The following is a 54,030-nucleotide window of genomic DNA, read 5'->3' as shown; positions in this document are numbered from 1 at the left end:
CGCTGGCCCGTCGTTTCGACACCAATCTGCATGTGCTGCACATCACCACCGCGCGGGAGCTGAAGTTGTTCACCCCCGGGCCGCTGCCGGGCAAGCGCATCACCGCCGAGGTGTGCGTGCACCACCTGCTGTTCGATGACCGCGACTACCCGCGCCTGGGCCACCTGATCAAGTGCAACCCGGCGATCAAGACACCATCCGACCGCGATGCCCTGCGCCGGGCCTTGCTGGACGGGCGTCTGGACGTGATCGGCAGCGACCACGCGCCCCATACCCGGGAGGAGAAGGCCCGGCCCTACGCCCAGGCGCCCGCCGGCTTGCCGCTGGTGCAGCACAGCCTGCCGGCGCTGCTGGAGCTGGTGGCCGACGGGCTGCTGCCGCTGACGCTGCTGGTGCACAAGACCAGCCACGCGGTGGCGGAGCGCTTCTCCATCGAGCAGCGCGGTTACCTGCGCGAGGGCTACTGGGCGGACCTGGTGTTGGTGGAGCGCCTGGCCGAGCCCCGGCCGGTGGAGGCGGACCCGATCCACGCGCAATGTGGCTGGACGCCGTTCCAGGGCCGCACCTTCCGCCACGCGGTGCGCACCACGCTGGTGTCGGGCCAACTGGGCTGGCACCAGGGGCGCTTCGGGGAGGACTGCCAGGGGTTGCCCCTGCGTTTTCGCCGGCGTTGAAGGGCACCTCTAAAAACTACCTGCGTTGTCATCGCGGCGTTAAAAACAGGCTCGTGCGCGAGTCCGATCAAAATGCTCATTTACCGCACGTAAACTGCGCTTTCTCGCCTGTTTGACGCGCTGATGCGCGCCCTTCGGGCCAGCCTTCGGCTGTTACTCCCTTTGGTCGTTGCGCCTTGCGCTGACTGCCTCGCCTACGTTTTTAGAGATGCCCTGGGCGACGCGGCGCCGGCAAAGGGTTGACTTAGAGCGCACTCGAACTTCTAGGATCGCCCCATGGAACCTCATCTCAGCATCGACGAAGTCGCCCGGCGCACCGGGCTCACGGCTCACACCCTGCGTTATTACGAGCGCATCGGGCTCATCGCCCCGGTGGGCCGGGCGCCGGGTGGGCAGCGGCGTTACGCGGCTTCGGACATGGCCTGGATCGAGTTCCTGCTGCGCTTGCGCACGACCCGCATGCCCATCGGCAAGATGCAGGCGTTCGCTGCGCTGAGGAGCGCCGGGGAGCCGACGGTGCCGGCGCGTCGCCAGATACTGGAGGGCCACCTTGCGGAGGTCCTGGCCGAGATCGAGGCGATGCGCCAGGCCGCCGATGCGCTGCACGCGAAGATCGAGCATTACCGCGCGTGCGAGCAGGCCCTGGCGCTGGAGCCATCAACCGAGAAGGACAACGCACATGAACGATGAGAGCCGCTACCAGCGTGGGCTGGCGAAACTGAAGGAGATCGACGGCGAGGCCGGTGAGCGGGTGGTGGAGAGCCTGGCGGGCATTGCCCCGGACTTTGCGCGCTACCTGGTGGAGTTCCCCTTCGGCGACATCTATTCCCGCCCGGGGCTGGACCTGAAGAGCCGGGAGATCGCCGTGGTGGCGGCACTGACTGCCCTGGGCAACGCCGCCCCGCAACTGAAGGTCCACGTGCACGGCGCGCTGAACGTCGGCGCCAGCCGCACGGAGATCATCGAGACGATCATGCAGATGGCCGTCTACGCGGGCTTTCCGGCCGCGCTGAATGGCCTGGCGGTGGCGCGGGAGGTGTTCGAGCAGCGGGGCGAGGCGGCCTGAAGCACGAAGCCCCCGGCGGCGCAGGTCCGCAGGGGGCTTCGGGTGAAGCGGGGAGGGCTTAGACGTTGAAGCGGAAGTGCATCACGTCGCCGTCCTTGACGATGTATTCCTTGCCTTCCAGGCGCCATTTGCCGGCTTCCTTGGCGCCGGCTTCACCCTTGAACTGGATGAAGTCGTCATAGGCGACCACTTCGGCGCGGATGAAGCCTTTTTCGAAGTCGGTGTGGATCACGGCGGCGGCCTGCGGGGCGGTAGCGCCGATGCGCACGGTCCAGGCGCGCACTTCCTTCACGCCGGCGGTGAAGTAGGTCTGCAGGTTGAGCAGGTCGTAACCGGCGCGGATCACGCGGTTGAGACCCGGCTCTTCGAGGCCGAGGGCTTCGAGGAACATGTCCTTCTCTTCACCGTCGTCGAGTTCGGCGATCTCGGCTTCGATCTTGTTGCAGACCGGTACCACGATGGCGCCTTCCTCTTCGGCGATGGCTTTCACCACGTCGAGGTGCGGGTTGTTCTCGAAGCCGTCTTCGGCGACGTTGGCGATGTACATCACCGGCTTGCTGGTGAGCAGGTGGAAGCCACGGACGATGCGCTTCTCTTCATCGCCCAGGTTCTTCAGCAGGGAGCGTGCGGGCTTGCCTTCGCTGAAGTGGGGGATGAGTTTTTCCAGCAGGGCCTTCTGCGCCAGGGCGTCCTTGTCGCCGCCCTTGGCGTTGCGGGTGACCTTCTGCAGTTGCTTCTCGCAGCTGTCGAGGTCGGCGAAGATCAGTTCGAGGTCGATGATCTCGATGTCGCGCTTGGGGTCGACGCTGTTGGAGACGTGGATGACGTTCTCGTCTTCGAAGCAGCGCACCACGTGGGCGATGGCGTCGGTCTCGCGGATGTTGGCGAGGAACTTGTTGCCCAGGCCTTCACCCTTGGAGGCGCCGGCTACCAGGCCGGCGATGTCGACGAATTCCATGGTGGTCGGCAGCACGCGCTCGGGCTTGACGATCTCGGCCAGTGCCTGCAGGCGCGAGTCGGGCATCGGCACGATGCCGCTGTTCGGCTCGATGGTGCAGAAGGGGAAGTTCTCCGCCGCGATGCCGGATTTGGTCAGGGCGTTGAACAGGGTGGACTTGCCGACGTTGGGCAGGCCGACGATGCCGCAATTGAATCCCATGCTATGTCCCTCGCGCTGATTGGCGATAAAGAGGTGTGATCAGGCCTTCTGGCTGTGCAGCTTCTGCATCGCTTTGGTCCAGTCACCTGCGAGCATTTCCGGCAGCACGCCGAGGGCGAAGTCGATGCTGGAGTCGAGCTTTTCCTGTTCGCTGCGCGGGGCGCGGCCGAGGACGAAGCCGGAGACCAGGCTGCTGTGCCCCGGGTGGCCGATGCCGAGCCGGAGGCGGTGGAAGCCGTTCTGATTGCCGAGCTGGGCGATGATGTCGCGCAGCCCGTTGTGCCCGCCGTGCCCGCCGCCCAGTTTGAGCTTGGCGACGCCGGGAGGCATGTCGAGTTCGTCGTGGGCCACCAGGATCGCCTCGACCGGGATGCGGAAGAAACCGGCGAGCGCCGCTACGGACTGGCCGCTGCGGTTCATGTAGGTGGTGGGGATGAGCAGGCGAACGTCGCGGCCCTGATGGCTGAACTTGCCGACCAGGCCGAAATACTTCTTGTCGAGGGAGAGGTTGACGCGCTGGCTGTCTGCCACGCGCTCAACGAAAAGGGCCCCTGCGTTATGCCGGGTCTGGTCGTATTCAGGGCCTGGATTACCCAGGCCGACGATCAGTTGTACGGCAGTCACGACAGGGGCCCTTCCTCAGGCTGGCGAGTAGTGATTACTCGGCTGCGCCTTCTGCTTCGTCTTTCACAACGCGGGAGGCGTGGATGTTAGCCACAGCCAGGTCGTTGCCGTGCGCCAGTGCGACCAGCTCGACGCCTTTCGGCAGCTTGAGGTCGGACAGGTGAACGATTTGGCCCAGTTCAACCTTGGCCAGGTCGACTTCGATGAACTCCGGCAGGTCTTTCGGCAGGCAGGAGACTTCGACTTCGGAGATGGTGTGGGAGATCTCGCCACCACCAGTCTTCACGCCAACGGCGGTCGCTTCGTTCAGGAAGTGCAGGGGCACGTGAGCGGTCAGTTTCTGGCCGGCAACGACGCGCTGGAAGTCAGCGTGCAGTACGAAGCCTTTGGCCGGGTGACGCTGCAGGGCCTTGATCAGAACGGTTTCGGTCTTGCCGGAAACGTTCAGGGACAGGACGTGGCTGAAGGCAGCTTCGTTTTCCAGCAGCTTGGCCAGGTCTTTGGCCAGCAGGCTTACGGATTCCGGGGCTTTCTCGCCACCGTAGATCACGGCGGGAACCAGGTTGGCATTACGACGCAGGCGGCGGCTCGCACCTTTCCCCAGGTCGGAACGCGCTTCGGCATTCAGGGCAAAATCAGTCATTACGTTTCTCCAAAATAACCAAACCGCCCCGAGTGCTTGCGACCAGCATCTTGAGCGGTTGGGCAAAAAAGCCCCGCCGAAGCGGGGCGTTTTCGTCAGGGATGTCCGCTTAGCGGAACATCGCGCTGATCGATTCCTCATTGCTGATGCGGCGGACCGCTTCAGCCACGACCGGCGCGATATCCAGTTGACGGATACGCGAGCAGGCCTGTGCCGCGGCGGACAGGGGGATGGTGTTGGTCACCACCAGCTCGTCCAGCACGGAGTTTTCAATGTTTTCGATGGCACGGCCCGACAGCACCGGGTGGGTGCAGTAGGCGTAGACCTTGGCGGCGCCGTGGTCCTTCAGGGCCTTGGCAGCGTGGCCGAGGGTGCCGGCGGTATCGACCATGTCGTCGACCAGGACGCAGGTACGGCCATCCACATCACCGATGATGTGCATGACTTCGGACTGGTTGGCCTTGGGACGACGCTTGTCGATGATCGCCAGATCGACACCCAGGGACTTGGCAACGGCGCGAGCACGCACCACGCCACCGATGTCCGGGGAGACGATCATGAGGTTGTCGAAGCGTTGGTCTTCGATGTCATCCACCAGAACGGGGGAGCCGTAGATGTTATCTACCGGAATATCGAAGAAGCCCTGGATCTGGTCGGCGTGCAGGTCGACGGTCAGCACGCGGTCGACGCCGACCACGGTGAGCATGTCGGCCACTACCTTCGCGCTGATCGCCACGCGAGCGGAACGCGGGCGGCGGTCCTGGCGGGCATAGCCGAAGTAGGGGATCACTGCAGTGATACGGGACGCCGAGGAGCGGCGGAAGGCGTCAGCCATCACCACCAGTTCCATCAGGTTGTCGTTGGTGGGCGCGCACGTGGGCTGAATCAGGAAGACGTCCTTACCGCGAACGTTTTCATTGATTTCAGCGCTGATCTCGCCGTCGGAGAATTTGCCTACGGAGGCATCACCGAGGGGGATGTGCAATTGACGTACGACGCGACGCGCCAGATCGGGGTTGGCGTTCCCCGTGAAGACCATCATCTTGGACACGCGCAGTACCTGCCGGCTGAGGGTGGACCTGATGAATAAAAAGCTGTTCAAAATGCACAGGTGCTTTTTGAACAGCTTTCTCGTGTATGGCAGGGGCGGCTGGATTCGAACCAACGCATGGCAGGATCAAAACCTGCTGCCTTACCGCTTGGCGACGCCCCTATCTGTTTCAACTCTCTTTGCAAGACCTTGTCGTACCGAACCCTTGGAGGGTTATGGCAGGGGCGGCTGGATTCGAACCAACGCATGGCAGGATCAAAACCTGCTGCCTTACCGCTTGGCGACGCCCCTGTATCGGTATAACCGGAGGACTTGCAACACTTCTTTCAAGCCAGGATTCCGAGCTTGCGGTGCAACATCGAGATGTTGCTTCCTCGCGCGACGAAATTCGGCAGAGTGGCTGGAAGTTGGCGGGCGACTTTATCAGCATCGTCCTTGTTTGGGAAGCTCCCAAACACACAAGCTCCAGTGCCGGTCAGTCTAGCTGCTGTGAAATTATTCAACAGGATCAGCGCGTTACGAACATCCGGGTAACGTTTCTCGACTACCGGTTGACAGTCATTACGACCGCCCCCTCAAGAAGGCTGCGAAGATTAATGGGCGGAGTATTCCGTGTCAACTCGGGATCGGTGAAAACTTCCGCTGTGCTGACAAAGACTTGCGGTACGGCGACGAGGAACCAGGGCTCGGGCAGGGTGACCGGCTGCAGGCGCTCGCCGACACCTTCGGCGAAGGCCGCACGGCCGCGTACGAATACCGGCACATCGGCGCCCAGGGCCAGGCCCAGTTCGGCGAGGCGGTCCTCGCCCAGGTGGGTCTGCCAGAGGTGGTCGAGGCCGAGCAGGGTAGTGGCGGCATCCGAGCTGCCGCCGCCGATGCCGCCGCCCATGGGCAGGCGCTTGTCCAGCCAGATATCGGCACCGAGAGCGGTGCCGGATTCCTGCTGCAGGCGCCTGGCGGCGCGGACGATCAGGTTGCTCTCATGGGGCACGCCCGGCACCTCGGTGCGCAGGTGGATTTCACCATCCTGGCGCAGGGTGAAGCCCAGTTCGTCGCCGTGTTCGAGGAACTGGAACAGGGTCTGCAGCTCGTGATAGCCGTCGGCACGGCGGCCGAGGATATGCAGCATGAGGTTGAGCTTGGCCGGAGCCGGGAGGATCAGCTGTGCGTCCTGCATGGTGCGCCTACTGGCCGAGCTGGCGCGGCTGCCAGTCCTTGATCACCAGGGTGACGTCGAGGTCGGCGCCCTTGAGCTTGATGCGCTCGGGCAGGGTGAAGCCGTTCTGCTCCACATAGCTGAGGTACTGCACCTGCCAGCCGTCCTGCTCGAGGCTCGCCAGGTGGCTCTTGCCGTCCAGGGTCAGGCGGCTGCGGCTATCCGGGGCGGGCAGGCCGCGCACCCACCATTGCAGGTGGGACACCGGCAGGCGCCAGCCGAGCTGTTCTTCCAGCAGGGCTTCGGGGGATTCGGCTTCGTAGCGACCCTGGTTGGCCACTTCGAGGGTAATGGCGCCCGGGTGCCCGGTGAGGCGTGCCGCGCCGCGACCCAGGGGGCCGGAAAGGCGGATGTCGTAATAGTCGCGGCGTTGCAGCCAGAACAGCGTGCCGCTGCCGGAGTCCTTCGGTGCGCGGATGCCGACCTTGCCGGCGATCTGCCAGCCGTCGAGCGCGGCGACCTGTTCCTTGTGAACTTTCCATTGCGCCGGGTCGCCCTGGCCGTCAACGGTTTCGTGGGAGGTGAGGCCGGCGCAGCCCGTGAGCAGGAGCAGGGCGCCGGCGGCTAGCAGTGAACGTAGACGCATGGATCAAAGAGTCTCGGAGCCGGTCAGGCGCTGCAGGGTGCCGCGCAGGATCGGGCTGTCGGGTTGGGTCTTGAGGGCTTCGGACCAGACTTCGCGAGCTTCGCTCTGCTTGCCACGGGCCCAGAGCACTTCGCCCAGGTGGGCGGCCACTTCGTGATCGGGGAATTCCTTCAGGGCCTGGCGCAGCAGGCGTTCTGCTTCATCCATGTTGCCCAGGCGGAAGTTGATCCAGCCGAGGCTGTCGAGAATGGCGGGGTCGTCCGGCTTGAGTTGGTATGCCTTTTCGACCAGTTGGCGGGCTTCCTCGTAGCGCGTGGTGCGATCGGCCAGGGTGTAGCCGAGGGCGTTGAGCGCCATGGCATTTTCCGGTTCACGCTCGAGGATGAAACGCAGGTCGCGCTCCAGTTGCGCCAGGTCGCCGCGCTTCTCCGCGAGCATCGCGCGGGTATAGAGAAGGTTGAGGTCATCCGGGAATTGCTGCAGGCCTTGCTGGATGACGTTCCAGGAACGGTCCTGCTGCTGGCGCTCGGCGAAGCTCTCGGCCTCGATCAGGTACAGCTGGATGGCATAGTCAGGCTGGGCGTCGCGGGCCTTGTCCAGGCGGGCGGCGGCTTCGTCTGGGCGGTTGGCGTCCAGCAGGATCTCGGTCTGGCGCAGTTGCGCGGGCAGGTAGTCGTTGCCGGCACCGACCAGTGCGTACTCGATCAGCGCGCTTTCCTTGTCGCCGCGCTTTTCGTAGACCTGGCCCAGGTTGAAGTGGGCGGAGTCCACGTGGCTGCCACGGTCGACCAGCTCTTCGAGGTAGACCTGGGCTTCGTCCCAGGCCTCGCCTTCCATGCACACCAGTGCCAGGGAGAAGCGCAGGTCGTCATCGTCGGGGAACTGTTGCACCAGGCCGGCGAACTCGGACTTGGCTTCGTCCAGGCGGTTCTCTTCTACCAACAGGCGCGCGTAGGTCAGGCGCAGGCGTTTGTCGTCCGGGTGCTGCTTGATGCCTTTCTGCAGCAGCGGCAGGGCTTCGTCGGTGCGGTCCAGGCTTTGCAGCAGGCGTGCGCGCAAAAGAATCGGCGGGATCTGCTGGTCATCCGCGGGGATGTCTTCCAGCAGCGCAAGCGCTTCTTCGGTGCGGCCGTCCTGTTGCAGCAGCACCGATTTGCCGAACACCAGCTGGCTGTTGTCCGGGTACTTGGCGAGCAGGCGGTCGAAGCTTTGCAGCAGGCCGGTGCGGGTATCCGGGTCGGTCTCGGCGGCAGAGAGGGCGAGGAAATCGAAGTGGGTATCGCCTTGGCCCTGTAGCACCTTCTCCATATAGGTCATGGATTCGTCGTAGCGGCCGCCACGGGCGAGCTGTACGGCAGCGGCGCGCTGGGCGTCGAGGTTGTCCGGCGCGTTCTTCGCCCAGATCAGCGCGGTGTCCAGTGCGGCCTGATCGGCCCCCAGGTACTCGGCGATGCGGAAGGCGCGTTCGGCGACGCCGGCGTCCTGGGTCGCATTGGCCTGCTGGACATAGTTGCCGAGGGCGATATCGAAGCGGTTGCGCTGCCCGGCCACTTCGGCGGAGAGCAGGGCGAACAGCGTGTCGCGGCTGAAGGAGCCATAGACTTCCGGCTTGGAATCGGGCGCCTGGCTGGTGTCTTCCACCGGCGGCGTGCCGTCCGGCGAGGTGGGGGCCAGGGTCTGGCAACCGCCAACGAGCAGGAGGGCGGTCAGCAACGCGAAGGATTTATTCATAGGGGAAAAGGCGACTAACCTGCGGTCGGAGCATCATGACACAAGCGGCTGGGCAAGCCCATGGGGCAAGGGCCGATACATTGTTGGGCCGGTTCATGGTGATTGTGACAATAGCGAGCGGTGGTTGTTCTCAATCTGTTGAAGGAGGACAATTGCGCGCCTCCCGTTTCCGTTAGCGACCCTGCATGGCCTTTCTTGCCCTCGGTATCAACCACAAAACCGCGTCCGTGGATGTACGTGAGCGCGTGGCTTTTACTCCCGAGCAATTGGTCGAGGCGCTGCGGCAGCTGTGCAACCTCACGGCCAGCCGCGAGGCGGCGATCCTCTCCACCTGCAACCGCAGCGAGCTGTACCTGGAGCAGGAGCAGATCAGCGCCGACGAAGTCCTGGCCTGGCTGGCCGGCTACCACAACCTCAGCCTCGAAGAGCTGCGTGCCTGCGCCTACGTGCACCAGGACGATGCCGCCGTACGCCACATGATGCGTGTCGCGTCGGGGCTCGACTCCATGGTCCTCGGCGAGCCGCAGATCCTCGGCCAGATGAAGTCCGCCTACGCCGTGGCGCGTGAGGCCGGCACCGTCGGCCCGCTGCTGGGCCGGCTGTTCCAGGCCACCTTCAGCACCGCCAAGACCGTGCGCACCGACACCGCGATCGGTGAGAACCCGGTCTCCGTGGCCTTCGCCGCAGTCAGCCTGGCCAAGCAGATCTTCACCGACATGCACCGCAGCCAGGCGCTGCTCATCGGCGCCGGCGAGACCATCACCCTGGTCGCCCGCCATCTGCACGAGCAGGGTGTGAAGCGCATCGTCGTCGCCAACCGCACCCTCGAACGCGCCAGCATGCTCGCCGAGCAGTTCGGTGCCCACGCCGTGCTGCTGGCCGATATCCCCGACGAGCTGGTCAACAGCGACATCGTCATCAGTTCCACCGCCAGCCAGTTGCCGATCCTCGGCAAGGGCGCGGTCGAGCGTGCGCTGAAGCAGCGCAAGCACAAGCCGATCTTCATGGTCGACATCGCCGTGCCGCGCGACATCGAACCCGAAGTCGGCGAGTTGGACGACGTCTACCTCTATACCGTCGACGACCTCCACGAAGTGGTCGCCGAAAACCTCAAGAGCCGCCAGGGCGCCGCCCAGGCCGCCGAGGAGCTGGTCGGTGGCGGTGTGGTCGAGTTCATGCAGCGCCTGCGCGAACTGGCTGCCGTGGACGTGCTGCGCGCCTACCGCCAGCAGGCCGAACGCACCCGTGACGAGGAACTGGCCAAGGCGCAGCGCATGCTGGCCAACGGCAGTTCCGCCGAAGATGTCATGGCCCAGCTCGCCCGCGGGCTCACCAACAAGCTGCTGCATGCCCCCAGCGTGCAGCTGAAAAAACTCTCCGCCGACGGTCGCTTCGATGCGCTGGCCGTGGCCCAGGAACTCTTCGCCCTCGACGAGGGCACGGACAAGCAAGCCCAATGAAAGCGTCACTGCTCAACAAGCTCGACATCCTCCAGGATCGTTTCGAGGAACTCACGGCCCTGCTCGGCGATGCCGAAGTCATCAGCGACCAGAGCAAGTTCCGCGCGTATTCCAAGGAATACGCCGAGGTCGAGCCCGTCTACCTGGCCTTCCGTGAATTCCGCAAGGTGCAGTCCGATCTCGAGGGCGCCCAGGCGCTGCTCAAGGACAGCGACCCGGACCTGCGCGAGATGGCTGAGGAAGAAGTCGCCCAGGCCCGCGAGCAGCTGGTCGAGCTGGAGGCGCGCCTGCAGCGCATGCTGCTGCCCAAGGACCCCAACGACGGTCGCAACGTGTTCCTCGAAATCCGCGCCGGCACCGGTGGCGACGAGGCGGCTATCTTCTCCGGCGACCTGTTCCGCATGTACTCGCGCTATGCCGAGCGCCAGGGCTGGCGGGTGGAGATCCTCTCCGAGAACGAAGGCGAGCACGGTGGCTATAAAGAGGTGATCGCCCGCGTCGAGGGCGACAACGTCTACGCCAAGCTCAAGTTCGAGTCCGGTGCGCACCGCGTGCAGCGGGTGCCGGAAACCGAATCTCAGGGCCGCATCCACACCTCCGCCTGCACCGTCGCCGTGCTCCCCGAGCCGGACGAACAGGCCGCCATCGAGATCAACCCGGCCGACCTGCGCGTGGACACCTACCGCTCCTCCGGCGCCGGCGGCCAGCACGTGAACAAGACCGACTCCGCCGTGCGCATCACCCACATCCCCTCCGGGATCGTGGTCGAGTGCCAGGAAGAGCGCTCGCAGCACAAGAACCGCGCCAAGGCCATGGCCTGGCTGGCGGCCAGGCTGAACGACCAGCAGGAAGCCGCCGCGCACAAGGAAATCTCCGACACCCGCAAGCTGCTGGTGGGCTCCGGCGACCGTTCCGAGCGCATCCGCACCTACAACTATCCCCAGGGGCGGGTCACCGATCACCGTATCAACCTGACCCTCTACGCCCTGGACGATGTGCTCGCCGGTGGCGTCGAAGCGGTCATCGAACCGCTGCTCGCCGAATACCAGGCCGACCAGCTGGCCGCCCTGGGAGACTGACGTGACCATCATCGCCAGCCTGCTAAGCGAGGCCCGCCTGCCGGGCTCGCCGAGCGCCCGCCTGGACGCCGAGCTGCTGCTCGCCGCCGCCCTGGGCAAGCCGCGCAGCTTCCTGCATACCTGGCCCGAGCGTGTGGTCAGTGGCGAGGCCGCCGAGCTTTACGCCAGCTACCTGGAGCGTCGGCGCAACGGCGAGCCGGTGGCCTACATCCTCGGGCAGCAGGGCTTCTGGAGCCTGGACCTGGAAGTCGCCCCGCACACCCTGATCCCGCGTCCCGACACCGAGCTGCTGGTGGAAAGCGCCCTGGCCCTGGTGCCGGCCACCCCCGCCCGCGTGCTCGACCTGGGCACCGGCAGCGGCGCCATCGTCCTGGCCCTGGCCAGCGAGCGCCCGGGCTGGCGCCTGATCGGCGTTGACCGCATCGGCGATGCCGTGGCCCTGGCCGAACGCAACCGCGTACGCCTGAAGCTGGACAACGTCGAATTCCGCGAGGGCCACTGGTTCTCCGCCCTGGCTGGCGAGCGCTTCGACCTCATCGTCAGCAACCCGCCCTACATCGCCGCCCGCGACCCGCACCTGAGCGAAGGTGACGTGCGTTTCGAGCCGGCCAGTGCGCTGGTCTCCGGTGCCGACGGGCTGGACGACATCCGCCTGATCATCAGCGAAGCCCCCGCACACCTGAATGCCGGTGGCTGGCTGCTGCTGGAACATGGCTACGACCAGGCCGCCGCCGTGCGCGAGCTGCTGTCCCGCCAGGGCTTCGAGGCGGTGGAAAGCCGTCGCGACCTGGGCGGCCACGAACGCATCAGCCTGGGCCGCCTGCCATGCTGAGCGACGAAGAACTCCTGCGTTACAGCCGGCAGATTCTCCTGCCGCAGATCGACGTCGATGGCCAGCTGCGCCTGAAGCAGGCCCGTGTACTCATCGTCGGTGTCGGTGGCCTTGGCTCGCCGGTCGCCCTCTACCTGGCCGCTGCCGGTGTCGGCGAGCTGCACCTGGCGGATTTCGACAGCGTCGACCTGACCAACCTGCAGCGCCAGATCATCCACGACAGCCAGAGCGTCGGGCAGCCCAAGGTCGACTCGGCCATGGCTCGGCTCACCGCGCTCAACCCCGAGGTGCGCCTGGTGCCTTACCGTGCCGCGCTGGATGTCGACTCCCTGGCTGCTGCCGTCGCGGCCGTGGACCTGGTGCTCGATTGCACCGACAACTTCGGCACCCGCGAGGCGGTCAACGCCGCCTGCGTGGCCGCGCGCAAGCCGCTGGTTTCCGGCGCTGCGATCCGTCTCGAAGGCCAGCTTTCGGTGTTCGACCCGCGACGCGACGATAGCCCCTGCTACCACTGCCTTTATGGCCACGGCAGCGAAGCCGAGTTGACCTGCAGCGAAGCCGGTGTGGTCGGCCCGCTGGTGGGCATGGTCGGCAGCCTGCAGGCCCTGGAAGCACTCAAGCTGCTGGCCGGTTTCGGCGAGCCCCTGGTGGGCCGCCTGCTGCTGGTGGACGCCCTCGGCAGCCGCTTCCGCGAGCTGCGGGTCAAGCGCGATCCGGGGTGTGCCGTCTGTGGGAATGGGCATGCCTGACCAGGCCCCCGTCGGCGTCTTCGACTCCGGCGTCGGCGGCCTTTCGGTGCTGCGCGAAATCCGCGCGTTGTTGCCGAGCGAATCCCTGATGTACGTGGCCGACAGTGGCCATATCCCCTATGGCGAGAAGAGCCAGGACTTCATCCGCGAGCGCAGCCAGGTGATCACCCGCTTCCTGCTGGAGCGCGGCGCCAAGGCGCTGGTGCTGGCCTGCAACACCGCCACAGTCGCAGCGGTAGCTGACTTGCGAGAGCGTTATCCACAGCTGCCCATCGTCGGCATGGAGCCGGCGGTCAAGCCCGCAGCGGCCGCCACGCGCTCCGGCGTGGTCGGCGTGCTCGCCACCACCGGTACCCTGAAAAGCGCCAAGTTCGCCGCGCTGCTCGACCGGTTCGCCAATGACGTGCGTGTGGTCACCCAGCCCTGCCCGGGCCTGGTGGAGCGCATCGAGATGGGTGACCTCGACAGCGAAGCGACCCGTGCGCTGCTCTGGGGCTACGTGCAACCGCTGTTGGCCGAGGGCTGCGACACGCTGATCCTCGGCTGCACCCATTACCCCTTCCTGCGTCCGTTGCTGGCTGGCATGGTCCCTGAGTCGGTACGCCTGGTGGACACCGGCGCCGCGGTGGCGCGGCAGCTGCAACGCCTGCTCGAAGCCCGTGACCTGCTGGCGCGTGGGCCGGCTCAAGCCTGTCGTTTCTGGAGCAGTGGCGAGCCTGCAGCGATGCAGAATGTGCTGCCTGCGCTATGGGGAAATGAGGCCGTTTGCGTAGCGGATCTCGGCTTTTAAAAATACCTTGAACTTGCCAGGGGCCGTCTTTCTCTTAGTCCAAACGTATCTATAATCGCTACAAATCGTACGTTTTGAACCTGTCGATTAAGTCTGAATAAGGAAGTTTCCATGAAGAAACTGTTCTCTTTGGCTGCCGTTGCAGCCATTTGCGTAGGGCAAGCTGTTGCAGCGCAGGCAGCTGATGTTTCTCTCGATGTTGGTCAGACCGGCGAATCGACCATGGTCTATCGCCTCGCTACCCAGTTCGATTTCTCCAGCAGCTGGTTCCAGACCGACGTCGGCCGCCTGACCGGCTACTGGGATGCCGGCTACACCTACTGGGACGGCGACAAGACCTCCAGCAACCACAGCATTTCCTTCGCCCCGGTGTTCGTCTACGAGTTCGCCGGCGAAACCGTGAAGCCTTATGTCGAAGCTGGCATCGGTGTCGCCCTGTTCGCCAATACCGAACTGGAAGACAACGAGCTGGGCTCCTCCTTCCAGTTCGAAGACCGCATCGGCGCCGGCCTGCGCTTCAGCAACCAGGAAGTCGGCGTTCGCGCCATTCACTACTCCAACGCCGGCATCAAGCAGCCGAACGATGGCGTCGAGGCGTACAGCCTGCACTACCGCGTTTCCTTCTAAGCGCGAGTGACACGAAGAACCGGGCCCAGCGCCCGGTTTTTTTATGGCCTTTGGATATCCCGCCCAGCGCCTTTTCGTAGGGGCGAATTCATTGGCTCTGTCTGCGTTAAGTGTTGCTAGAAGAATTGAGCCCAGCTGATTGCCGAGTTTTGTTGGTGCTTCTGGTTTCGCCCACCCGGGCGAGTCTCTTTCTTCAGTCGCCAAGAAAGAAACCAAAGAGGCTTGCCCCATCATCCGGCCCCGGCTTCGCCGGGGTTCCCTCACTCCATCGTCGCTATCGGGGGCCGGCGCGATGGGCCATCCATGGCCTGGCGCGCCTCTCGCGGCATCCATGCCGCTCGTCCCCCGACGCAACGACTGCGTTCGGCCTCCTGGAGGGGCGTTGGCGGCTGCTCCAACTTTCTTCGCTCGAATCCTTACCTTGATGTGCGCACCAACCCAGCGCGCACGTGACGGCGGCTTTCGTAGGATGGGTAGAGCGCAGCGAAACCCATGCGGTGGAGGTGGCACAAACCCTTAGGTGCCCGGAAATAGCCGTGCTTGAGCGCTTGCATTAAAACCACAACAGCTAACGCAGACAGAACCAATTCATTCGCCCAACGATGCCGGCACGAGAACTATTGGTAGGGGGAAATTCATTCCCCATGCAGGCCGCCCCTTCTCCAGGGACTTCCCACACGCAGGCTTCGTAGCCCGGGCTTCAGCCCGGGGCCGTCAGGGCGCTCAGGCCGCGCCCCGCCCATAGGCGCTGTCGATGCCCCGGCGTTCATCCAGGCAATCGGCTTCGCCCATCTCGAACTCGCGGCAGATCAGCGGGCGGTTTTCGTAGATGGTGCAGAGCATGGTGTCGCGGTCCAGCGCGGCGCACCAGCCGTCGTCCAGGCGCGCCATGACGTCGCCGCCCCAGTCATCGGTTTCGATGAAGCGTTCGGGCACGCCGGTGTCGGTGATCAGCATCACTTCCAGCTGGCAGCAGCAGGCGGCGCAGGTGGCGCAGGTGATCTCGGGGGCGGCAGGCAGTTGTTGGACGGGAATCAGCGAAGGGCTCATGGGCGCGGAGTTTACGGCAAAGGCATGCGCTCCGGTTGCCGGGGCGATCAGGTGCTCGGCCTTGGCCGCTTCAACTGCCTCGCCAGGCGATGCAGCAACGGCAACACGGCGGCCCAGATGAGCGCCAGTACCAGCAGGCTCGGCAGCGTGCCGAAGGGCAGGCCGACCCCGGCCACGCGCGCGCCGGCCAGGTACGACAGCGGTGCGGCGATGGCGCCCAGCAGGCTGGCCAGCCACCAGGGCCGGGCAGTCCAGGCCAGGCAATGGTTGAGCGTGGTGCCCAGCAGTGCCCAGAGCAATACCAGCCAGGGCGGGATCAGGTGCCCGCCGTAGCCGAAGTCGAACAGGCCGAGGTTGAGCAACAGGCAGTCCAGCAGGCTGCCCAGCAGCGTCACCGCGATCACCAGGCGGCCATCCTCCGACCAGGAGCCGATGCAGAGGACGTGCAGCGCCAGGATCGCCGGCGCCACCAGCAGCAGGAGCGGCTGGTTGGCGGCGAACAGGCAGGCGAACCAGCCCAGCTGGAACAGCACCGCATTGGCCAGCTGCCTAGGCATCCAGGCGGCCGAGCAGTGACGGCGGGCGCGCGCCGGGCTTGGCCAGCACCAACTGTGCGGTGCCGATGGCGCGCTCCAGGAAGCCACCCTCGCAGTAGCACAGGTAGAACTCCCAGAGCCGGTAGAAGGTTTCGTCGTAGCCCAGTTGCTCCAGGCGCCCGCGCGCTGCGCGCAGGTTGTCGTGCCAGTGGCGCAGGGTGCGTGCGTAGTGGGGACCGAAGTCCTCCATGTGCAGCAGGTTCATGTCGCTGTGGCGGGTGATCACCTCCAGCATCTTCTGCACCGAGGGCAGGGCGCCCCCGGGGAAGATGTAGCGCTGGATGAAGTCGACGCTGCGTTTGGCCTGCTCGTAACGCTGGTCGCGCATGGTGATGGCCTGCAGCAGCATCAGCCCGTCGTCCTTGAGCAGGCGTGCGCACTGCTTGAAATAGGCGGGCAGGAAGCGGTGGCCCACCGCCTCGACCATCTCGATGGAGACCAGCTTGTCGAAGCGCCCGTCGAGGTCGCGGTAGTCCTGCAGCAGCAGGGTGACGCGTGATTGCAGGCCCTGCTCCTCGATGCGCTGGCGGGTGTACTCGTACTGCTCGCGGGACAGGGTAGTGGTCGTCACCCGGCAGCCGTGGTGGGTGGCGGCGTAGAGCGCCATGCTGCCCCAGCCGGTGCCGATCTCCAGCAGGTGGTCGTCGGGCTTGAGGTCGAGCTTGCGGCAGATGCGTTCCAGCTTGTTCAACTGGGCCTGCTCCAGGCTCTGCTCGGGGCTGGCGAACTGCGCGGCGGAGTACATCATGGTGGGGTCGAGCATCTGCTCGAACAGGTCGTTGCCCAGGTCGTAATGGGCGGCGATGTTGCGCCGCGAGCCGGCCCGGGTGTTGCGGTTGAGCCAGTGCAGGCCCTGCACCAGGGGCCTCCCCAGCAAAGCCAGGCCGCGTTCCATGCCGTCGAGCACATCCAGGTTGGCGACGAACACGCGGATCACCGCCGTGAGGTCCGGCGTGGTCCAGTAACCGTGGATATAGGCCTCCCCCGAGCCGATGGAGCCGTTGGCCGCCACCAGCGGCCAGACCGCCGCATCCTGCACCTCGATACGTGCCCTGAGTTCAGCCTGAGCGTCGCCGAAGACCCGTTCCTCGCCGTCCTCCAGCACGGTCAACTGGCCGTGGCGCAGCCCTTCCAGCTGGGCCAGCACCAGCCGGCGCAACAGGCCGCCGGCCAGGCCGGTGGTGCCGAACAGGCCCGGCTTGATGCCGAGACTAGTGCTCTTCATGGTGATGCTCCTTCGAATGCGTGGTGGCGACGCGGTAGGCGCCGTCCGCCGCCTGGTGGGAGAACAGAGGCAGGCGTTTGAGCAGCAGGCGCAGGGCCTGCCAGTAGATGCCCAGGACGGTCTTGGCCGTCATCCAGGGAAAGCGCGCGAGGTAGCGGTGCAGGCTGGCGCGGTCGAGTTCGTGGCGCTCCAGGTCGAGGGTCGCGTCGAACAGCCGGGTGTCGCCCTGCCAGTCCTCCATGTGCACCGCCAGGCGTGGGCCCACCGGGCTGAAGGCCATGCGGTACTCCAGCTCGCGGGGCAGGAAGGGCGAGACGTGGAAGGCCTTGTCCACCCGCACTCGCTGGTGGCCCTCGCCCTGCGCCGGCACCACGTAGTGGTAGCGCTCGCGCCAGGGCGTGTTGGTCACCTCGCAGAGGATCGCCATCAGCGTTCCGTCGGCGTCATGGCAGTAGAAGAAGCTCGCCGGGTTGAAGGCCAGCCCCCAACTGCGGGCCTGGGCCAGCAGGCGGATGGCGCCTTCGGGGCGCCGCCCCAGGGCCTCGCCGACGCGCTGGCGCACGGCTTCGGCGAGGCGCATGCCGGTGCCGGTGAACTGCGGCAGGAAGTCGCGCTCGCGAAAGGCGAAGGGCGCGAAGCGTCCCGGTCCGGCGAGCGGAGAGAGGCCGAGCACCTGTTCCTGCTCGTCCAGGTCCAGGTAAAGCAGGCCGATGCGGTAGCGGAAGGCGTGGGCCCGGGGCTGGTGCCGCCGGTGCCTGACCCAGCCGCTGTAGAGGGCGCTGTTCACAGGGATTCCCCGAACTCACGGGCCACGCGCAGGGCGCTGACCACGCCATCCTCGTGGAAGCCGTTGCCCCAGTAGGCACCGCAGAAGTAGCTGTGCTGCTTGGCGTTGATCTCCTCCCAGCGCGCCTGGGCGCGGACGCCCTCGAGGCTGAACTGCGGATGGGCGTAGCTGAAGCGGGCGAGGACGCGCGCGGGGTCGATGGCTTCGCCCTGGTTGAGGCTGACGCAGAAGGTTTCCGGCGCCTGGATGCCCTGGAGGATGTTCATGTTGTAGGTCACGGCCGCCGGACGCTGGCGGGGGCCGCCCAGGCGGTAGTTCCAGCTGGCCCAGGCCAGTGGCCGGCGCGGCAGCAGGCGCGTGTCGGTGTGCAGCACCACCTCGTTGTCGGCATAGGGCAGGGCGCCCAGTACCTCGGCCTCGGTCGCGCTCGGCTGGGCCAGCAGGGCCAGTGCCTGGTCGCTGTGGCAGGCGAATACCACCTTGTCGAAGCGCTCGCTGCCGGCGGCGCTGTGCAGGGTCACGCCCTCGGCATCGCGCTCGACCCAGGTCACCGGGCAGGACAGGCGGATGTGGTCGGCGAAGCTGGCCGTCAGTGGCGCCACGTAGCTGCGCGAGCCCCCGCTGATCACCCGCCATTGCGGGCGGTCGTTGACCGAGAGCAGGCCGTGGTTCTTGAAGAAGCGCACGAAGAACTGCAGCGGGAAGGCCAGCATGTCGTCCAGCGGCATGGACCAGATCGCCGCCCCCATCGGTACCAGGTAGTGATCGCGGAAGCGCTCGCCATAACCGCCCATGCGCAGGTAGTCGCCGAGGGTGATGGCGGGGTTGATGCGGCCCGCGTCGAGGTCCGCCTGGGCGTCGTGGTTGAAGCGCAGGATTTCTCGCAGCATGCCCCAGAAACCCGGCGAGAGCAGGTTGCGCCGCTGGGCGAAGAGGCTGTTGAGGTTGTTGCCGTTGTACTCCAGGCCGCTGGCCGGGTCGTGCACCGAGAAGCTCATCTCGGTGGGTTGGCTGGCCACGCCCAGGCGCTCCATCAGGCGGATGAAGTTGGGGTAGGTCCAGTCGTTGAAGACGATGAAGCCGGTGTCCACGGCGTAGTCACGCCCCTGCAGGTGCACGTCCACCGTGTGGGTGTGGCCGCCGATCCAGTCGCTGGCTTCGAACAGCTGGATATCGTGCTGGCGGGCCAGCAACCAGGCGCAGGTGAGACCGGAAATGCCGCTGCCGATGATGGCGACTTTCATTGGGGAGCTCCGTTACGGGCCAGGCGTCGGCCCAGGGCCAGGCGCATCCGCGCCGGCAGCCGGGCGAGCAGGCGCAGGGCGAGGATGAAGGGGCCCGGGAAGGCGATTTCCAGCGGCCGCCGCTGCAGCCGCCGGACGATGTGGTGCGCGGCACGTTGCGTCGACCAGCGCATGGGCATGGGGAAGTCGTTGCGCTGGGTCAGCGGCGTGTCGACGAAGCCGGGGCTCACCAGCGTGACGTCGAGGCCTTCGTGGGCCAGGTCCACGCGCAGGGATTCCAGCAGGTAGCGCAAGCCGGCCTTGGAGGCGCCATAGGCTTCGGCGCGAGGCAGGGCGAAGTGGGTGACGGCGCTGACCACGCCGACCAGGTGCGGCCGTTCGCCCTTGCGCAGCAGGGGCAGGGCGGCTTCGATGCAGCGCGCCGGGGCGAGCAGGTTGGCGGCTACCACGCGCTCGACCAGGTCGGCGTCGAACCGCCCGGCTTCCAGGTATTCGCAGGTGCCGGCGTTAAGGATCGCGCAGTCCAGCGCGCCCCAGTGCCGAGCGATGCGTTCGCCCATGGCGGTGACCTGGGCGGCGTCGGTCAGGTCGCCCGGCACCAGCAGTACCTGCTCGGGGAAGCGCTGCTGCAGGGTTTCCAGCGGGCCGCTGCGGCGGGCGCTGAGGGCGAGACGGTGCCCGTCCCGGAGCAGCAGTTCGGCCAGTTCGGCGCCGATGCCGCTGCTGGCGCCGGTGAGCCAGATGCGTCGGGAGTCGTTCATGCCAGTCGCCCCTTTAGCAAGCGGACCACCCCGCCCAGCAGCGGCACGTGTTCATAGAGCAGCGCGCCGGCATCGAAGTAGTCGCGGTGGTAGTACACCCGTTCGTTCCAGCGCAGGTGCGAGCAGCCTTCCACCGCAATCGGGCGGCCGCCTGCCAGGCGTGGGTGGCGATAGGTCATGGTCCAGCGCAGGTAGCCTTGGCCTTCACCCGCCTGGTCATAGCCGTGGAACTCGAAGTTCAGGTCGTTGACGTTCTCGTAGAGCCCGGCGAAGTAGCGGCGGATGGCGGGCAACCCTTCGACATGGTGCAGCGGGTCGGTGAACTGGGCGTCCTCGCTGTACAGCGTGGCGAGCAGGTCGAGGTTGTCGCGGCCCAGGCGCGCGAAGTCCTCGGCGAAACGTTGCAGGAAGGCGCTCATGCCGTGACCGCCTTGGGCAGGCTGCGGAAGGCGGCGATGGCCCGGTCGCGGCTGGAGGAGAGGTCCACCATCGGCTGTGGATAACCTTCCGGCAGGAACAGCCCGCCACGGGCGGCCGGGTCGTGGATGTCCTTCTTGTCCAGGCTTGCCAGCTCCGGCAGCCACTGGCGGATGAACACCCCTTGCGGGTCGAAGCGCTGGGACTGGCTGACCGGATTGAAGATGCGGAAGTAGGGCGCGGCATCGGTGCCGGTGGAGGCGCTCCACTGCCAGCCGCCGTTGTTGGCCGCCAGGTCACCGTCGATCAGGTGGCGCATGAACCAGCGCTCGCCCTCGCGCCAGTCGATCAGCAGGTTCTTGGTGAGGAACATGGCCACCACCATGCGCAGGCGGTTGTGCATCCAGCCGGTGGCCAGCAATTGGCGCATCGCCGCGTCGACGATGGGGATGCCGGTACGCCCCTGTTGCCAGGCTTCCAGGTCTTCGGGGCATCGCGCCAGCGCAGCGCTTCGGTGTCGGCGCGGAAGGCGCGGTGGCGGCTGACGCGTGGGTAGCCCACGAGGATGTGCTTGTAGAACTCGCGCCAGAGCAGTTCGTTGATCCAGGTGACGGCGCCGGCGTTGCCCGACTCGAACTCGCCCTGGTTGCTGCGCAGCGCGGCATGCAGGCATTGCCGTGGCGACAGCACGCCGGCGGCGAGGTAGGGCGACAGCTGGCTGGTGCCGGGGTGTGCGGGGAAGTCGCGTTCGTCCTGGTAGTGCTCGATCTGCTGGTCGGCGAACGCCTCCAGGCGGCGGCCCGCTTCCTCTTCGCCGGCGGGCCAGAGCGCTTGCAGGCTGGCGGGTGGGGTGTGGAAACCCTTCACCGTGGCGGGTACGGCGCTGCTTTCGATATCCAGCGGCTCCTGCTTTTTCGGCAGCGGCGCACTGTGGGGCAGGGCGCTGTGCAGCCGCGCGTAGCAGGCCTTGCGGAACTGGCTGAAGACCTGGAAGTAGCTGTCGCTCTTGGTCAGCACGCTGCCCGGCTTGAACAGCAGTTGGTCGAGATGGCTGCGCAGGCGCAGGCCGTCGGCCTGCAGGCGTGCCTTGACGGCGGCATCGCGCTGGCTCTCGTTGATGCCGTACTCCTCGTTGACGTGCACGGCGCTGACCTGGTGCTCGTGGCACAGGCGGGCGACGGCTTCGGGGGCTTCGTCCCAGAGGTCGGCGCGGCGGATCAGCAGCGGCACGTTGAGGCGCGCCAACTCGGCCTGCAGCGAGGCCAGGTTGCGCAGCCAGAAGTCCACCTTGGCGGGGGCGTCGTCGTGTTCCTGCCACTGGCTGGGGCTGAGCAGGTAGAGGGCCAGGGTCGGCCCGGCGGCCATCGCGGCGGACAGGGCCGTGTTGTCCTGGACGCGCAGGTCGCAGCGGAACCACATCAGTTGGCGCATGGAAGATCCTCGGGCCTGGCCAGCACACCAAGGCTGGTCAGGGTTTGCAGGGCCGCGACCGGGTCGTCGGCGAGAGGGGGGCGGATGCCTTGTGCGGCCAGCTCTTGCAGCTCGCGCTGGTGGATGCGCACGGCGGGCCCGGCCAGCACCAGCGGGCAGCCGTGGTCGGCCAGCAGGCGCGCCAGGCTGGGGCCGGCCAGGGCTTGTTCGGCATACAGCAGCAGGGCGCGGGGCTCGATACGGGCGATGGCCAGGGGCAGCTCGGCGGCGGGTATCGGCCACTCCAGCACCTCCACCGCGCAGCCGGCATTGCTGGCCAGCCAGGCGCTTATCCACAGGCCCGGCGCCATGGGGTGTTCACAGGGGTTGAGCAGCAACAGCGGGGCGCCGCCATGCTGGCGGTTGTTGTGGTAGATGCGCGCGCCCAGCTTGCTGCGCAGCCAGGCGTTGAAGAACACCCGCTCCAGGCGCGCGCCATAGGCATCGCCCCAGCGGGTTTCCAGTGCTTCGAGCAGGGGCAGCAGCAGTTGCTGGCACAGCGTCAGCGGGGGGTAGATCGACAACGCGGCGTTGAAGCGCTCGTCGAGGCGGCGCTCTGCCAGGGCGCCGATGGCCTCCAGCAACTGATGACGCTGCTCGTCCCACAGCGAGGAAGACGAGAGTCCGGCGTGCTGACCGCCCCGCAGCAACCCCTTCACCTGGCCCACCGGTACGCCACGGTCGAGCCAGGTGAGCACGGCGTGGATGCGCGCCACATGCTCCGGCGCATACAGGCGGTGGCCCTTGGCGGTGCGCTGGGGCAGCACCAGGCCGTAGCGGCGTTCCCAGGCGCGCAGGGTCACCGGGTTGACGCCGGTGAGCCGCGCCACCTCGCGGATGGGCAGCAGGCCCCGGGCGAGTGCGGCCTGGAAGTCGCCGTCGAGCGGCGTGTCGTCGTAATCGTCCATGGCTAGATGGCGTTGCGCAGGCTGAGGTCTTCGGGATGCGGCTGCAGGTAGGCCTGCTGCGCGATGTAGGGATGCGGGTGGCGGGCGAAGTGGTGCTTGAGCAGGGTGAGCGGCACCACCAGCGGCACGATGCCGGTGCGGTACTGCTCGATCAGGCGCTGCATCTCGGCCTTCTCGTCACGCCCCAGGGAGCCCTTCAGGTAACCGCTGATGTGCTGCAGCACGTTGCTGTGGGTACCCCGGGTGGCGCAGCGGCTGAGGCCCTTCATCAGCTCGCTGAAGTAACGCGGTGCCAGTTCCTCGGGGTGGTGCTCGCCGATGCCGCCGAGCATCCGCCCGAGGGCGCGGTAGCGCGCGGGGTCGCTGGCCATCAGCTGGTACTTGTAGCGGGCGTGGAATTCGAGGATGCCGCGCCGGGTCAGCCCCTCGGCCAGCAGGGCGCGCCAATCGGCGTGGGCGTAGACGCGGGTGAGGAAATTCTCCCGCAGCACCGGGTCGCACAGGCGGCCTTCTTCCTCCACCGGCAGGTCGGGGCGGGCGGCGCAGAAGGTCTCGGCGAACAGGCCGCGCCCGCCGCCTTCGGCGGGGTAGCCGTTGTCCTGGTAGACCTTGACGCGGTATAGGCCGCAGGAAGGTGACTTCTGCATGAAGATGAAGCCGTCCAGGTCGTCCAGGCGCTCGGCGGTCTGCCGGCCGTAGTCGCGCAGGGCATCGCTGACGTCACGCTCGTCGCGGCTGCCCACGGCGCGCGGGGCGGCGGGGTCGCCCACCAGGCGCAGGGTCGGGCGCGGCGTGCCGAGGCCGATGCCGACCTCCGGGCAGACGCGGACGAATTCCAGGTGGCGGGCGAGAAATTGGCTGCACAGTCGGGATTCCTTGTGCCCGCCATTGAAGCGGACTTCCTCGCCCATCAGGCAGGCGCTGATGCCGATCTTGGGGGGCTGGGCAGTGGGGGCGCTGGACATGCGGTGCCTCGGATGAACTTGTACAGGTTATGTTATTTGTACAACCTGTGTTCATGATAGGCGTGTCATTGTACAAATCAATAGTCTTGTACAACTTTTTCGGCGACCTGTCCGGGGTCGCCGATGGGACGGTGTGCGACCGTTAGAGGTGTTCGAGCAGGCGGCGGGCGGCGTCCTGCCCGCTCAGCCAGGCGCCTTCCACGCGGCCGGAGCTGCACCAGTCGCCGCAGGCGTAGAGCCCCAGGTCGGCGTCGGCCAGGGCGCCCCATTCGTGGGCCTGGGCCGGGCGCGCGTAGAGCCAGCGGTGGGCCAGGGTGAAGGCTGGCGGCGATACGGCACAGCCGATCAGCTCGGCGAAGGCGCCGTAGAGCTGCTCGATCACCGCTTCCTTGGGCAGGTCCAGGTGCTGGCGGCTCCAGGCGCTGGTGGCGTGCAGCACCCAGGTGTCCTGGCTGTTGTCGCGACCGGGCTTGGTGCGGTTGCGCGCCACCCAGTCGAGCCCGCTGCCTTGCACGAAGCAGCCTTCGACGGGTGTCTCCAGCGGCTTCTCGAAGGCCAGGGCCACGGCCCAGGTGGGCTCCATGGCGACGCTGGCGGCGACCCCGGCGAGCTTGGGGGCGGCGGCCAGCAGGGTGGTGGCCTGGGGCGCGGGGGTGGCGATGATGACGTGGCTGAAGGGGCCGTGGCTCTGGCCCTCGGCGTCCTGCAGGCTCCAGTGCTGCTCGCCGCGGAACACCTCGGTGATGCGGCAGCTGAAGTTCACCGGCAGCGCGCCCATCAGGGCCCGGGTGATGGCGCTCATGCGTGGGGTACCGACCCAGCGCACCTGTTCGTCCGGGGAGGGCGAGAGGGTGCCGTTGCGGAAGTTGTAGAGGGTGGGCGTCCACTCGGCGACCCAGCCGCGGTCGCGCCATTGCTGGACGACTTCGGTGAAGCGGCGGTCACGGGCGGTGAAATACTGCGCGCCGAGGTCGAGCGAACCGGCGTCGCTGCGCTTGCTGGCCATACGACCGCCACTGCCGCGGCTCTTGTCGAAGAGCTGCACGGCGTGCCCGGCGGCATGCAGCGCCTGGGCGGCGGAAAGGCCCGCGAGGCCGGTTCCGATGATGGCGATGGGAGTGCTCATGGTTACCTCTTTACCTTGTGCTGTAGCGACTGCTGATCAGGTGTTCGATAAACCTATACACTTTTGTTGCGTTGTACAGGGCTATCGGTTCCAATTCGAGTGCCGCTCATAAAGGTGTGACCATGGCGGACTCAACCCGTGCCCTGTCTTGATTCAGACTAGGGCGATATCTCCACTTAGCACCATGCGAGGAGGATGCCATGCACATATTGCTGACCGGCGGTACTGGCCTGATCGGCCGTGAGCTCTGCCGGCTGTGGAGCGGGCAGGGCCACCAGGTCACCGTGCTCAGCCGCACGCCGCAGCGCGTGGCGGGGCTTTGCGGGCCCGTGGTGCGGGCCATCGGCAGCCTCGACGAATACGGTGACGGGCCCCTGGATGCGCTGGTCAACATGGCGGGCGAACCGGTGGCCGGCGGGCTGTGGACGCGCAACCGCAAGGCGAAGATTCTCGACAGCCGGGTGGCCTTCACCGAGCGCCTGCTGGCCTGGCTGGAGACCCGCGAGCAACGCCCGGCGCTGCTGCTGTCCGGCTCGGCGGTGGGCTGGTATGGCGACGCCGGCGAGCGCGAGCTGCGCGAGGACGCGCCACCCGGCAACGGCGATTTTGCCAGCGCCCTGTGCATCGCCTGGGAAGAGACCGCGCAACGCGCCGAGGCACTGGGCATCCGCGTGGTGCTGTTGCGCACTGGCCTGGTGCTTGCGGCCCATGATGGTTTCCTCCGCGACATGCTCCGGGCGTTCCGCCTCGGCCTGGGCGGGCGCCTGGGCAGCGGCCGCCAGTGGATGCCGTGGATTCACCTGCAGGATCAAATCGCCGCGATGGATTTTCTTTTGCATCAGGAGGGGGCCAGCGGTCCCTATAATGCGTGCGCTCCGCACCCCGCGCGCAATTGTGATTTCACCCGGAGCCTGGGCCGCGCGCTGGGGCGGCCGACCGTTCTGCCGGCGCCGACCTTCGCGTTGCGCCTGCTGCTGGGGGAGATGTCGATCCTCCTGCTGGGCGGCCAGCGCGCCGTGCCGGCGCGGCTGCTGGACGCCGGTTTCATCTTTCGTTTCACCGATCTGGATACGGCGCTCGCCGATGTGCTGAGGCCTAAGGACGTTGCATGACTGATCACGCGCTGCTGCTGGCCAACCTGGGCTCACCCGCTTCCACCTCGGTGGAGGACGTGCGTCGCTACCTCAACCAGTTCCTCATGGACCCCTACGTCATCGACCTGCCCTGGCCGCTGCGTCGCCTGCTGGTCTCGCTGATCCTGATCAAGCGTCCCGCGCAGTCGGCCCATGCCTACGCCTCCATCTGGTGGCCCGAAGGCTCGCCGCTGGTCGCTCTCAGCCGCCGCCTGCAGGCCGCCACCCAGCCGTTCTGGCCCCATGGGCCGGTGGCCCTGGCGATGCGCTACGGCGAGCCTTCCATCGAGAACACCCTGCAGGAGCTGGTGCGCCAGGGCGTCAAGCGCGTGACGCTGGCACCGCTCTACCCGCAGTTCGCCGACAGCACCACCACCACCGTCGAACAGGAGACGCGCCGGGTCATCGCCGCCCATGGCTTCAAGCTCCAGGTGCAGGTGCTCGACCCCTTCTACGACCAGCCCGAGTACCTCGATGCCCTGGTGGCCAGCGCCCGCCCGCACCTGGAGCAGGGCTTCGATCACCTGCTGATGAGCTACCACGGGCTGCCCGAGCGTCACCTGCACAAGGCCGACACCAGTGGCAGCCACTGCCTGAAGGGCGCGGACTGCTGCCAGCGTGCCGAGGGCCAGGTGCTCGCCCGCTGCTACCGTGCCCAGTGCTACCGCACCAGCGAAGGCTTCGCCGCGCGCATGGGGCTGCAGCCGGGGCAGTGGTCGGTGTCCTTCCAGTCGCGCCTGGGGCGCGCCAAGTGGATCGAGCCCTACACCGAGAGCCGCCTCGACGAACTGGCGGCACAGGGGGTGAAGAAACTGCTGGTGATGTGCCCGGCCTTCGTCGCCGACTGCATCGAGACCCTGGAGGAGATCGGCGACCGCGGGCGCGAGCAGTTCATCGCCGCTGGCGGCGAGGACCTGGTACTGGTGCCCTGCATGAACGATCACCCGCAATGGGCCCAGGCACTGGCCAGCCTTTCCGGCAAGGCCCAGCGCCTGCTCTGAGCATCAGCCCGGGGACAGCCCGGGCATTCGCCTGGCCTATAAAGCCGCTGCTTCATCCCGCCTGCACCTAAGCTGGGCGCTTCTTCCACCGTCGTGCGCCGCACCGGCGGCGCCGAGGAGAGCCCATGCAGAACAACAACAATGGCTATCCCTCGGGCCTGCGAGCCTGGACCACCGTCGCCATTCTGATGGTGGCCTACGTGCTTTCCTTCATCGATCGGCAGATTCTCAACCTGCTGGTTGAGCCCATCCGCCGTGATCTGGTCATCAGCGACACGCAGATGAGCCTGCTGATGGGCCTGTCCTTCGCGCTGTTCTACACCGTCTGCGGCATCCCCCTAGGGCGCCTGGCCGATACCCGTAGCCGCCGCGGGCTGATCGCCATCGGCGTACTGTTCTGGAGCGCTGCCACCGCCGCCTGCGGCATGGCCAAGCTGTACTGGCAGTTCCTCGTCTGCCGCATCGGCGTGGGCGTGGGCGAGGCGGCATTGTCGCCGGCGGCCTATTCGCTGATCGCCGACAGCTTCCCCCAGGAGCGCCGCGCCACCGCCATCAGCGTGTATTCCATGGGCGTGTACCTCGGCTCGGGGCTGGCCTTCCTGCTCGGCGGGCTGGTGATCAAGTTCGCCTCCGCTCAGGGCGACGTGCACCTGCCGCTGCTGGGTGACGTGCGCCCCTGGCAGTTGATCTTCCTCATCCTCGGCGGTGCCGGCGTGCTCTTCACCTTGCTGATGCTGGCGGTGCGCGAACCGGCCCGGCGCGGCGTGGGCGCCGGTGTCGCGGTGCCTTTCTCTGAAGTGGGGCGCTACATCCGCGCCAACCGCCGCACTGTGCTCTGCCACAACTTCGGCTTCGCCGGGCTGGCCTTCGCCGGCTACGGTAGCGCGGCGTGGATCCCCACCTTCTTCATCCGCACCTACGGCTGGGACGCCGGCCATGTGGGCGTGGTCTACGGCAGCATCGTCGCGGTGTTCGGTTGCCTCGGCATCGTCTTCGGCGGCCGCCTGGCGGACCGCATGGCCAAGCGCGGGCGCAGCGACGCCAACATGCGCGTCGGCCTCATCGCCGCCATCGGGGCGCTGCCGCTGGTGGTGGTGTTCCCGCTGCTGGACAACGCCAACTGGGTGACCGTGCTGATGGCGCCGACCGTGTTCTTCCTCAGCATGCCCTTCGGCGTGGCGCCGGCGGCGATCCAGGAGATCATGCCCAACTCCATGCGTGGCCAGGCTTCGGCCATCTACCTGTTTGTCATCACCCTGATCGGCCTGGGCCTCGGCCCCACCGCCGTGGCCCTGGTGACCGACTACGTGTTCGCCGACGACAAGGCGTTGCGCTACTCGCTGCTGATCGTCACCTCGCTGGCGGTGTTCAGCTCGGTGGTGCTGCTGTGGATGGGGCTCAAGCCCTACCGCGAAAGCATCGAGCGCCTGAAGCAGTGGGTGGCGCCGAGCCCGCTGCCGGCGGCCAAGCTGGCGGATGCCTGACTGGCGGCCCCAATGAAAAAGCCCCGCGATTGCGGGGCTTTTTTTGTGGCGCGGGGCTCAGATGTCCGGCGCGTCGTCCGCCGCCTTGTGCTTCCAGGCGTCGTGGCCGGGAAGGACCAGGTTGAGGGCGATGGCGACGATGGCGCAGAGGGCGATGCCCTTGAGGCCGAAGTCGTCCGGGCCGGTGCCGGTACCGATCAGTACGCCGCCGATGCCGAACACCAGGGTCACCGAAACGATCACCAGGTTGCGCGCCTCGGCCAGGTCCACCTTGTGGCGGATCATGGTGTTCATGCCCACCGCGGCGATGGAGCCGAACAGCAGGCAGAGGATGCCGCCCATGACCGGCACCGGGATGCTCTGCAGGATGGCGCCGAACTTGCCGATGAAGGCCAGGCCGATGGCGAACAGCGCTGCCCAGGTCATGATCTTCGGGTTGTAGTTCTTGGTCAGCATCACCGCGCCGGTGACTTCGGCATAGGTGGTGTTCGGCGGGCCGCCGAACAGGCCGGCGGCCGAGGTGGCCAGGCCGTCGCCCAGCAGGGTGCGGTGCAGGCCGGGGGTCTTCAGGTAGTTCTTGCCGGTGACGCTGCCCACCGCGATCACGCCGCCGATGTGCTCGATGGCCGGGGCCAGGGCCACGGGGACGATGAACAGGATGGCCTGCCAGTTGAACTCGGGGGCGGTGAAGGCCGGCAGTTCCAGCCAGGGCGCTGCGAGGATCTTGGCGGTGTCGACCACGCCGAACCAGAACGACAGGGCAAAGCCCACCAGCACGCCGGAGATGATCGGCACCAGGCGGAAGATGCCCTTGCCGAACACCGCCACCACCAGGGTGGTCAGCAGCGCCGGCATGGAGATCCACATGGCGGTGGCGTAGGGGATCAGCTCGGTGCCGTCACCGGCCTTGCCCATGGCCATGTTGGCGGCGATGGGGGCCATGGCCAGGCCGATGGAGATGATCACCGGGCCGATCACCACCGGGGGCAGCAAACGGTCGATGAAGCCGGTGCCTTTGATCTTCACCGCCAGGCCGAGGAAGGTGTAGACGAAGCCCGCCGCCACCACGCCGCCCATGGTCGCGGCCAGGCCGAACTGGCCCTTGGCGAGGATGATGGGGGTGATGAAGGCGAAGCTCGATGCCAGGAACACCGGCACCTGGCGACCGGTCACGATCTGGAACAGCAGGGTGCCCATGCCGGCGGTGAACAGCGCCACGTTCGGGTCCAGGCCGGTGATCAGCGGCATCAGCACCAGGGCGCCGAAGGCCACGAAGAGCATCTGCGCGCCGGACAGCACCTGGCGCCACAGCGGTTCGTTGAATTCATCGCTCATGGATCAGGTGTCCTTCTGCTTGGTGCCGAAGATCTTGTCGCCGGCATCGCCCAGGCCCGGAATGATGTAGCCATGCTCGTTGAGCTTTTCATCGATGGAGGCGGTGAAGATCATCACGTCCGGGTGGGCATCGTTGACCACCTTGATGCCTTCCGGCGCGGCCACCAGCACCATGGCGCGGATCTCCTTGCAGCCGGCACGCTTGAGCAGCTCGATGGTGGCGACCAGGGAACCGCCGGTGGCCAGCATCGGGTCGATGATCAGTGCCAGGCGCTCGTCGATCTCGGGGGCCAGTTTTTCCAGGTAGGTGTGCGCTTCGAGGGTTTCCTCGTTGCGGGCCACGCCCACGGCGCTGACCTTGGCGCCCGGGATCAGGCTGAGCACGCCGTCGAGCATGCCGATGCCGGCACGCAGGATGGGCACCACGGTGATCTTCTTGCCGGCGATCTTCTCCACCTGCACCGGGCCCGCCCAGCCCTGGATCTCGTAGTTTTCCAGGGGCAGGTCGTTGGTCGCTTCATAGGTGAGCAGGGCGCCCACTTCCTGGGCCAGTTCGCGGAAGTTCTTCGTGCTGATGTCGGCGCGGCGCATCAGGCCGATTTTGTGGCGGATCAGCGGGTGGCGGATCTCTCGGATAGGCATGGGGTGTTACTCCGGCGGGCTGGCAAAAAAATTGCGTTAGATTAAAGCATTGCCTGTGCCATGTCGTGACTGACTGGCCGGTCGCGCGACCTTTGGGGCGTTGCATGACGAGGCCTGCAGGGCTGCGACAAACTATCCTCGACACTCGTCCGGCAGGGCTTGCTCCCGGACAGACGGATGAGTACCTTTGCCGACTTTTATCTTGACGCCCCGATCAACTTCCCACGGAAGCCAGGGCCAACGCCGCTCAAAAACAGAGGAAAAGCCATGCCCGCCGATCTCGCCCACATCCGCCAGGTAATGGCCGAAGCCGACTGCCTGTACACCGATGCCCAGGTCGAAGCCGCCATCGACCAGATCGCCGGCGCCATCAATGGCGAGCTGGCCGAGCGCAACCCCGTGGTCTTCTGCGTGATGAACGGCGGCCTGATCTTCGCCGGCAAGCTGCTGCCGAAGCTCGACTTCCCCCTGGAGCTGTCCTACCTGCACGCCACCCGCTACCGCAATGAAACCAGCGGCGGCGAGCTGTTCTGGAAGGCCAAGCCGGAAATCTCCTTCATCGACCGCGACGTGCTGATCATCGACGACATCCTCGACGAAGGGCACACCCTCGCGGCGATCATCGACTTCTGCAAACACGCCGGCGCCGCCCACGTGCACACCGCCGTGCTGATCGACAAGACCCACGACCGCAAGGCGCGCCCGGACCTCAAGGCCGACTACGTGGGCCTGCCCTGCGTGGACCGCTACATCTTCGGCTACGGCATGGACTACAAGGGCTACTGGCGCAACGCCGCCGGCATCTTTGCCGTTAAAGGGCTCTAAGCCCGTGGCTGTGCGCTTCCTCGACCAGGCCCTGTTCGCCGACCTGGCCGCAGGGGCCGCGGCCAGCCCGCGCCAGCGGCTGCACCACAACTTCCACGGCATGGAAGAGCCCTGCCACCGCCTGGCGGTGGGGCTGCAACCCGGCACCTACATCGCCCCCCATCGCCACCTGTCCGCCGACAAGGCCGAGACCCTGCTGGTGCTCAAGGGCGCCTTGGGCCTGCTGCTGTTCAGCGAGGACGGTGCCGTGCAGGAGACTCGCGAGCTGCGTGCCGGGGGCGAGTGCGTCGGGGTCGATCTCACGCCCGGCCAGTTCCATGCCCTGGTGGTGCTGGAGGCCGACAGCCTGCTCTTCGAATGCAAGGCCGGCCCCTATCGCCCGTTGGTGGATGGGGAGTTCGCCCCTTGGGCGCCCCGCGAAGGCGAGCCCGCCGCCCTCGACTACCTGGCCTGGATGCGCGCTCAGTTCGGCTGAGGCTCCAGCCAGCGCAGGGCCTTGGCCCGCGCCTGTTCCAGGTCGCGCACATAGGCCAGGCGGCCGTCCTCGCGACGGATGCCGGCACGGCGCAGCTTCAGCCGCACCCGCGTCGTGGTGCCCACCAGCACCAGGCCGATCCCCTGCTTGTGGTAGTCGTTCAGCAGGTTCTCGATGGCCGCCAGTGCGGTCATGTCCAGCAGCGGTACCGCGCTGATTTCCACGATCACCACCTTCACCTGCGGGTTCAGCCGGCGCAGCACGCTCAGGGCCTTTTCCGCGGCGCCGAAGAACAACGGGCCACGGATCACGTAGGGCATCACCTGTTCCGGCAGGCCCTCCAGCGCCTGGCCGAGGTGCGCGGGCAGGGGCTGGGCGTCGGTGAGGTCGCTCATGCGCTTGATGAACAGGGCCGCCGCCAGCAGCAGGCCGACGCCCACCGCCAGCACCATGTCGAACAGCACCGTCAGCACCAGGCAGGTGAGCAGCACCAGCACGTCGTTGCGCGGGGCGATGCGCAGGGTGTGGGCGACGTGGCGCGCCTCGCTCATGTTCCACGCCACCATCAGCAGCAGCGCCGCCAGGGCGGCCATCGGCAGGTAGCTGAACAGCGGCGCCAGCAGCAGCATGGCCAGCAGCACCACCCCGGCGTGGATCACCGCCGCGATAGGCGACACGGCGCCGGCGCGGACGTTGGCGGCACTGCGGGCGATGGCGGCGGTGGCGGTGATACCACCGAACAGCGGCGCCACCAGGTTGCCCAGGCCCTGGCCGAGCAGTTCGGCGTTGGGGTCGTGGCGGGTGCCGGTCATGCCGTCGGAAACCACGGCGCAGAGCAGCGACTCGATGGCGCCCAGCATGGCGATGGCGAAGGCCGGGGCGAGCAACTGACGCACCAGCTCGAAGGACATCACCAGCGGTGCGCCACTGGCACCGGGCAACTCCCAGGGCCAGGCGAAGCTCGGCAGGAAGGGCGGGATGCCGGGGTGCACCATGCCATCGAGTTCATAGGTGAAGCGCTCGCCGAGGGTCGCCACCGGCAGGCCCAGGTAATCCAGGGCCAGGCCCAGCAGGGCGCCGACCGCCAGGGCCACCAGGTGTCCCGGCACCTTGGGCACCAGGCGCGGCCACAACAGCAGGACCGCGAGGCAGGCCAGCGCCACCAGCGCGTCGCCCAGGTGTGCACTTGGCAGTGCCTGGGCCAGCAGGCCGAGCTGCTCGACGTAGTTCTGTGGCGGGTGCGCCAGCTCCAGGCCGAACACGTCCTTGATCTGCAGGGTGGCGATGACGATGCCGATGCCGGCGGTGAAGCCCAGGGTCACCGGGTAGGGGATGAACTGGATCAGCCGGCCGAAGCGCGCCAGGCCCATGGCGAGGAGGATCATCCCGGCCATCATGGTGCACAGCAGCAGGCCACCGAGGCCGAATTGCTGGGTGATGGGCAGGAGGATGACCACGAAGGCGGCGGTGGGGCCGGAGACGTTGAAGCGCGAGCCGCCGCTGAGGGCGATCAGCGGGGCGGCCACCAGCACTGTATAGAGGCCATGCTGCGGCGCGACCCCGACGGCGATGGCCAGCGCCATGGCCAGCGGGATGGCGACGATGCCCACCGTCAGGCCGGCGCCCAGGTCGCTGCGCAGGGATTTCCAGGAATAGCCGCTGCGCAGGCTCTGGCGCAGGGCAGCGAACAGTGGCGGCATGGGTAATGACATGGCGACTCCTCGGCGGAAGGCACCGATTATAGGGGCTGCGTGGCGCTTGCCACCTTGACCTGAGTCCAATGACTACAGGCCAAGGGCCCATGCTAGAGTGCTGCGCTCGTTTCTGCCGGGAGTTGCCGATGTCTCGCCGTACCCGCTTCGCTGCCATCCTCCTGCTCGCCGCCAGCCTGCCCCTGGCCGCCGCCCCGAGCGGGGCCCCGAAGGGGGCGACCACACTCCTGCAGACCGACTTCCTGCCCCCCGACGAACAGGGCCTGCGCCAGGAGCAGCCCGAGCAGCAACTGGTGGTGAAGGTGGTCAGCTACCGCGTCACCCTGGGCAACCAGCGCCAATCCAACCAGCAGCCGATCCCCATCACCACGCCGATGCTGATCCAGCTGCGCGCCACTCCCGTGGGCAAGACGACCGGCAAGGGCTCGGAAGCGGTCGATGTGCAGATCGACTTCGAGGCCGACGGCAAGAGCCTGAAGAAGGCGACCTACGACGAAGCCGCCCGCAAACTGACGCTGCACTACCCGCAGTCCCAGTACCGCGCGGTGCTCGATCTGCTGCGCAGCGGCACGGTGTTCTGCCAGTTCGCCGCCTACCCCAACGGCCATGTCTGGGCCGACCTGCACCTGGGGCCCGTACGCCTGCGTTGAGCCGCATCGGCCTGCGGGGGTAAACTTCGGGCCCCGTGTGTTCCGGCCAGAGAGTAGTGAGCGATGCGCAAAGACAAGAAGCAGGTGATCGGCGAAGAAATCACCGAGGACTCGATCAAGCTGTTCCTCACGGTGGAGCCGGCCGATGCGACGCCGCCGTCCCTGCACAAGCTGGTCAAGGCCTACCGCGGCCTGCGCATCGATGACTTCGAACGCTTCCTGCAGTTCTTCCTCGAGGCCGGCTACGACCTCGGCGCCAAGGACGAGCAGGGCAATGACTTCGTCGCCCTGATCAAGGATCAGCGCCTGGCCGAACCCTATATCGAGGCCGTTCAGGCCGCCCGGGGCTGACCCGAGTTATCCACAGGAACCCGCCTTCGAGCGGGTTTCTGCTTTTCTGGGCCTGGCAAAAACAGTGACCCAACGCACGAACGAGGAGGTGCACATGAGCAAGGAAGACGCATCGCAACGCTGGCAGCAGAAGACCGTCGCCTATGCCCGCGCGATCAACGCCTATGTCGAGAAAGGCCTGCGCGAGGGCTGGGACAACGCCGGCAAGGAGCCCAGTTCCGCCGGGCGCGAGAAGCTGGTTCCCGCGCTGCTGGAAGCCCTGCGCGAGGCCAACCGCAGTGGCCACCTGGAAGGGCTGCAGGAAGCCTGGCCACCGGCCCATGCGCCGCTGCACGAGGTGCTCGACGAACAGGGCCAGGCCATTCCCATGCTCGCGCTGCTGGATGATGGCTCCATCGTCGCGCGCATCGGCGCCACCTGGGAGCCGGGGCACGTGGTGCGCATCGTCGGTGATCGGGTCGAGGATGTACCGGGCCTGGCGTTCTTCGGCGCCTGCCCCAATCGACGTTTCTACGCCCTGGCGCGGGAGACGGGCGTGGAGGTGCGGGACGGCTGGGACGGCCCGGTGGTGCTGCACTGCCCCTGGCCGCTGGGCACCGAGGATGCACCTGAGGGCGTGGAGCTGGAAACCTTCGCCGAGACGCCGCGCCCCACGCGTCTGCAGCCCTTCCCGGACGGGCGCCGGGTGCTGCTGGTGAGCGGCTCGGGCATCTTCGTGCTGGCCCCGGAAGGCGCGCGCCGCCTGTACCCGGACAACGCATCCCTCAAGGAATACGCCGAGGCCACCGACTACGAGCCGCCGTACTCCACCGGCCTGAGCATGGAGCACGGGGCGGTGTCGGCGGACGGTCGCTGGATCGCCGTGGGCGGCCAGGACGGTCGCCATCACCTGTTCGACGCCGACCTGCAACCGGTGGCGGCCATCGGGCCCCATGGCGAGTACCCGCATTACGCCCTGTTCAGTGGCGATGGCCGCAGCGTGGCCTTCAACGCCTGCCACTTCTACAACGGCGGCACCGTCGCCGTGGACCTCGCCCAGGCAGCGGGCCTGGATTCGGACCACTACGAGGATGTGGCGGGCGTGACCCTGGTGGAGGAGGGCGCGCGCGTCTACGCCGGTGCCTCCCTGGGCGATCGCTTCATCCTCGGCGACGCCTACGGCTACCTGCGTTGCGTCGATGCGACGGGTGAGCCTGTCTGGCAGCACTTCCTCGGTTCGACCCTGTGCGCCATCGACCTCTCCGCCGATGGCCGAACCCTGGTGGCCTCCAGCTACGCCGGCATCATCGCCATCATCGACCTGGAGGCTGGCCGCCCGGAGTGGCAGATCGGCACCGGTGAGCACCGCGAGCGTCGCCGCTGGCTGTTCTGGAAGGGCGAGGAAACGCCGCTGGCGTGGTGATCGGCGCGAAGACCATTGCTCTGCATGATGGGTTTCGCTCCGCTCTACCCATCCTACTGGCTGGCTCTGCCCCAGAACGAAAAAACCGCCCCGAGGGGCGGTTCTTTCATGGCGCTGAAGCTCAGCCCGCAGTGGCGGCGCTGGCTTCGGCCGGCTTGGCGGTCGCGATGCCCAGGCGCGCATCGCAGTGCTGGCTGACGCGGTGGTACAGCTCGGCGTCGGTCTCCAGCTCTTTCTCGCGAGCGGGGAAGATCTCCTTCAGCTTGGCGGACCACTCGGCCGAGCGGGCCTGCTCGGCGAAGCAGCGTTCGATCAGGTTGAGCATGATCGAAACGGTCACCGAAGCACCCGGGGATGCGCCGAGCAGGGCGGCGATACTGCCGTCCTCCGCGGCCACCAGTTCGGTGCCGAACTGCAGGATGCCGCCTTTCTTGGCGTCCTTCTTGATGATCTGCACGCGCTGGCCGGCCACTTCCAGGCGCCAGTCGGCCGGGTCGAGTTCCGGGTAGAACTTGCGCAGGGCATCCAGGCGCTGTTCCTGGGACTGCATCACTTCCTTGATCAGGTAGCGGGTCAGGTCCATGTTGTCGCGCGCCACGGCCAGCATCGGGCCGAGGTTGCTCGGGCGTACCGACAGCGGCAGGTCGAGGAACGAGCCGTGCTTGAGGAACTTGGTTGTGAAGCCGGCATAAGGCCCGAACAGCAGGGACTTCTTGCCGTCGACCACGCGGGTGTCCAGGTGCGGCACGGACATCGGCGGGGCGCCCACTTCGGCCTGGCTGTAGACCTTGGCCTGGTGGTGCTTGACCACGTCGGGGTTGTCGCAGCGCAGCCACTGGCCGCTGACCGGGAAGCCGCCGAAGCCCTTGCCTTCCGGGATGCCCGACAGCTGCAGCAACGGCAGCGCGCCGCCACCGGCACCGAGGAACACGAAGCGCGCGGCGACTTCGCGGTTGGCACCGCTCTGGGTGTTCTTGATGCTGACCTTCCAGCCGTCATCGGTACGCTTGAGGTCGGTGACCTTCTGGAAGTAGCTGACGCGGGTATCCGCCTGGGTGGCGAGGTACTGCAGCAACTGGTTGGTCAGGGCGCCGAAGTTGACGTCGGTGCCGTTGGCCGCACGGGTGGCGGCGACCGCTTCGTCCGCAGGGCGGCCGGGCATCATCAGCGGCATCCATTCGGCCAGGGTGGCTCGGTCTTCCGAGTACTCCATGTGGGCGAACGCGTGGTGCTTGGTGATGGCTTCGAAGCGCGTCTTGAGGAAGGGGATGTCCTTGCCGCGCACGAAGGACAGGTGCGGCACGGAGTTGATGAAGTCACGGGGCGAACCGAAGCCTTCCTTGTCGCTCAGGTAGGACCAGAACTGCTTGGAGACTTCGAACTGGGTGTTGATCAGTACCGCTTTCTTGATGTCGATGGAACCATCGGCGGCCTGGGGGTGTAGTTCAGCTCGCACAGGCCGGCATGGCCGGTACCCGCATTGTTCCAGGGGTTGGAGCTCTCGATGGCACCGGATTCGCGGAGTTCCGCGATTTCCAGCTTGATGCCTGGATCGAGTTCCTTCAGCAGGACCGCCAGTGTGGCGCTCATGATGCCGGCCCCGACCAGCAACACGTCCACTGCTTGGTAATCGTCTTGCGCCATTTGCTCGCCACTCTCTCGTGAAGTAGTGAAAAACCGTCATCTCACGCTCTTTTGGAGACGTGAACCTCAAAAGATCGCCTACCGGGGGCAGGCCGCTTCCATCAGCGCGGGTGGCGCTGCGTCCATGCAAAGGGATTTGCACGTCGGGCGGAAGGTGCGGCAGGCCAGTGATGGCAGCGAAAGTGGACGGCTCTCTGTGGGGCTGTGCGGGTGCCAAGCGAAGGCTCGGCCGGTGTTGCGAGGCCCGATCAGGAGACGACCTTATAATCGGGGGCGATTGTAGCGAAGAAATAGGAGGAATTGAGCGTTTGTACGTGACTTTTATTCATCCATCGGTCAGGCCGCCAACGCTCGCGCGCCGCGTGACTGCTGGACGACCTGCTGGATGAGCGCGGAGGCGGGCAGTTGCTGGCCGATCCACGACAGGCGCTGTTCGCGGACCTGCACCCATCGGCCCCGCACGGGCGCCTCGGCAGCCTGGTGGAAGCCACGGCACAGGCCCTTGTCGTCGAGCAGGGCGAAGCAGCGGATCTTGGCGCGAGGGGCGAACAGGGACCAGAGGAACATCATCACGGCTTTCTCCTTGGGTATGCCGCTTTATCCCATCCCTGCGTGACAGGGGCATTACAGGAACCCGCCGGGCCTCCCAACGGTCTCATTCCAGGCCACTGATAGCGCTCTGTCAGTAGGCGTGCCGGCTGGTTATACTCCCGGCCTTCCGCGTCCAACCTGGAGAAACAAGCATGCTGAATCGCGCGTTGCTCGGCCTGCTGGCCGGCCTCAGCCTTACCCTGGTCGGCTGTGCCCTCAGCCCGCAACAACTCAGCCCGCAACCCAAGCTCACCGGCCCGCTCACGCCCGTCGGCCAGGGCCAGCCGGTAGTGGTTCGTGTCGCCGATGGGCGCTCCTCGCCGGTGCTCGGCACCCGTGGCGGCCTCTATGCGGACACCAGCAACATCACCGTTCAGGGCCAGGACATCCTGCCGCGCCTGCAGACCGAAGCCGAAGCCGCCGTGCGCCTGCTGGGCTTCACGCCGTCGCCCAACGCCTTCAACGCCCCGCAGCTGACCCTGACCCTGGCCGACCTGAAGTACCAGTCGCCCAAGGAAGGCGTCTACGTGACCAAGGCTGACATCAGCGCCACCTTCCGTGTCGACGTGCAGAACGCCAGCCGTCGCTACAGCGGCCGTTACAGCGCCTCCCTGGCCCAGCAGTTCGGCACCGCGCCGAACCAGGAAACCAATACCAAGCTGGTATCCGGGGTACTCAGCGACGCCCTGACCCGCGCCTTCAAGGACCCGACCATCGGGCAGATGCTGGCGCAGTAAGGCTGCACCGCTGCGAACGAGCCCGGCCCCCGTGCCGGGCTTTTTCTTGCCTGCGCGATTCGTCGGAAACGCCGCAGGGGAGCGGGGCGCTCGGGTAGACTCGCCGCCGAATCCGGATGGCCCGCTCCCCGCGCGGCCGCATTTCCACCTCGCAGGCCGCGCCTGCTCGGAGTTGAAGATGTCCCTGCAGGACCTCTGGTCTGTCTACCTCGCCCATCCCCACCAGGTGGTCAACGCCCTGGCGCTGTTCTTCGCCCTGGTCGGTTCCTGGCTGCTGGTCGCCACCCGCCTGCGCGAGCAGCGCGTCGCCGGGCGCCTGGCCGCCGACAGCGAAATGGAGGGGATGGCGCAACCGGCGCTGATGCAGGACGAGACCACCCAGCGGCTGAACCGCTTCTTCTACGCCTTCGGCTATTTCAGCCTGGCCGTGGCCCTTGGCGTGTCCTGGGCCAGCACCCAGCTCTGAGCGATCCCGGCGCTGCCGGTGACCGGCTGGACATGAAAACGGCGACCCGAGGGTCGCCGTTTTGCATTGCGCGCTACCGTCAGAGCGGCAGGCCGGCCCTGATGCGGTACTGGTTGCGCACCGGGGTGGCGTACTGCAGCACCAGCCAGGGACGCTGTTCTTCGGGGCAGGCGTTGAGGCGCTTCTGCCACTCGGCGCGGGCGCGGGCGATCTCGTCCGTGCCGAACAGGCTTTCCAGCGTCGGCACCGCCAGCTCGGGGTCGCGCTCGCTCCACATGGCGTAGGCCAGATAGTGCACCGGGAACAGCCGGTAGCCGCCGAGGATGCGACGGTCCATCTCGGCGGCCAGCAGCTTGGCGTCAGCGATGTCCTCGCGGATCTCGTCGTTGAAGGCGATGTGCACCCGGCCTTTGTAGCCGGTGATGCCCAGGGCGATGCTGGTGTCGTCCTCGCCCGGCGCCTTCTCGTAGCCGCCGGTGGTGGCGCGGATATACAGCTCGCGGGCCTTGGCCAGGTCGCAGGGATCGTATTCGTAGCTGATCGACACCGGCACCACGTGCAGGTCGTGGATCACCGCGGCGAAGGGCTCGTCCTTGCGGCTCATGTGGAACATCTTGAGGATCGCCGAATCGGTGCGGTCGTCGCCGTCCTTCGCGCGGCCCTCGGCCTGGGCGATCCAGATCGACTGGGCGTCCACGCGGATGGAGTGGTTGATGTAGGCCGAAAGCAACTGGAAGGCCGCCAGCTTCTCGCGCCGGCCCGCCAGGTTGCGGTGCACGATGAAGCTCTTGTTCAGGCGCATGAGGTCGCTGACGAAGGGCTTCTGCAGCAGGTTGTCGCCGATGGCGATGCGCGGCGTAGGCACCCCGGCGTGGTACACGGCGTAGTTGACGAAGGCCGGGTCCATGACGATGTCGCGATGGTTGGCGACGAACAGGTAGGGGTTGCCGGGCTTGAGCTTGTCCACGCCCGAGTAGGTCACGCCGTCGGTGGCGCGCTCGATGGTGTGGTCGACGTAGGGCTCGATCTTGTCCTGCAGCGCGGTCACCGAAGCGATGCCGCGGAACTCGCGACGCAGGCGATGAGCTATAACAGGCTTGAGCAGCCAGCCGAGCGGGCCTGCCAGGCGGGGGAAACGATAGCGGGTGAGGGCGCCGAGGAAAGCCGGGTCGGCGGACAGGCGCGCGAGCACCTCGGCCACCTCGGCATCGTCGTAGGGTCGGATGGCTTCGAATTCGCCCATCGGGTTCTCTTGTTGTGCTGCGGCTGGAGATAAGGGTGGCGCCCCGAATCACGGGGCCTGAAATAGACCGGCGATTATACAGCCAAGTCACACGGGAGTTTCGCATGCTGGAAACCCAGGCCTATGAATGCCCCTACTGCGGCGAACCGGTGGAAGCGGTGCTCGACCTTTCTGCCGGCGACCAGCAGTACATCGAGGATTGCCCGGTGTGCTGCCGGCCCATCGTCTTCGCGCTCGCCACCGACGGTGAGGACTGGAGCCTCGACGTGCGGCGGGAGGACGACTGATGCAGCGCATCTATGAGCCCGGCGACCTGATCGAGGCGGAGCTGCTCCTGGGCATGCTGGCCAGCGAGGGCATCGAGGCCCACCTGGCCGGCGGGCACCTGCTGGGCGGTATCGGCGAGCTACCGTTGATGGGGCTGCTGGGCCTGCTGGTGGAGGATGAGGACGCCGAGCGGGCGCGGCTGCTGATCGCCACGTACAATGCCGCGCAACCCATGCCGGGCGATGAGCCCGACAGCTACCCCGGCACCCTGCTGTGCTGAACCTGCCCGAGCCCTTTGCCTGATGTCCGGACGCTTCGCCCTGTTTCGCTGGTCGCCCGCATTCGCCGCGTTGCCCGGTTTCCCCGCCGAGCAGCAGCCGCACTGGAACCTGGCGCCCGGTGCGCGGGTGCTGATGCTGCGCGGGCAAGCCGGCGAGCAGCGCCTGGACCTGGCCCGCTGGGGCCTTACCCCGGCCTGGCTCACCGATCTTTCAAAGACCCCCGCCCACGCCCGCGCCGAAACCCTTGTGGAACAGCCGATGTTCCGCGATGCCTTCCGCCAGCGCCGTTGCCTGATCCCGGCCAACGGCTTCTACGAGTGGCGCGGGGTGCGTAAGAGGCCCTACTGGGTCAGCGGCGAAACGTCGCTGCTGCACTTCGCCGCACTCTGGGAGCCCTTTCCGGTGGGCGATGCCGAATACCTCAGCCTGGCGATGATCACCCGCCCCGCCGCCGACCTGCGTCGGCCGCTGGTGCTGGACGAAGCCGGCCAGCAGCTTTGGCTGGGCGCGGACAGTGATCCGGAAGACCTGCGCGCGTTGCTCACCGCCGCCTCGCCACCCCTGCGCGAGCGGGCGCTGGCCACCCTGGTCAACGACCCCAAGCTGGATGGGCCGGAGTGCCTGACGCCGGCGTGATCGGATCTTCCCGGGCTGAAGCCCGGGCTACAGGGCTGAAGTCGCCCCTACAGGCGTGGTGGTGGGGAAGAGCCGGTGGGAGCGAATTCATTCGCGAATGAACCCGCCCCACGCACGGCTTGAAGCACTACACCCTGAACTGATTGATTAACCGGCGCTGCTGCTCGGCCAGCTTGGTCAGCTCGGCGCTGGCCTGGGAGGCTTCGTCGGCGCCGCCGGCCACTTCATTGGCCACCTGGCCGATGTTGGTGACGTTGCGGTTGATGTCCTCGGCCACCGCGCTCTGCTCCTCGGCGGCGCTGGCGATCTGGGTGTTCATGTCGTTGATCACCGACACCGCCTGGGTGATGGACTCCAGTGCATGGGCCGCCTCGCTGGCGGATTGCACGCTGGTGTCGGTCTTGTCCTGGCTGTCCTGCATCACCTTGACCACGTCGCGGGTGCCTTGCTGCAACTGCTGGATCATGGTCTGGATTTCTTCGGTGGCCTGCTGGGTCTTCTGCGCCAGGTTGCGCACCTCGTCCGCGACCACGGCGAAGCCGCGGCCCTGCTCGCCGGCGCGGGCGGCCTCGATCGCGGCATTCAGAGCCAGCAGGTTGGTCTGCTCGGCGATGCCACGGATGGCGACCAGGATGGCGTTGATGTTCTCGCTGTCCTTGGCCAGGTTCTGCACCACGCCCACGGCGCGGCTGATCTCGCCGGCCAGGGCGGTGATGGCCTCGGTGGTGCTCTGCACGATGCGCTTGCCGTGGTTGGCGGCCTGATCGGCATGGCTGGCGGCCTCGGCGGCGAGCGTGGCATTGCGCGCCACGTCCTGGGCGGTGGCGGTCATCTCGTGGACGGCGGTGGCCACCAGCTCGATCTCCGCCAGCTGTTTCTGCACGCCCTGGTTGGTGCGGATGGCGATGTCGGCGGTGTGCTCCGAGGAGTCGCTGACCTTCTGCACCGAGCTCACCACCTGGCTGATCATGGTCTGCAGCTTGGCGAGGAAGGTGTTGAAGCCGCTGGCGATGGAGCCCAGCTCGTCGGCGCGCTCGGAGTGCAGGCGGCGGGTGAGGTCGCCTTCGCCCTGAGCGATATCGTCGAGCATGGTCACCATCTGCCGCAGCGGGCTGGCGATGCCGAAGCCGACGAACCAGATCACCACCAGGCCGAGGGCGGCGATCAGCAGGCCGACCACCGACATGCCGAAGATGTCCTCGTCACGCTGGGTGGAAAGGTCGGCTTCCAGCTTGTGCAGGTCGGCCATCACGGTGTCCAGCGGCATGTTCAGGCTGAGGTACCAGACGGCGTCGGTGCTCGCCACCTTGAACGGCACCAGCAGCAGGATGCGGCCGTTGTCGCGATCGATCTCGTAGGCGGGCTGGTCGCCCTGGAGGGTGCGCAGGTTGTCCGCCACGGCGCTGCCCAGCACCCGGTCCGCCGGCTCGCCCAGCTTGCTGGCGTCGGCCGTGTAGGCCACCAGGCGCTTGTTGCTGGAGAGCAGGGCCATTTCACCCGCGCCGCCGTAGAGCTTCTGGTTGGCGCTGAGAAGCAACTGCTGGATGAAGTCGAGGGAGAGGTCGGCGCCGGCGATGCCGCGGAACTGGCCCTTGACCAGGATCGGCGCGTTGAAGGACGCCAGCATCACCATCTTGCCGCCCATGTCGTAGGGCGCCGGGTCGATCACGCAGGGGCGCTTGGTGTCGCGCGGGCAGAGGTAGTACTCGCCCTCGCGCACACCGGTGGGCAGCGGTTTGACGCTTTCCAGGGTATCGCCCAGCACGTCCATCACCAGCTTGCCGCTGGCGTCGCGGTACCACCAGGGGATGAAGCGACCGGCAGCGTTGTGCCCGGTCTGCCCGAGGAAGTTGGCGTCTTCGCCGAAGGCGTTGGGTTCCCAGCCGATGTAGGCGTCCAGCAGCTTGGGGTTGTTGGCGAGGATGTGGTGCAACAGGTTGATCATCTCCGGGCGGCTGCTGTCCATCGCCACGGCACCACTCTCGTCGGTTTCACCGGCCAGGGCGTTGGTCTGCGCCAGGCTGCTGGCCACGGTCATCGGGTAGGCCAGCTCGCGCTGGATGTCCGAGACCTGGGAGGCGGCGAGGCTGAGCAGGCGCTCGCTGATGATCTGCTCCAGCAGCGCCTGGGTTCGTGTCTGTACCAGCTCCTGGGTCCGGGCGCCGGCGAACAGCGCGTAGAGGACGAGGGCCACCACCACGGCGAGCACGCTGGCACCGGCCAGCGTCGCGACCGAAAACTGGATCGATCTGAATTTCATGGGAACTCCCGGAGTCTCAGGTACAGCCTTGGTCCATGACATATCGGCCGACAGTCGGCGAAGCATGAGCCTGCTTCACAAGAAAAGAACGCAAGTCGCTGGATGGCAAGGCCTCCGGTTGCTCCGGGGTGTGGCGCAGGCATAGAGTACGGCGCAGTTTTCACAGGAGAGTCACAGTGACGAAGTCTCACATCCTCGGCAGCCTCGCGCTGTCCCTGCTGCTGGCCGGATGCCAGGCAGTCAATACCACCAGCGGCGGCGCAGTCGGCGTCGAGCGCAAGCAGTACATGTTCAGCATGCTGTCCGAACAGCAGGTGAACCAGATGTACGCCCAGTCCTACCAGCAGACCCTGTCCGAGGCGTCGCAGCAGGGCGTGCTGGACAAGAACAGTGCCGATGCCAAGCGCGTCTCGGCCATCGCCAAGCGGCTGATCGCCCAGACCACGGTGTTCCGCCCCGATGCCGGCAGCTGGGCCTGGGAAGCCAACGTGATCGACAGCGAAGAGCTCAACGCCAACTGCGGCCCGGGCGGCAAGATCATCGTCTACAGCGGCCTGATCGATCAGCTCAAGCTCACCGACGACGAACTGGCGGCGGTGATGGGCCACGAGATCGCCCACGCCCTGCGCGAGCACGGCCGCGAGGCCATGTCCAAGGCCTACGGCGTGCAGATGGCCACCCAGCTCGGTTCCCTGCTGGGCGCCGGCGACCAGAGCCTGCAGATGGCCAACCAGGGTGTGGAATACCTGATGACCCTGCCCAACAGCCGTGGCAACGAGAACGAGGCGGACCTGATCGGCCTCGAGCTGTCCGCCCGTGCCGGCTACAACCCCAACGCCGCCATCACCCTGTGGCAGAAGATGAGCAAGGCCAGCGAAGGCGCGCCGCCGGAATTCATGAGCACCCACCCGTCTTCCAGCTCGCGTATTTCGTCCCTCCAGGCTGCCATTCCCAAGGTCATGCCGTTCTATCAGCAAGCCAAGGCCAAGTGAGGCTGGCGGCCCTGAAAAGGCTGTCCTAGGGTTTGTACGAAAAGTCGCCGAGCGACGGTCAGGCGAGGCGCAACGACCAACGGGAGTAACAGCCGGAGGCTGGCCCGAAGGGCGCGCGCCAGTCCGTAAAAATGGGTGAGGAAGCGGAGTTTACGAGCTGTAAATGAGCATTCCGAACCCGTTTTTAACGAAGCATCACCGAGCGCAGGCACTTTTCGTAAAGAGCCTGGACTGCTCGCCGCCACCGGCATGATGCAGGCGGCGAGCATTCGAGGTCTCCCGTGAAGATCGCAGTCCTTGGCGCCACCGGCCTGCTGGGCCATCACACCGCCCGCGCCATCCGCGCAGCGGGCCATGAGCTGGTGCTGATCCATCACCCCGCCTCGCGCATCGAGCGCCTGGGCTACCTCGACCCGGAATTGCATTCCGCAGAGCTCTTCGACCACTCGCAACTGAGCCGCGCACTGGCCGACCTGGACGGCGTGGTGTTCTGCTCCGACGACGCGCCCACCCGACACCGGCGCTGGCAGGATGCCGTGGCCAGCGCCCTCGACGAAACCAACCACTTCTACGCCGCCTGTCTTTCCGCCCATGTGCCGCGCATCCTCCATGTCGGTGCGTCGGTCGCGCTGCCGCGCCATCCCGACGGTGAGCGGGGGCACGAGGGGTTGTTCTACGACGAGATGCCGCGTTGGAAGAACCCCTACCTGCTGTGCAAATGGGCGCTGGACCGACAGGCCCGCGAGCAGGCCCGTGCCGGCCTGCCGGTGGTGATCGGCATTCCCGGCATGGCCCTGGGCGAGTTCGATGCCGGCCCTTCCAGCGGGCGCCTGATCACGGCCATCGCCAGTGGCGCCATGAGCCGCTACGTGGAGGGGCAACGCAATGTCATCGATGCCGGGGAGGCCGGGCGTGGACTGCTGCTGGCGCTGGAGAAGGGCCGTGCCGGAGAGCGCTACCTGATCACCGGGACCAACATCGAAATGGCCGAGCTGACCGCGCACATCGCCCGGCTGCTGGAGGTGGCTGCGCCCACGCCGATGCCATTGGCAGTCGCCCGGGGCATGGCGGCCCTGCAGCGCCTGCGCCAGCGCATGAGCGGCGAGGCGCTGAAAATCGACCCGACCAGCATCGCCGCCATGGCCGGCGGGCAGTTTCTCGATGGCGCCAAGGCTGCAGCCGAGCTGGGCTTCCAGGCGGAGGTGGCGCTGGACGACACCCTGCGCCGGGCCATCCGCTGGTTCGGTGAGAACGGGTATCTCTGAGGAAGGGCTCGTCAGGTGCGTCCCGGGCTGAAGCCCGGGCTACCCGTGGAGGGCTGATCAGGGCAAGGCTTTTTCCGCATAGGCGCGGTTGCTCAGGCCGAGCTGGGCGCGGAAGCTTTCCATGTCGAACATGGTGCAGATCTCCTGCACTTCGCCCCGGCTGTTGAAGGTCCAGAAGGCCATGGCGGAGATGCTGAGGATGCGGTCGCTGGGCGGGTAGCCGAGGGCCGGCTTGTGGATGCTGCCGATCAGGGTGCACCAGGTGAAGACATGGGCTTCCTCGGCGATGCACTCCTCCACCACCACTTCCAGGTCGGGCATGGCGTCGCGGATCTTCAGCACCATCTCGCGGTAGCCCTCGCCGTCCAGCGGGCCCGGCATGAACGAGCTCTTGTAGAGGAAGTCCTTGCTCTGCAGCTGCTCGGCGAGCGCCACGCGCCCCTTGTTCCAGGACAGGTCGATATGCTGGCGCGCCACGCGCTTGCGGTCGTCGGTCGACGTCATCTGCTTTCCTCCTCCCTGGTCGGGCCGGCAGTAGGGCGAGGAATCTACCAGTTGGCGCGGCGCTGCCATTGGCCGAAACGCCAGCGAACTGGCGTCAGGCCGGTGACGCGGTTCAGGCCGCGCCGAGGGTGAGCGCCTTGTACACGGCGTAGATGGCCAGGGCAGCGAAGGCCAGGGCGGCGAGGCGGCGGATCAGGGTCAGCGGCAGCTTATCGGCGGCGAAGTTGCCGGCCAGCACCACCGGCACGTTGGCCAGCAGCATGCCCAGGGTGGTACCCGCGACCACGAGGATGAAATGCGGGTACTGAGCGGCCAGCATCACGGTCGCGACCTGGGTCTTGTCACCCATCTCGGCGAGGAAGAAGGCGATGAGGGTGGTGAGAAAGGGGCCGTATTTCTTCAGGCCGGATTCCTCGTCGTCGTCCAGCTTGTCGGGCACCAGCGTCCACAGCGCCACGGCCACGAAGGAGGCGGCGAGGATCCAGCTCAGGGTGGCGGCGGAGAAGAAGCTGGCGACCCAGTTGCCCACGGCGCCGGCGGCGAAGTGGTTGGCCAGGGTGGCGGCGACGATGCCCCAGATGATCGGCCAGGGTTTGCGGAAGCGCGCGGCCAGGAGCAGGGCGAGCAATTGAGTCTTATCGCCGATTTCCGCCAGGGCAACGATCAGTGTGGGGACGAACAGGGATTCCAGCATCAGGGTTCCTACGGGGGCGGGTTCGACTAATCACCATGACACGTACAGCCTGCCCGCCCCGGGCCAGGTTGTTCGTGTCATAGGTCTTGTCAAACCGCTGGCCTGTCTAGGCAGGCTTGGGTCGCACGCGCCATGGTCTGTGGACCAAGTATGTTGACGCGTGCCTGGCGAGCAGGGCGCTCGCGGGAGACTACTCCCCTAGGACGGGGCGCATTTTGCACAAGGCGGGCGTGCCGGGCAAGCCCGCCGTTGCGCTGTTCGTCAGCTGTCGGTGGCGCGCACGTCCATCTCGGCGTAGCGCACGGTGCGGCTGCCGTTCTTCAGGCGGTAGCCGAACCAGATGGCGAGGAACAGCGGCAGGCTGATGTAAGTGGCGGCCAGCCCGGCCCAGTCGATGTGCTCGCCCACCAGGGCCTCGTAGTTCTGCCCGAGGGTGATCACCAGGCACAGGGCGAAGGCGAACAGCGGGCCGAAGGGGAACAGCTTGGCGCGATAGGGCAGGTCTTCCAGGCGCCCGCCCTGGAGCAGGTAGCCCTTGCGGAAGCGGTAGTGGGAGATGGCGATGCCCAGCCAGGCGATGAAGCCGCACATGCCCGAGGTGTTGAGCAGCCAGGTGTAGAGGGTCGACTCGCCGAAGGCCGCGGTGAAGAAGCACAGCGCGCCCACCAGGGTGGTGGCGTAGAGGGCGTTGCGCGGCACGCCGCTGGCGGAAACGCGGGCGAACAGGCGTGGCGCCTTGCCCTGGGTGGCGAGGGTGTAGAGCATGCGCGTGGAGGCGTACATCCCCGAGTTGCCGGCCGAGAGGATGGCCGTGAGGATCACCGCGTTCATCACCCCGGCGGCGGCGGCGAAGCCGGCGCGCTCGAACAGCAGGGTGAAGGGCGAGACGCTGATGTCGCTGGCGTCGTTCTGCAGCAGGCTCGGGTCGGTGTAGGGGATCAGCATGCCGATCACGAAGATCGCCAGGACGTAGAACATCAGGATGCGCCAGAACACCTGGCGGATGGCGATGGGGATGTTCTTGCGCGGGTTCTCCGACTCGCCGGCGGCGATGCCGATCAGCTCGGTGCCCTGGAAGGAGAAGCCGGCGATCATCGCCACCCCGACCATGGCCTGCAGTCCACCGACGAAGGGCGCGTCACCCTGGGTGAAGTGGCTGAAACCGGGGGATTCCATGCCGCTCATCACGCCGAAGATGGTGGCCAGGCCGATGATGATGAAGATCACCACCGTGACCACCTTGATCAGTGCGAACCAGAACTCGCTCTCGCCGAAGCCTTTCACCGAGATGACGTTGAGCAGGAACATCAGCGCCAGGAACAGCGCGCTCCAGTAGATGCCCGGTGTGTCGGGGAACCAGAAGCTCATGATCAGCTGCGCGGCCACCAGTTCGGCGGCGATGGTCACCGCCCAGTTGTACCAATAGTTCCAGCCCAGGGCGAAGCCGAAGCCATCGTCGACGAAACGGCTGCCATAGGTGCTGAACGAGCCGGAAACCGGCATGTGCGCGGCCATCTCGCCGAGGCTGGTCATGAGGAAGTAGACCATCACGCCGATCAGCGCGTAGGCCAGCAGGGCACCGCCCGGGCCGGCTGTGGCCACGGTGGCGCCGGAAGCGACGAACAGGCCGGTACCGATGGAGCCGCCGATGGCGATCATGTTCAGGTGGCGGGGCTTCAGCGAACGGTGCAGGCCGCTGCTGGCGGTGGGGGCGGCAGTGTCGAGGTCAGTCAAGAAAAACTCCAGGTGCCCGGTGCTTCGCCGGGCGTGTTGCGGCTATCGGGTGCCGCTCGAGTATGGATGGTGCGCGGGTGCCCGCCTTTCAGCGGCGGGCGCTGTAGATGCGGAAACCCTCCCCTTCGGCCAGGGTGCGGCAACCGCCGAGCGCCTGTTCGATCAGGGGTTGGTATTTGAGGAAGCTGTTGGCCACCAGGCGCAGTTCGCCGCCCACCAGCAGGTGGCGCACGGCCTCGCGCAGCAGCGTTTCGCTGGCCTGGTAGTCGGTGTGCACGCCCTGGTGGAAGGGTGGGTTGCTGACGATGGCCGAGAGCAGCTTGGGCGCGGCGTGGATGCCGTCACCGGCGATCACGTCTGCCTCCAGCCCGTTGGCGGCCAGGGTCAGCCGGCTGGCGGCGATGGCGAAGGCGTCGACATCCAGCATCACCAGCTGGCTCTGTGGATAACGTCGCTTGAGCGCCGCACCGAGCACCCCGGCGCCGCAGCCGAAATCCAGCACCTTGCCGGTGGGCAGCTTGGCCAGGTTGTCCAGCAGCAGGGCGCTGCCGCGATCCAGGCGGCCGTGGCTGAACACGCCGGGCAGGCTCACTACCTGCAGCGGGCCGTCGGCCAGGTCGAGGCTGTAGCGCTGGGCCAGGGCTTCGAGGTCCGGCACCGCCGGCGCCTGGTCCACCTGCACCTGCCAGAGCTGGCAGTGGCGGGCGCTGTCGAGCTTGCGCGGTTTGCCGAAGGGCTCCAACTGGCGGGCGGCACGTTCGATGCCCGCTCGCTTCTCGCCCACCAGGTACAGCGGCTTGCCGGGCAGGCGCGCGGCCAGGGCGGTGAGCAGGTAGTCGGTCAGCTCGCGGGATTTGGGCAGGAACAGCACGGCGGCTTCGAAGGGGGCTTCGGGCGCGTTGACGCTGAATTCGCAGCGCCCGGGGAAGCGCGCTTCCAGGGCGTTCTGCTCGCCGATGTGCCAGGTCCAGCCGCGTGCCTGGGGCAGTTCGCCCAGCAGGTCGTCGGCGGGAAGGCCCGCCAGAAGCAGCGGGCCAAGGAACAGGTCGGCCTGTCGGAGCAGTACTTCGCTGCGCGGGTCCATTGGGTAGATCCTGATAAAAACCGAGAATTTTATCAGAATCTTTTAGGCCTTAGCTGACCGTGCGGCGAGGCGTTCCCTTCAGCCAGGCATCCAGGTTCTCCGCCATCTGCACGACGATGCGCTGCCGCGCCTCACGGCTGCCCCAGGCGTTGTGCGGGGTGACGATCAGCCGCGGGATGTCCACGGCCAGCAGCGGGTTGCCGTCCTTCGGCGGCTCCTGGGTCAGCACGTCGGTGGCGGCACCGCCCAGGTGGCCGCTGCGCAGGGCGTCGGCCAGGGCGTGTTCGTTGACCAGGCCGCCACGCGCGGTGTTGACCAGGAAGGCGCCGGGCTTCATCAGCGCCAACTGCTCGGCGTCGATCAGGTTGCGGGTGTGCTCGTTGAGCGGGCAGTGCAGGGTCAGGGCGTCCACCTGGGGCAGCAGTGCAGCCAGGGGCAGGCGGTCTTCGCGAGGCGGCCGGCCGGGCAGGGCACCGAGCAGCACGCGCATGCCGAAGGCTTCGGCCAGGCGCGCCACGGCGCTGCCCAGTTCGCCATGGCCGAGCAGGCCGAGGGTCTTGCCCTCCAGTTCGACGATGGGGAAGTCCAGCAGGCAGAACTGGGTCGCCTTCTGCCAGTGGTCGTGGCGCACGGCTTCGCGGTAGTCGACGAAGCGGGTGGCCAGGTTGAGCAGCAGCATCAGGGTGTGCTGGGCCACGGACGGGGTGCCGTAGCCCTGGCAGTTGCACACGGTGATGCCACGGGCGCGGGCGGCGGCGAGGTCGATGTTGTTGGTGCCGGTGGCGCTGACCAGGACCAGCTTCAGCTCCGGCAGCTCGGCGATGGCGGCGGCATCGATGGTCACCTTGTTGCTGATGGCGACCTGGGCGCCGTGCAGGCGCTCGACGACATCGCGGTGGCCGGTCTGGTCGTGCAGCTGCAGGTCGGCGAAGTGCTGGCGCAGTGGCGTGAGATCGAGATCGCCGAGATCGAGGGAGGCGTGGTCGAGGAAGACCGCGCGGAGGCTGTTGGTCATCAGCTGTACCTTTTTCCGAGGCAGAGGTAGGCGTAAGGTTGCCAGCCTATCAGAGCCTTTCCCATTATTCGGAGGTCCCATGTACTGGGCGGAATTCCTCACCGTTGCCTTGATCCACCTGCTGGCCGTGGCCAGCCCCGGCCCGGATTTCGCCATCGTCGTGCGCGAAAGCGTTGCCCACGGTCGCCGCGCTGGCACTTGGACGGCCATAGGCGTGGGCACCGGCATTTTCGTCCACGTGGCCTATTCGCTGCTGGGCATCGGCTTGATCGTTTCCCAGTCCATCGTCGCCTTCAACGCCCTGAAGTGGCTGGCGGCGGCCTACCTGCTGTACATCGGTATCAAGGCACTGCGCGCCAAGCCGGCGGACCCGGTCGCCACCGAGGCCGACCTCACCGCCGCCGAGCGCAGCCCGCGCGGGGCCTTCGTTACCGGCTTCATCACCAATGGCCTGAACCCCAAGGCGACGCTGTTCTTCCTCTCGCTGTTCACCGTGGTCATCAACCCGCACACGCCGCTGACCATCCAGGCCGGCTACGGCCTCTACCTGGCTTGTGCCACGGCGATCTGGTTCTGCCTGGTGGCTTTGCTGTTCAGCCAGCAACGGGTGCGCAGCGGCTTCGCTCGCATGGGCCACTGGTTCGACCGGCTGATGGGTGCAGTGCTGGTGGGGCTGGGGGTCAAGCTGGCGTTCACTTCGATGAAGTGAGGGGCTGCACTCTGCAAAACCATCACCGCAACGCAGGGCACAGGTATACGTAGGATGGGTAGAGCTCCGCGAAACCCATCACGCCTTCTCCAGCGTCGCCAGCAAGCCCAGGCTGGCGACGTATTCCCTCGGATTTTCCCCCAGCAGGCGGCGGAACATGGCGCTGAAGGCGCGGCCGCTGCCGTAGCCCAGGTCGCTGGCGACCTTCTGCACACTGTGCCCGGCCAGCAGGCGCGGCAGGGCCTCGGTGAGGCGCAGCTGCTGGCGCCAGTCGTTGAAGTTCATGCCCAGCTCCTGGGCGAACAGGCGGGACAGGGTGCGGGTGCTGGCGCCCACCTGCAGGCTCCAGTCGTCGAGGGTACGGCTGCTGTCCGGCGTCTCCAGCAGGGCCAGGCAGATGGCCTGCAGGCGGCGGTCGCGGGGCATCGGCAGGTGCAGCGGCATGCGCTCCAGGGCGGCGATCTCTTGGAGGATCAGGCGTTGCACCAGGGTGCGGTGCTCGTCGTCGGCGTCGCGTGCCTCCAGCTCCACCAGACGCAGGATCAGCTCGCGCAACAGCGGCGGCACCGCCAGCACGCAGCAGGTATCCAGCGCTGGCGGCGCGGCCTCGGCGGCGATGAACAGGGTGCGCATCTGCACCTGCCCGGACATGAATATCTGGTGCTCGATGCCCGGTGGGATCCACACCGCGCGGGTCGGCGGAATGACCCAGGCGCCGGCTTCGGTAACCAGGCGCATCAGCCCCTGGGCGGCATAGAGGAACTGCGCCTGGTTGTGCAGGTGCAGGTCGACGTGGGCGTTGTCGGGATAGTCCAGGGCAACGGCGCCGATCCGGCCCAGCGGTAGGTGGTCGATGAACATGGCTGATCCGATGATCTTTTTGGCAGAAAGCTGTCGGTCGGCCAACCTAGCATGGCGGTCCACAACAACCAAACAGCAGCGAAACTGCCATGAACCGACCGCGTACCGTCATCCGTTTCATCAACGCCGCCCACATCATCGATCACATGTTCATGCTCATCTTCCCTGCCGCCGTGCTGGGCATGACCGCCACCTTCGGGCTGTCCTATGCCGAACTGATTGGCTTGTCCCTGGGCGGCTTCATCGCCTTCGGTGCCTGCTCGCTACCGGCCGGCTGGCTGGGAGACAAGTGGAGCCGCCGGCAGATGATGCTGGCGTTCTTCATCGGCATTGGCGCCGCCGCCATCTTCACCGGGCTGAGCAACAGCACGCCGATGCTGGTGCTGGGGCTGACACTGGTGGGGGTCTTCGCCGCCATCTATCACCCGGTGGGTACGGCGATGCTGGTGGCCCATGCGGAGAACCGTGGCCGCGAGATCGGCATCAATGGCATGTGGGGCAACCTGGGCGTGGCCTTCTCCGCGCTGCTGACGGGCTTTCTCACCGCCCATTTCGGCTGGCGCGCGGCCTTCATCCTGCCCGGGGCGCTGTCCGTGGCCATCGGCGTCTGGTTCGCCTTCTGCGTGCGGGATGAGGCAGCCCCCGTCGCGGCCGCCGGGGCGAAGCGCGGTGCCGGTACGGGGCAGGTGTCGATGCGCCTGGTGTTCGGCGTGCTGGCGCTGGTGACCGCCACCGGCGGGGTAATCTTCAACGCCTCGACCATGACCTACCCGAAGCTGTTCCAGGAGCGCCTGGTGGAGCTGTTCTCGTCGCCCGAGAGCCTGGGCATCGTGGTCAGCATCGCCTATGCCTTCGGCGCCGTGGCGCAGCTGCTGATGGGGCGGGTGCTGGACCGTTGCAGCCTGAAACTGCCCTTCGTGGTGATGACCCTGTGCCAGGGCCCGTTGCTGGTGGCGATGGCCTACGGCGATGGCTGGATGGTGATCGCCCTGGGCGCCGCCTTCATGTTCGCGGTGTTCGGCCAGGTGACGGTGAATGACGCGATGGTGGCCAACTTCGTCGCGCCGCAATGGCAGGCGCGGGTCTTTGCCCTGCGCTACTTCGTGTCCTTCGGCGCCAGTGCAGCGGCCATCCCGATGATCGCCTTCATCGAGCCGCGCCAGGGGTTGGTGGGGCTGTACCTCGTGCTGGCGGGCTTCGG

The 54,030-nt window shown here is 66.9% G+C and carries 54 protein-coding genes, 2 tRNA genes, 4 pseudogenes and 1 riboswitch (2 of these 61 cut by a window edge); of the genes and pseudogenes, 26 read left to right on the top strand and 34 right to left on the bottom strand.

Annotated features, from left to right (window positions below; all coding sequences use genetic code 11):
• The 3 genes from PSm6_RS05720 to PSm6_RS05710 form a co-directional block, all read left to right on the top strand.
• A protein-coding gene (locus tag PSm6_RS05720; RefSeq protein WP_265169722.1) for a dihydroorotase crosses the window boundary here: on the top strand, positions 1 to 674 show its 3' portion. The gene continues 667 nt to the left of window position 1, outside the view; 674 of the gene's 1,341 nt are visible here — the last part of the coding sequence; its start codon lies off the left edge, out of view; the stop codon is at positions 672 to 674.
• Positions 675 to 950: 276 nt separating this feature from the next.
• A complete protein-coding gene (locus tag PSm6_RS05715; protein WP_043245637.1) occupies positions 951 to 1,364 on the top strand; it encodes a MerR family transcriptional regulator in 414 nt (137 codons plus the stop codon).
• Entirely contained in the window at positions 1,354 to 1,740 is a 387-nt protein-coding gene (locus PSm6_RS05710) for a carboxymuconolactone decarboxylase family protein (RefSeq protein WP_043245635.1), read from the top strand. Before PSm6_RS05715 ends, PSm6_RS05710 begins: the two co-directional genes overlap by 11 nt.
• A gap of 58 nt (positions 1,741 to 1,798) precedes the next feature.
• Here PSm6_RS05710 and ychF read toward each other — a convergent pair whose 3' ends face one another.
• The 9 genes and pseudogenes from ychF to PSm6_RS05665 all read right to left on the bottom strand — a co-directional run bounded on the left by ychF (position 1,799) and on the right by PSm6_RS05665 (position 8,750).
• Complete coding sequence (gene ychF, locus PSm6_RS05705; RefSeq protein ID WP_021220431.1) at positions 1,799 to 2,899, bottom strand: redox-regulated ATPase YchF; 1,101 nt, start codon at positions 2,897 to 2,899, stop codon at positions 1,799 to 1,801.
• A 39-nt stretch (positions 2,900 to 2,938) separates the two neighbouring features.
• Entirely contained in the window at positions 2,939 to 3,523 is a 585-nt protein-coding gene (gene pth, locus PSm6_RS05700; protein WP_031288103.1) for an aminoacyl-tRNA hydrolase, read from the bottom strand.
• A gap of 34 nt (positions 3,524 to 3,557) precedes the next feature.
• Complete coding sequence (locus PSm6_RS05695; protein ID WP_021220433.1) at positions 3,558 to 4,166, bottom strand: 50S ribosomal protein L25/general stress protein Ctc; 609 nt, start codon at positions 4,164 to 4,166, stop codon at positions 3,558 to 3,560.
• Between the two features lie 109 nt (positions 4,167 to 4,275).
• Entirely contained in the window at positions 4,276 to 5,217 is a 942-nt protein-coding gene (locus PSm6_RS05690; protein ID WP_021220434.1) for a ribose-phosphate pyrophosphokinase, read from the bottom strand.
• Between the two features lie 87 nt (positions 5,218 to 5,304).
• A tRNA-Gln gene (locus PSm6_RS05685) sits at positions 5,305 to 5,379 on the bottom strand.
• Positions 5,380 to 5,433: 54 nt separating this feature from the next.
• Positions 5,434 to 5,508, bottom strand: a tRNA-Gln gene (locus tag PSm6_RS05680).
• Between the two features lie 35 nt (positions 5,509 to 5,543).
• Positions 5,544 to 6,394, bottom strand: a pseudogene (ispE, locus tag PSm6_RS05675) (4-(cytidine 5'-diphospho)-2-C-methyl-D-erythritol kinase).
• Between the two features lie 7 nt (positions 6,395 to 6,401).
• Positions 6,402 to 7,019 (bottom strand): lipoprotein insertase outer membrane protein LolB, encoded by a 618-nt coding sequence (gene lolB / locus PSm6_RS05670; RefSeq protein ID WP_021217950.1) that lies wholly within the window; start codon positions 7,017 to 7,019, stop codon positions 6,402 to 6,404.
• A 3-nt stretch (positions 7,020 to 7,022) separates the two neighbouring features.
• Positions 7,023 to 8,750 carry a tetratricopeptide repeat protein gene (locus PSm6_RS05665; protein WP_021217949.1) on the bottom strand — a complete coding sequence of 576 codons (1,728 nt, stop codon included), beginning with the start codon at positions 8,748 to 8,750 and terminating at the stop codon, positions 7,023 to 7,025.
• 185 nt (positions 8,751 to 8,935) lie between these two features.
• Between PSm6_RS05665 and hemA the strand changes: the two genes are divergently transcribed.
• The 6 genes from hemA (at position 8,936) to PSm6_RS05635 (ending at position 14,287) form a co-directional block, all read left to right on the top strand.
• Entirely contained in the window at positions 8,936 to 10,210 is a 1,275-nt protein-coding gene (gene hemA / locus PSm6_RS05660; protein ID WP_031287209.1) for a glutamyl-tRNA reductase, read from the top strand.
• Positions 10,207 to 11,289, top strand: a complete 1,083-nt coding sequence (gene prfA, locus PSm6_RS05655; protein WP_021217947.1) for a peptide chain release factor 1 — start codon at positions 10,207 to 10,209, stop codon at positions 11,287 to 11,289. Before hemA ends, prfA begins: the two co-directional genes overlap by 4 nt.
• A 1-nt stretch (position 11,290) precedes the next feature.
• On the top strand, positions 11,291 to 12,121 hold the full coding sequence (prmC, locus tag PSm6_RS05650) for a peptide chain release factor N(5)-glutamine methyltransferase (RefSeq protein ID WP_021217946.1): 831 nt from the start codon (positions 11,291 to 11,293) through the stop codon (positions 12,119 to 12,121).
• Positions 12,115 to 12,870: a molybdopterin-synthase adenylyltransferase MoeB gene (locus PSm6_RS05645; RefSeq protein ID WP_021217945.1), complete on the top strand. Its 756-nt coding sequence runs from the start codon at positions 12,115 to 12,117 to the stop codon at positions 12,868 to 12,870. Before prmC ends, PSm6_RS05645 begins: the two co-directional genes overlap by 7 nt.
• On the top strand, positions 12,863 to 13,660 hold the full coding sequence (gene murI / locus PSm6_RS05640; protein ID WP_265169721.1) for a glutamate racemase: 798 nt from the start codon (positions 12,863 to 12,865) through the stop codon (positions 13,658 to 13,660). The genes PSm6_RS05645 and murI overlap by 8 nt, the downstream gene beginning before the upstream one ends.
• Before the next feature lie 111 nt (positions 13,661 to 13,771).
• Positions 13,772 to 14,287 (top strand): acyloxyacyl hydrolase, encoded by a 516-nt coding sequence (locus PSm6_RS05635; protein ID WP_031287208.1) that lies wholly within the window; start codon positions 13,772 to 13,774, stop codon positions 14,285 to 14,287.
• A 723-nt stretch (positions 14,288 to 15,010) separates the two neighbouring features.
• Here the strand turns inward: PSm6_RS05635 and PSm6_RS05630 are convergent.
• The 11 genes and pseudogenes from PSm6_RS05630 to PSm6_RS05580 all read right to left on the bottom strand — a co-directional run bounded on the left by PSm6_RS05630 (position 15,011) and on the right by PSm6_RS05580 (position 24,836).
• Complete coding sequence (locus tag PSm6_RS05630; protein WP_021222239.1) at positions 15,011 to 15,337, bottom strand: YkgJ family cysteine cluster protein; 327 nt, start codon at positions 15,335 to 15,337, stop codon at positions 15,011 to 15,013.
• 47 nt (positions 15,338 to 15,384) lie between these two features.
• Positions 15,385 to 15,894, bottom strand: a complete 510-nt coding sequence (locus PSm6_RS05625) for a DUF2878 domain-containing protein (RefSeq protein ID WP_021222240.1) — start codon at positions 15,892 to 15,894, stop codon at positions 15,385 to 15,387.
• On the bottom strand, positions 15,887 to 17,158 hold the full coding sequence (locus tag PSm6_RS05620) for an SAM-dependent methyltransferase (RefSeq protein WP_021222241.1): 1,272 nt from the start codon (positions 17,156 to 17,158) through the stop codon (positions 15,887 to 15,889). Before PSm6_RS05620 ends, PSm6_RS05625 begins: the two co-directional genes overlap by 8 nt.
• Positions 17,145 to 17,945, bottom strand: a complete 801-nt coding sequence (locus PSm6_RS05615; protein ID WP_021222242.1) for a DUF1365 domain-containing protein — start codon at positions 17,943 to 17,945, stop codon at positions 17,145 to 17,147. The genes PSm6_RS05620 and PSm6_RS05615 overlap by 14 nt, the downstream gene beginning before the upstream one ends.
• Positions 17,942 to 19,189 (bottom strand): NAD(P)/FAD-dependent oxidoreductase, encoded by a 1,248-nt coding sequence (locus PSm6_RS05610; protein WP_021222243.1) that lies wholly within the window; start codon positions 19,187 to 19,189, stop codon positions 17,942 to 17,944. Before PSm6_RS05610 ends, PSm6_RS05615 begins: the two co-directional genes overlap by 4 nt.
• Entirely contained in the window at positions 19,186 to 19,950 is a 765-nt protein-coding gene (locus PSm6_RS05605; RefSeq protein WP_021222244.1) for an SDR family NAD(P)-dependent oxidoreductase, read from the bottom strand. The genes PSm6_RS05610 and PSm6_RS05605 overlap by 4 nt, the downstream gene beginning before the upstream one ends.
• Entirely contained in the window at positions 19,947 to 20,369 is a 423-nt protein-coding gene (locus PSm6_RS05600; RefSeq protein WP_021222245.1) for a nuclear transport factor 2 family protein, read from the bottom strand. Before PSm6_RS05600 ends, PSm6_RS05605 begins: the two co-directional genes overlap by 4 nt.
• A pseudogene (phrB, locus tag PSm6_RS05595) lies at positions 20,366 to 21,798 on the bottom strand (deoxyribodipyrimidine photo-lyase). Before phrB ends, PSm6_RS05600 begins: the two are co-directional and overlap by 4 nt.
• The gene (locus tag PSm6_RS05590; RefSeq protein ID WP_021222247.1) at positions 21,786 to 22,745 is read right to left on the bottom strand and encodes a MerR family transcriptional regulator; all 960 of its coding nucleotides are present in this window, start codon (positions 22,743 to 22,745) and stop codon (positions 21,786 to 21,788) included. The pseudogene phrB and the gene PSm6_RS05590 overlap by 13 nt, the downstream one beginning before the upstream one ends.
• Before the next feature lie 2 nt (positions 22,746 to 22,747).
• Positions 22,748 to 23,710: a YbgA family protein gene (locus PSm6_RS05585; RefSeq protein WP_021222248.1), complete on the bottom strand. Its 963-nt coding sequence runs from the start codon at positions 23,708 to 23,710 to the stop codon at positions 22,748 to 22,750.
• 142 nt (positions 23,711 to 23,852) lie between these two features.
• Positions 23,853 to 24,836, bottom strand: a complete 984-nt coding sequence (locus PSm6_RS05580; RefSeq protein ID WP_021222249.1) for an NAD(P)/FAD-dependent oxidoreductase — start codon at positions 24,834 to 24,836, stop codon at positions 23,853 to 23,855.
• Positions 24,837 to 25,036: 200 nt separating this feature from the next.
• On the opposite strand from PSm6_RS05580, the gene PSm6_RS05575 reads away from it, so the two are divergent.
• The 3 genes from PSm6_RS05575 (at position 25,037) to PSm6_RS05565 (ending at position 28,454) form a co-directional block, all read left to right on the top strand.
• A complete protein-coding gene (locus PSm6_RS05575; RefSeq protein WP_265169720.1) occupies positions 25,037 to 25,948 on the top strand; it encodes a TIGR01777 family oxidoreductase in 912 nt (303 codons plus the stop codon).
• The gene (gene hemH / locus PSm6_RS05570; protein ID WP_265169719.1) at positions 25,945 to 26,970 is read left to right on the top strand and encodes a ferrochelatase; all 1,026 of its coding nucleotides are present in this window, start codon (positions 25,945 to 25,947) and stop codon (positions 26,968 to 26,970) included. Before PSm6_RS05575 ends, hemH begins: the two co-directional genes overlap by 4 nt.
• 125 nt (positions 26,971 to 27,095) lie before the next feature.
• Positions 27,096 to 28,454, top strand: coding sequence for a spinster family MFS transporter (locus PSm6_RS05565; protein WP_265169718.1), 1,359 nt, complete (start codon positions 27,096 to 27,098; stop codon positions 28,452 to 28,454).
• Positions 28,455 to 28,511: 57 nt separating this feature from the next.
• On the opposite strand, the gene PSm6_RS05560 is transcribed toward PSm6_RS05565, so the two are convergent.
• Positions 28,512 to 29,789: a uracil-xanthine permease family protein gene (locus PSm6_RS05560; RefSeq protein ID WP_021222253.1), complete on the bottom strand. Its 1,278-nt coding sequence runs from the start codon at positions 29,787 to 29,789 to the stop codon at positions 28,512 to 28,514.
• A gap of 3 nt (positions 29,790 to 29,792) precedes the next feature.
• On the bottom strand, positions 29,793 to 30,431 hold the full coding sequence (upp, locus tag PSm6_RS05555) for a uracil phosphoribosyltransferase (RefSeq protein ID WP_021222254.1): 639 nt from the start codon (positions 30,429 to 30,431) through the stop codon (positions 29,793 to 29,795).
• A gap of 267 nt (positions 30,432 to 30,698) precedes the next feature.
• Between upp and PSm6_RS05550 the strand changes: the two genes are divergently transcribed.
• Both PSm6_RS05550 and PSm6_RS05545 read left to right on the top strand, forming a co-directional pair.
• Positions 30,699 to 31,256: a hypoxanthine-guanine phosphoribosyltransferase gene (locus PSm6_RS05550; protein ID WP_021222255.1), complete on the top strand. Its 558-nt coding sequence runs from the start codon at positions 30,699 to 30,701 to the stop codon at positions 31,254 to 31,256.
• A 4-nt stretch (positions 31,257 to 31,260) separates the two neighbouring features.
• A complete protein-coding gene (locus PSm6_RS05545) occupies positions 31,261 to 31,731 on the top strand; it encodes a WbuC family cupin fold metalloprotein (protein WP_265169717.1) in 471 nt (156 codons plus the stop codon).
• On the opposite strand, the gene dauA is transcribed toward PSm6_RS05545, so the two are convergent.
• Positions 31,719 to 33,443: a C4-dicarboxylic acid transporter DauA gene (gene dauA, locus PSm6_RS05540; RefSeq protein ID WP_265169716.1), complete on the bottom strand. Its 1,725-nt coding sequence runs from the start codon at positions 33,441 to 33,443 to the stop codon at positions 31,719 to 31,721. The two genes, PSm6_RS05545 and dauA, sit on opposite strands and share 13 nt — an antisense overlap.
• 128 nt (positions 33,444 to 33,571) lie before the next feature.
• Between dauA and PSm6_RS05535 the strand changes: the two genes are divergently transcribed.
• The 3 genes from PSm6_RS05535 (at position 33,572) to PSm6_RS05525 (ending at position 35,846) form a co-directional block, all read left to right on the top strand.
• Entirely contained in the window at positions 33,572 to 34,093 is a 522-nt protein-coding gene (locus PSm6_RS05535; protein WP_265169715.1) for a hypothetical protein, read from the top strand.
• 63 nt (positions 34,094 to 34,156) lie between these two features.
• Entirely contained in the window at positions 34,157 to 34,444 is a 288-nt protein-coding gene (locus PSm6_RS05530; protein ID WP_021222259.1) for a PA4642 family protein, read from the top strand.
• Positions 34,445 to 34,538: 94 nt separating this feature from the next.
• On the top strand, positions 34,539 to 35,846 hold the full coding sequence (locus PSm6_RS05525) for a WD40 repeat domain-containing protein (RefSeq protein ID WP_021222260.1): 1,308 nt from the start codon (positions 34,539 to 34,541) through the stop codon (positions 35,844 to 35,846).
• 121 nt (positions 35,847 to 35,967) lie between these two features.
• Here the strand turns inward: PSm6_RS05525 and mqo are convergent.
• A pseudogene (gene mqo / locus PSm6_RS05520) lies at positions 35,968 to 37,490 on the bottom strand (malate dehydrogenase (quinone)).
• Positions 37,491 to 37,826: 336 nt separating this feature from the next.
• Complete coding sequence (locus PSm6_RS05515) at positions 37,827 to 38,060, bottom strand: hypothetical protein (RefSeq protein WP_043246548.1); 234 nt, start codon at positions 38,058 to 38,060, stop codon at positions 37,827 to 37,829.
• Between the two features lie 173 nt (positions 38,061 to 38,233).
• On the opposite strand from PSm6_RS05515, the gene PSm6_RS05510 reads away from it, so the two are divergent.
• Positions 38,234 to 38,818 (top strand): YajG family lipoprotein, encoded by a 585-nt coding sequence (locus tag PSm6_RS05510; RefSeq protein WP_021222263.1) that lies wholly within the window; start codon positions 38,234 to 38,236, stop codon positions 38,816 to 38,818.
• 178 nt (positions 38,819 to 38,996) lie between these two features.
• Complete coding sequence (locus PSm6_RS05505; protein WP_043246545.1) at positions 38,997 to 39,284, top strand: hypothetical protein; 288 nt, start codon at positions 38,997 to 38,999, stop codon at positions 39,282 to 39,284.
• Between the two features lie 79 nt (positions 39,285 to 39,363).
• On the opposite strand, the gene PSm6_RS05500 is transcribed toward PSm6_RS05505, so the two are convergent.
• Positions 39,364 to 40,527 carry a 1-acyl-sn-glycerol-3-phosphate acyltransferase gene (locus tag PSm6_RS05500; RefSeq protein ID WP_021222265.1) on the bottom strand — a complete coding sequence of 388 codons (1,164 nt, stop codon included), beginning with the start codon at positions 40,525 to 40,527 and terminating at the stop codon, positions 39,364 to 39,366.
• Between the two features lie 104 nt (positions 40,528 to 40,631).
• Between PSm6_RS05500 and PSm6_RS05495 the strand changes: the two genes are divergently transcribed.
• The 3 genes from PSm6_RS05495 to PSm6_RS05485 are packed head-to-tail and all read left to right on the top strand — an operon-like array spanning position 40,632 to position 41,711.
• Positions 40,632 to 40,814, top strand: coding sequence for a CPXCG motif-containing cysteine-rich protein (locus tag PSm6_RS05495; RefSeq protein ID WP_184487390.1), 183 nt, complete (start codon positions 40,632 to 40,634; stop codon positions 40,812 to 40,814).
• Positions 40,814 to 41,074 carry a putative signal transducing protein gene (locus PSm6_RS05490; protein ID WP_265169714.1) on the top strand — a complete coding sequence of 87 codons (261 nt, stop codon included), beginning with the start codon at positions 40,814 to 40,816 and terminating at the stop codon, positions 41,072 to 41,074. The genes PSm6_RS05495 and PSm6_RS05490 overlap by 1 nt, the downstream gene beginning before the upstream one ends.
• A gap of 22 nt (positions 41,075 to 41,096) precedes the next feature.
• Positions 41,097 to 41,711, top strand: coding sequence for an SOS response-associated peptidase (locus PSm6_RS05485; RefSeq protein WP_021222268.1), 615 nt, complete (start codon positions 41,097 to 41,099; stop codon positions 41,709 to 41,711).
• A 127-nt stretch (positions 41,712 to 41,838) separates the two neighbouring features.
• Here the strand turns inward: PSm6_RS05485 and PSm6_RS30410 are convergent, their stop codons facing one another.
• Both PSm6_RS30410 and PSm6_RS30405 read right to left on the bottom strand, forming a co-directional pair.
• The gene (locus tag PSm6_RS30410) at positions 41,839 to 42,681 is read right to left on the bottom strand and encodes a methyl-accepting chemotaxis protein (protein WP_371877108.1); all 843 of its coding nucleotides are present in this window, start codon (positions 42,679 to 42,681) and stop codon (positions 41,839 to 41,841) included.
• Between the two features lie 15 nt (positions 42,682 to 42,696).
• A pseudogene (locus PSm6_RS30405) lies at positions 42,697 to 42,897 on the bottom strand (HAMP domain-containing protein); the annotation flags it as partial.
• 1,250 nt (positions 42,898 to 44,147) lie between these two features.
• Between PSm6_RS30405 and PSm6_RS05475 the strand changes: the two are divergent.
• Positions 44,148 to 44,963: a M48 family metallopeptidase gene (locus tag PSm6_RS05475; RefSeq protein ID WP_021222270.1), complete on the top strand. Its 816-nt coding sequence runs from the start codon at positions 44,148 to 44,150 to the stop codon at positions 44,961 to 44,963.
• A 281-nt stretch (positions 44,964 to 45,244) separates the two neighbouring features.
• Positions 45,245 to 46,228 carry an NAD-dependent epimerase/dehydratase family protein gene (locus tag PSm6_RS05470; protein ID WP_265169713.1) on the top strand — a complete coding sequence of 328 codons (984 nt, stop codon included), beginning with the start codon at positions 45,245 to 45,247 and terminating at the stop codon, positions 46,226 to 46,228.
• A 57-nt stretch (positions 46,229 to 46,285) separates the two neighbouring features.
• Here the strand turns inward: PSm6_RS05470 and PSm6_RS05465 are convergent, their stop codons facing one another.
• From PSm6_RS05465 to PSm6_RS05445, 5 genes are all read right to left on the bottom strand, one after another.
• Positions 46,286 to 46,732 carry a ketosteroid isomerase-related protein gene (locus PSm6_RS05465; RefSeq protein ID WP_021222272.1) on the bottom strand — a complete coding sequence of 149 codons (447 nt, stop codon included), beginning with the start codon at positions 46,730 to 46,732 and terminating at the stop codon, positions 46,286 to 46,288.
• 112 nt (positions 46,733 to 46,844) lie between these two features.
• Positions 46,845 to 47,423: a TMEM165/GDT1 family protein gene (locus tag PSm6_RS05460; protein ID WP_031288843.1), complete on the bottom strand. Its 579-nt coding sequence runs from the start codon at positions 47,421 to 47,423 to the stop codon at positions 46,845 to 46,847.
• 94 nt (positions 47,424 to 47,517) lie between these two features.
• Positions 47,518 to 47,637: riboswitch (yybP-ykoY riboswitch) on the bottom strand.
• Positions 47,638 to 47,687: 50 nt separating this feature from the next.
• Positions 47,688 to 49,160, bottom strand: a complete 1,473-nt coding sequence (locus PSm6_RS05455) for an amino acid permease (RefSeq protein WP_081711651.1) — start codon at positions 49,158 to 49,160, stop codon at positions 47,688 to 47,690.
• An 88-nt stretch (positions 49,161 to 49,248) separates the two neighbouring features.
• Positions 49,249 to 50,244 carry a methyltransferase gene (locus tag PSm6_RS05450; RefSeq protein ID WP_043246536.1) on the bottom strand — a complete coding sequence of 332 codons (996 nt, stop codon included), beginning with the start codon at positions 50,242 to 50,244 and terminating at the stop codon, positions 49,249 to 49,251.
• 49 nt (positions 50,245 to 50,293) lie between these two features.
• Positions 50,294 to 51,259, bottom strand: coding sequence for a 2-hydroxyacid dehydrogenase (locus PSm6_RS05445; RefSeq protein WP_043246533.1), 966 nt, complete (start codon positions 51,257 to 51,259; stop codon positions 50,294 to 50,296).
• 79 nt (positions 51,260 to 51,338) lie between these two features.
• Here PSm6_RS05445 and PSm6_RS05440 point away from each other — a divergent pair, with 79 nt between their 5' ends.
• Positions 51,339 to 51,968 (top strand): LysE family translocator, encoded by a 630-nt coding sequence (locus PSm6_RS05440; protein ID WP_263402670.1) that lies wholly within the window; start codon positions 51,339 to 51,341, stop codon positions 51,966 to 51,968.
• A 78-nt stretch (positions 51,969 to 52,046) separates the two neighbouring features.
• On the opposite strand, the gene PSm6_RS05435 is transcribed toward PSm6_RS05440, so the two are convergent.
• Positions 52,047 to 52,829: an AraC family transcriptional regulator gene (locus tag PSm6_RS05435; protein WP_265169712.1), complete on the bottom strand. Its 783-nt coding sequence runs from the start codon at positions 52,827 to 52,829 to the stop codon at positions 52,047 to 52,049.
• A gap of 89 nt (positions 52,830 to 52,918) precedes the next feature.
• Here PSm6_RS05435 and PSm6_RS05430 point away from each other — a divergent pair, with 89 nt between their 5' ends.
• A protein-coding gene (locus PSm6_RS05430; RefSeq protein WP_265169711.1) for an MFS transporter crosses the window boundary here: on the top strand, positions 52,919 to 54,030 show its 5' portion. 73 nt of this gene lie beyond the right edge of the window; only the first 1,112 of its 1,185 coding nucleotides appear in the window; it begins with the start codon at positions 52,919 to 52,921; its stop codon lies off the right edge, out of view.

It is taken from the genome of Pseudomonas solani, assembly GCF_026072635.1.
Taxonomy (GTDB): domain Bacteria; phylum Pseudomonadota; class Gammaproteobacteria; order Pseudomonadales; family Pseudomonadaceae; genus Metapseudomonas; species Metapseudomonas solani.
Note: the sequence above shows the minus strand (reverse complement) of the source record. Positions and strands in the feature narration are given on the sequence as shown.

What these genes read in the sequence shown, in the direction of transcription:
- PSm6_RS05715 (WP_043245637.1), top strand. Translation starts at nt 951, where the DNA reads ATGGAACCTCATCTCAGCATCGACGAAGTCGCCCGGCGCACCGGGCTC.
- PSm6_RS05710 (WP_043245635.1), top strand. Translation starts at nt 1,354, where the DNA reads ATGAACGATGAGAGCCGCTACCAGCGTGGGCTGGCGAAACTGAAGGAG.
- ychF (WP_021220431.1), bottom strand. Translation starts at nt 2,899, where the DNA reads ATGGGATTCAATTGCGGCATCGTCGGCCTGCCCAACGTCGGCAAGTCC.
- PSm6_RS05695 (WP_021220433.1), bottom strand. Translation starts at nt 4,166, where the DNA reads ATGACTGATTTTGCCCTGAATGCCGAAGCGCGTTCCGACCTGGGGAAA.
- lolB (WP_021217950.1), bottom strand. Translation starts at nt 7,019, where the DNA reads ATGCGTCTACGTTCACTGCTAGCCGCCGGCGCCCTGCTCCTGCTCACG.
- PSm6_RS05665 (WP_021217949.1), bottom strand. Translation starts at nt 8,750, where the DNA reads ATGAATAAATCCTTCGCGTTGCTGACCGCCCTCCTGCTCGTTGGCGGT.
- hemA (WP_031287209.1), top strand. Translation starts at nt 8,936, where the DNA reads ATGGCCTTTCTTGCCCTCGGTATCAACCACAAAACCGCGTCCGTGGAT.
- prfA (WP_021217947.1), top strand. Translation starts at nt 10,207, where the DNA reads ATGAAAGCGTCACTGCTCAACAAGCTCGACATCCTCCAGGATCGTTTC.
- PSm6_RS05645 (WP_021217945.1), top strand. Translation starts at nt 12,115, where the DNA reads ATGCTGAGCGACGAAGAACTCCTGCGTTACAGCCGGCAGATTCTCCTG.
- murI (WP_265169721.1), top strand. Translation starts at nt 12,863, where the DNA reads ATGCCTGACCAGGCCCCCGTCGGCGTCTTCGACTCCGGCGTCGGCGGC.
- PSm6_RS05635 (WP_031287208.1), top strand. Translation starts at nt 13,772, where the DNA reads ATGAAGAAACTGTTCTCTTTGGCTGCCGTTGCAGCCATTTGCGTAGGG.
- PSm6_RS05630 (WP_021222239.1), bottom strand. Translation starts at nt 15,337, where the DNA reads ATGAGCCCTTCGCTGATTCCCGTCCAACAACTGCCTGCCGCCCCCGAG.
- PSm6_RS05625 (WP_021222240.1), bottom strand. Translation starts at nt 15,894, where the DNA reads ATGCCTAGGCAGCTGGCCAATGCGGTGCTGTTCCAGCTGGGCTGGTTC.
- PSm6_RS05620 (WP_021222241.1), bottom strand. Translation starts at nt 17,158, where the DNA reads ATGAAGAGCACTAGTCTCGGCATCAAGCCGGGCCTGTTCGGCACCACC.
- PSm6_RS05610 (WP_021222243.1), bottom strand. Translation starts at nt 19,189, where the DNA reads ATGAAAGTCGCCATCATCGGCAGCGGCATTTCCGGTCTCACCTGCGCC.
- PSm6_RS05605 (WP_021222244.1), bottom strand. Translation starts at nt 19,950, where the DNA reads ATGAACGACTCCCGACGCATCTGGCTCACCGGCGCCAGCAGCGGCATC.
- PSm6_RS05600 (WP_021222245.1), bottom strand. Translation starts at nt 20,369, where the DNA reads ATGAGCGCCTTCCTGCAACGTTTCGCCGAGGACTTCGCGCGCCTGGGC.
- PSm6_RS05590 (WP_021222247.1), bottom strand. Translation starts at nt 22,745, where the DNA reads ATGGACGATTACGACGACACGCCGCTCGACGGCGACTTCCAGGCCGCA.
- PSm6_RS05585 (WP_021222248.1), bottom strand. Translation starts at nt 23,710, where the DNA reads ATGTCCAGCGCCCCCACTGCCCAGCCCCCCAAGATCGGCATCAGCGCC.
- PSm6_RS05580 (WP_021222249.1), bottom strand. Translation starts at nt 24,836, where the DNA reads ATGAGCACTCCCATCGCCATCATCGGAACCGGCCTCGCGGGCCTTTCC.
- PSm6_RS05575 (WP_265169720.1), top strand. Translation starts at nt 25,037, where the DNA reads ATGCACATATTGCTGACCGGCGGTACTGGCCTGATCGGCCGTGAGCTC.
- hemH (WP_265169719.1), top strand. Translation starts at nt 25,945, where the DNA reads ATGACTGATCACGCGCTGCTGCTGGCCAACCTGGGCTCACCCGCTTCC.
- PSm6_RS05565 (WP_265169718.1), top strand. Translation starts at nt 27,096, where the DNA reads ATGCAGAACAACAACAATGGCTATCCCTCGGGCCTGCGAGCCTGGACC.
- PSm6_RS05560 (WP_021222253.1), bottom strand. Translation starts at nt 29,789, where the DNA reads ATGAGCGATGAATTCAACGAACCGCTGTGGCGCCAGGTGCTGTCCGGC.
- upp (WP_021222254.1), bottom strand. Translation starts at nt 30,431, where the DNA reads ATGCCTATCCGAGAGATCCGCCACCCGCTGATCCGCCACAAAATCGGC.
- PSm6_RS05550 (WP_021222255.1), top strand. Translation starts at nt 30,699, where the DNA reads ATGCCCGCCGATCTCGCCCACATCCGCCAGGTAATGGCCGAAGCCGAC.
- dauA (WP_265169716.1), bottom strand. Translation starts at nt 33,443, where the DNA reads ATGTCATTACCCATGCCGCCACTGTTCGCTGCCCTGCGCCAGAGCCTG.
- PSm6_RS05535 (WP_265169715.1), top strand. Translation starts at nt 33,572, where the DNA reads ATGTCTCGCCGTACCCGCTTCGCTGCCATCCTCCTGCTCGCCGCCAGC.
- PSm6_RS05530 (WP_021222259.1), top strand. Translation starts at nt 34,157, where the DNA reads ATGCGCAAAGACAAGAAGCAGGTGATCGGCGAAGAAATCACCGAGGAC.
- PSm6_RS05525 (WP_021222260.1), top strand. Translation starts at nt 34,539, where the DNA reads ATGAGCAAGGAAGACGCATCGCAACGCTGGCAGCAGAAGACCGTCGCC.
- PSm6_RS05515 (WP_043246548.1), bottom strand. Translation starts at nt 38,060, where the DNA reads ATGATGTTCCTCTGGTCCCTGTTCGCCCCTCGCGCCAAGATCCGCTGC.
- PSm6_RS05510 (WP_021222263.1), top strand. Translation starts at nt 38,234, where the DNA reads ATGCTGAATCGCGCGTTGCTCGGCCTGCTGGCCGGCCTCAGCCTTACC.
- PSm6_RS05505 (WP_043246545.1), top strand. Translation starts at nt 38,997, where the DNA reads ATGTCCCTGCAGGACCTCTGGTCTGTCTACCTCGCCCATCCCCACCAG.
- PSm6_RS05500 (WP_021222265.1), bottom strand. Translation starts at nt 40,527, where the DNA reads ATGGGCGAATTCGAAGCCATCCGACCCTACGACGATGCCGAGGTGGCC.
- PSm6_RS05495 (WP_184487390.1), top strand. Translation starts at nt 40,632, where the DNA reads ATGCTGGAAACCCAGGCCTATGAATGCCCCTACTGCGGCGAACCGGTG.
- PSm6_RS05490 (WP_265169714.1), top strand. Translation starts at nt 40,814, where the DNA reads ATGCAGCGCATCTATGAGCCCGGCGACCTGATCGAGGCGGAGCTGCTC.
- PSm6_RS05485 (WP_021222268.1), top strand. Translation starts at nt 41,097, where the DNA reads ATGTCCGGACGCTTCGCCCTGTTTCGCTGGTCGCCCGCATTCGCCGCG.
- PSm6_RS30410 (WP_371877108.1), bottom strand. Translation starts at nt 42,681, where the DNA reads ATGATCAGCCAGGTGGTGAGCTCGGTGCAGAAGGTCAGCGACTCCTCG.
- PSm6_RS05465 (WP_021222272.1), bottom strand. Translation starts at nt 46,732, where the DNA reads ATGACGTCGACCGACGACCGCAAGCGCGTGGCGCGCCAGCATATCGAC.
- PSm6_RS05450 (WP_043246536.1), bottom strand. Translation starts at nt 50,244, where the DNA reads ATGGACCCGCGCAGCGAAGTACTGCTCCGACAGGCCGACCTGTTCCTT.
- PSm6_RS05445 (WP_043246533.1), bottom strand. Translation starts at nt 51,259, where the DNA reads ATGACCAACAGCCTCCGCGCGGTCTTCCTCGACCACGCCTCCCTCGAT.
- PSm6_RS05440 (WP_263402670.1), top strand. Translation starts at nt 51,339, where the DNA reads ATGTACTGGGCGGAATTCCTCACCGTTGCCTTGATCCACCTGCTGGCC.
- PSm6_RS05435 (WP_265169712.1), bottom strand. Translation starts at nt 52,829, where the DNA reads ATGTTCATCGACCACCTACCGCTGGGCCGGATCGGCGCCGTTGCCCTG.